Raw genomic sequence first — 50208 nt, 5'->3', positions numbered from 1 at the left:
GTTGACCTTGGGGTCGCGGGCGGTGATCTCCACGCCCTTGCCCCACACATACGCCTGCCGCAGCGACAGTCCGCGCTTGATGAGCGGGGACTTGATCGCCATGACGCGGCATACCGCCGTGATCTGCCGGAGCCCTTCCCTGCTGAACTCCTGGGCGGCGGAGGCGGTGAGCTCCTGCCAACCAGGCTCGTACATGCGGGCTTCGAGGTCGCTGATCGACTCCTGCAAGAAGTCGACGGTGCGCCGCTCGGCGGACAGCGCCTCGGCGAGGTCGGCGCGGCCGGTGGCCCGGTACCAGGTCTCCTGGAGGCGATCCATCACGCGCACGATCCGGGCCTCCGTTCCTCAGTAGGGCGAGATGCTGAAGTGTTCGAGGCTGGCGTCGAGGTCCTCGTCCTGCACGACGATGCCGCCGGTGAGGATCGGGTTGAGCAGCAGCCGGTTCAGCGCCTGCGACGTGGCGTCCACCTGGTCATCGTGGGCGCCGTTGGGGAAGCTGGCGTGCTCGTCGATGTAGCCGCCGACCCAGGGCGCGAACTCGGGGGCGGGTAGGTGGACGGCGGCGGCCTCGACGAATGGGGACACCGCGGAGGCTCGGGCTTCTTTGGACCCGTCGGGCTCGACGGGGATGAGGCCGTGCACGGTGCGGCTTAGCGCGTTGATGACGGCGGTGCCGTTGGCCTTGTCCTCGACGTACTTCGCGGTCGCCTGCGGCCAGCGCGCCGACAGGGTCCGCACTGCCTTGAGCGTCTCCACAAAGCTGAGCCGTTCGCAGATCTGGTCGAGGAGGTACACCTCCAGGCCCCAGCGCCCCCATACCTGCCCGACCACGTAGTCGGAGCTGCTGGTGTCCTTGAAGGCCATGTCCCAGGACTGGACGACTTCGTCCGCGCCGGGCGCCCAGCGGGTGCCGTCCGCCTGCTCGATCCAGCGGGGGGTGTCGTACCAGCGCCACCAGTCCCGATGGAAGATGCCGCCCTCGGCGGGGGCCGGCCGCCCCTGGTAGAGCGCGTTCCAGGTGCGAGACCCCGACCGGGTCTTGATCGCCTCCCACTGCGCGGCGGTACGGCCCCGCGCCGACAGCATGAACTCGCCCGGCTCGCGGCCGAGCGGGTCGGTCTCGCCCTGCTCAGGCCGGTGGTCGGCTTGGGCGGGGATGTTCACCACGCGCCACAGGTGCCCGTCCTCGGCGGCGAGGAGTTTGCCGATGAGGTCTTCTTCGTGCCAGCGGGTGGCGATGACGACGACGGGGGCTCCGGGGGCGAGGCGGGTGGAGCCGACCTCCAGCCACCAGTCCCAGACGCGCTCCCGGTAGGTCGGGGAGTCGGCCTGCTCGCGGTCCTTGATCGGGTCATCGACGACGAGGAGGTCGACTGGGCGGCCGGTGAGGCCACCGCCGATGCCGACGGAGTAGACGCCGCCCTCGTGGCCGGCGAGTTGCCATTCGTGCTGGGCGGACAGGTCGTCGCGGACGCGGAGGCCGAGGGTGGGGCCGTGGGCGTTGATGTCGTCGCGGATGACGCGGCCCCAGCGGCGGGCGACACCGTGCTCGTAGGAGCAGATGGCGATGCGGGTGTCGGGATTCTGCGCGAGGACCCAGGTCGGGAACCTTCGAGAGGTCCGCTGGCTCTTCCCTTCCTGAGGACTCATGGAGATGAGGAGCCGGCCGTCGGGGGTGCCGTGGAGGCGGACGAGCTCGTCGTCGATGAGGTCGAGGGCGGGGGTTTGGACGGTGCGGGGGTCGAGGGTCTGGGCGAGTTCCCCGGGGGTTTGCCAGCGGCGGGTGGTACCGGTGGCGTAGTGGCGGAGCATGGCTTGAAGGACGCCCTGCTGTACGAAATCGAGGGTGGTCACCGGCCACCTCCCCCGGGTACGCGAAAGGCCCGCGAGCTGATGCTCAAGCGGGCCTGTTCGTGGCGATGCGTCACCACATTGATCGCAGGATGTCACAAATACTGGTCAGCGTACAAGCGGGGCGGGCGCGTCTTGCGAGGCCGACCCCGCTTCGCACCGTGCGTCTCGGCTTCAACTTGCTGTGCGTCGCCCAGGCGGATTAGGGGCCGGCCGTTGTCGGTGTGGTCGGCGGGGGTGAGTTTGCCGCGGCGTATCCACTGGTCGATGGCGCGGTAGGAGACGGCGCCGTCGAAGAAGGTGGCGAGCTCGCTGACGGTGAGGAGGACGTCTTGGTTCATGCCCCCGGCGTTCATGAGACAAGAGTAGCTTTCCGTCTCACGTCTCACGCCGGGGTGGGCGCTCCGCCACGGGGCAGCGGAGCGCCCACACGAGATCAGCGCCGCTCAGCCAGGTAGACGTGCACGACGACGGACTCCTCGTCGACCGTCACCAGGTACTTGCCGAACGCCTCCTCGTCGTCGATCCCCTGCTCGACGATCCGCGCCTGGTATGCCTTGCCCCAGGTGCGGATCTCGATCGGCTTGATCGTCTCCCCCGGGGGAATGCGCCCCTCCACGTGGATCGCCCACGCCTCCGCGAAGTCGTGCAGGTTGCCGGTCTCCAGGAGCTCGGGGGCGGCGAGGCCCTGCCAGACGTAGAGGCGGGGCCCGTCGGCGAGGCGGGGGCAGAGGCTGGTGTGCCTGGTGAGGATGACGTTGTCGAGGGTCTCGGTCGCGCCGGGCGGGCAGTGGCAGGCGGGGGTGTGGGTGGTGGTGGTCATGGGTCTCCTTGTCGGTTGGTGGTGCGGGGGCGGCGGGACGCTTGGCGTCCTGCCCCGGGCTCGTACGTGGCGGGCCGGACGAGCCCCGGGCGGGATGTCAGTCCTCGCTGGCCTCGTTGCGCAGCCGCACGGGGCGGCGGATCAACTCCAACGCGTGCTTCCTGGCCCGTGCCGCGGACTGCTCCTGCATGCGGGCCAGGATCGGAAGGACCTCCCGGAACCAGTGCTCCAGCTGCTCCGGGGTCATGGACTGGAAGGGGTTGTCGTTTTCGGCCATGGTCAGCACCCCTCGCGGCAGGTGCCGCCGGTCATGGGGACGCCGCACTCGGGGCAGTCGTTGCTCTTCATCTGGCTGGTCCTCTCGCTGCTGGGGATGGGGCGGGCGTCAGTCCTCGCCGGGGAGGCTGATCGTGATGCCGTCGGGCAGGAGGGTGGCGATCAGGTAGACCGGCGTCGGCTCGATGTCGCCGTCGGGGCCGGGGCGGGCGTCCCGGGCGACCCGGTACACCTTGAAGCAGGCGGTGGCGGCGTCGCTGCTCAGGCCGCGAACGGCGCGGGCGGCCATCCAGAGCACGTCCCACAGGCGGCCGTCTTCGTCCTGGATGGCGCCGGTGCGGGCGTGGTCGTCGTCGGTCCAGGCGACGCAGTCGGCCCACGCGGCGCGGGTGAGGGTGACGGGGGCGCGGAACTTGGCGTCGTGGGTGAGGGCGTCGGGTGCCTGGATGAGGTCGCCGGCGGCGATGGCTTCGGCGCGGGTGTGGGTGTCGATGGGGGTGCCGTAGATGCGGGTGGTGTCGTCGGTCATCCGGTTGTCCTTCCTCGGGTCTGGCGTCCTGTCCCGGGCCCGTTCGCGCGTGACGGACGGGCCCGAGGCGGGGCGTCAGAGCTCCTCGGCGGCGATCTCCGCGCGGATGTAGGAGGGGCCGAACCACTCCGCCTGGCTCGCCTGGCACCGGCAGCCGCCGACCGGCTCGCCGAACGCGCACAGGCACGTCGTCCCGTCCTCGCTGATCCCGTCGGGGCGAACGCGGCACCCATCGCACTCGAAGGTCTCCGCCTCCGGCTCCTTGCGTGCCTGGAGGGCGTGGTCGACGAGCGCGTCGAACGCGGCCCGGTCGGTGGCGCAGTCGCCGGAGGTCCATCCGCAGTAGCAGTCGACGCGGTGGTGCACGGGGCCGTAGTCCACGCGGCGGCCCATCTCCTGGACGCCGATGCCGTGGACGCCGATCGTGTCGGCTTCGGTGTGCTCCCAGGGGAGTTCGGTGAGGGCGGGGTGGGTCCAGTCCTCGGGGTTCATCGTGATGGTGGTCATGTGGATCTCCTTGTCGGTTGGGTTAGGCGGCGAGGAGGGTGGCGGCCGCGCGGTGAAAGCAAAGGTGGCGGCCCTTGAGACCCGCCTTGCACGTGCACCCCTGCGGGGCGGTGAGGTAGGTGTTCTGGCCGTCGGTGGAGACGGCGCGGAAGACGCGGCGGCCGCGGATGGGGACGATGCCGCCGTCGGCGATGAGCTCGCGGGCCTTGGCGATGGCGGTGGGCTTGTAGCCGGCGGCGTTGAGGGCGGCTTCTTTGCGGGCCATGCGGGCGCAGTGGGCGCCCATGCCGCGGGCGATGGAGGTGGCGGAGCGGAGGGTGGCCTTGCAGCGCTTGCAGGTGGCGGTCTTGGGGGTGATCGCCTTGGCCATGTCCCTCGCTCCTGTCTTCGTCGTCCTGATGTAGACAAGGTTACTGAGTATCGAGCAACCTTGTCAACATCAGGGGGACGACGTAGCGTCGGGAGCGTGCCACCCGACCCCACTAGACTTCGTCACCATCACGTAGACGAAGGGACGCGCCGCCGTGAGCAAGCCCGACCCCGAAGCCGACTACTGGACCCTCCAGGACGTCGCCGACCACTACGGCATCAAATACGCCTCAGCCCGCCGCTACCGCACCCGCGGCGAGCTCCCCAAGGAGGACAAACTGTTCGGCCGCTCCCCCGTCTGGAAGCCAGCCACGATCCTCAACCACGAGCGCCCGGGGCAGGGGGCGCGCACGGACCTCCAAGAGCAGTCCGATGCCTAGGTTGAGGACACCGGGCGAGTACCGCGAGGTGATGATCGCGATGCTGACGGCCGCCGCGGAAGGCGACGAGGCGATCGAAGCCACGGAACTCGCACTCGCAGACCTCACGACGAGAGGCGACGGGAGCGCCGCCTTCTCCGCCGGTTTCCAGATCGCCCGGTGGCTGCTGGACTACGCATCACAGGAGACGGGGACACCGGTGTCGGACATCCTCCAGAAGCTCGCGATCGACTCGGCCGCGGGCAGGAGGCAGCGGCCCGACGGCGCAACCTGATCGTCGAGCTCTGCCCTACGCCCGGCCCCGCCCCACAATCGCAGCCAGCTCACGCACCCCCGACACCCTCGGATGCCGCGCCACCACCTCAACAGCCATGGCGCGGATCGCCGGGCGGCCGCCCATCTCGGCCGGCGCCTGGGCGTGAGCGGCCAACAGCCGCCGCACCGCCTGCTCGGCGTGGCCACGCTGCCACTCGGCACGGGCCATGTCGGTGTGCAACCTCGCGCGGCGCTCCGGGGTCGGGAACATGCCGGGCTGGAGGTGTCGGCCGGCGGCCAGGGCGTGGCCTGCGTCGCCGAGCGCCCACCGCACGCCGACCTCGTACAGGTCGACCTGGGGGGCGTCGATCCGGAACCGCGCAGCGCCCGGTGCCTGGCCTGGCCGGGTGGGCAGTCGCCGGGCGGCTCCCTTGGCTTCGGCGATCATGTCCAGGGCGCGGTCGCGATCGTCGGCGAGCGCGGCGTTGTAGGCGCTGGTGCACAGCATCTGCGCATAGGTGGCAGCCAGCGCGGCGGTCCCCAGCCCGGCGTCGGCGACTCGGCCGGCGGCCTGGAGGGTGACGCGCTCGGCCAGCTCGTGGCGGCCCTCGTGGCGCAGCACTATGCCGAGAGTGCGCGCGGCCGAGGCCATCGCAACCGGATCCTCGGACCGGGCGGCGTACAGGACCGCGCGATCGGCGGTGATACGCGATTGGGGGGCCGCGCCGACTTTGTTGAGCGCTTCGGCGGCCAGGTCGTAGCAGGCGGCGATCAGCGCCCAACCGCTGGGCTCCTGGCTGAGCTCGGCGGCGTGGTGCGCGGACGCGAGGAGCGCGGGCAGCTCGTCGATCAGCGTGATGAGCTCGCCGTTGTCCCACTGCTGGCGGGCACGGACGAGCCGCCGCGTGACCTGCTGAAGCGTGGCCGGCCCGGCATCGGGGAGCAGCGCCAGGGCCTCGTCGAGTGGGGCGAGGGAGAGCGGGACGGCCAGGCCCGCGGCGGCGATGAGAGTGCGGCGGCGCATCGGATCCTCCAGTGCCACGGGAGCCACGGTCCCGACCACCGTAGTCCCGCCAGGCTGGTCGAGGCCGAGCAGCTCACCGACAATCTGCGCGGGCATTGCGACGGCGTCGCACACGGCGCGGATCTTCACCAGGTCGATGCCCGCGGCGAGGTTGTTCTCTAACCGGGAGATGGTGGACGCCGAGTAGCCGGCGCGGCGGGCGAGGTCGGCTTGTTTCCAGCCGTGGCGTTCGCGGGCGAGGCGGATGGTGCCGCCGATGTCGCGCGCGGCGAGGAGTGCGCGGACGGGTGGGGCACGCCAGAAGTCTGGGTGCATCACGGCTCCCTCGGGGGCGCGCGAAGGGGTTGACCCCAAGGTACGGCGTCACCGGCTGGTTGCACAGCGTGATTTGCAGGTTCTGCATGGGGGTGCGAGTCCTGCACATGATCAGCGGTTTCGGCCCGGTGCGGGGGTTGAGTGGCGGCCAACGGCGCTCACTCAGGGCGCCGCCGAACCGGAAGGAGAGCCTCGTGCTCGACGTCCACACCGCCCCGCCCAGCGCCCAGGCGCTGGTGCCCTACGGGCTGTCGCACCAGGTGCGGCTCGCGCCCGCCTTCACCCAGGCGCCGCCCGACCTGACCTACTGCCCGCACCAGCAGCAGACCCTCGCCGGCGGCCGGCCCTTGGCCGCTCAGCCCGAGCTGCTGCGCGCCTACACGGTGACGTGGGGCACGACCGCCAACGACAACAAGACCGACGACGGAGGCTGACCCATGTCCGGCGGCACGGTGCTCATCCTCACCGACCACGACGATCACACCACCGACCTGATCGTGCACGCCCTCCACCAGCGCGACGCCACCGTCGTCCGCCTCGACCCGGGCACCGCACGCCTCCGGATGGACGCGCGGTTGGACGGGGCTCGGTGGCGGGGCCTGGTCGGGGATGAGCACCGTGCCGCCCGGCTGGAGGAGGTGACGGGCGTGCTGTGGCGCTGGCCCGGCGCGGCCAGCGGGCATCCCGACATCGGTGATCCTGCGGCCCGTGCGTGGGCGGCGCGCGAGGATGCTCTTGCCCTGCACGGCGTGCTGTCCACCCTGCCGGTCCGCTGGGTCAACCACCCTTTTGCCGCGGCGGCGGCCGGGCACAAGCCGGGCCAGCTTCTCGCGGCCCGCGGGTGCGGGTTGGAAGTGCCGGACACGCTCATCACCACCAGCGGCGCCGGCGTAGCCGACTGGGCGGGCGGACGTCCGGTCCTCTACAAGGCCGCGCATGCGCAGGGCGCCGACGAGGATGCGATGGTCACCGCGGGCGCTGTGGATCCGGCCGCGCTCCCCGACCACCTGGGGGCTGCGTCGTGCTTCCAGCCCGTCGTCGCAGGGCCCAGCGTCCGGCTCACCGTGGTCGGCAATCGCATGTTCGCCGTCCGGATCACCGGGTGCCCGGCCGACCTAATCGACTGGCGCCCGATCCAGGACCAGTTGGCGTTCATCCCGGTGCCGGTCCCCGAGCACATCGCCGCAGGTGTGCACGCGTTCATGCGGCACTTCGGCCTGGAGTACGGCGCGTTCGACTTCATCGACTCTTCGGGCGGCTGGGTCTTCCTGGAGATCAACCCCACCGGGATGTACGGGTTCGTGGAGATCCAGTCGGGGCTGGCCATCACCGACGCGATCACCGAACGGCTCCTGACCCCTCTTTCAGGTAACGAAGCACTGGCATCGCTCGGAATCGTGCACGGTCGGTGACAGGGTGGAGGCATGCCGACGATGACGATGACCGTGCGTACGTTCCTCGCTCCGAGCGTTGAGCTTCGCGCCGCGTTCTTGGATGCGCAGCGGGATTACGCGTCCGGGGATGGCCGCCCGGACGCCGACGGGCTGACGCTCCGCGACCTGGAGAACGGGGACTTCGCCCGCCTCGTCGAGGGCATCGGCACGGGGTGCTTCCCGCGGCCCGGCGTGCGTCCGGGTGCAGCGGGGATGGAGCTGTGGTGGTGCGAGACCGCACCGGACGGGCCGCCGCGGATGTTGGGGCGGCTGTGCATGCGGCACTACCTCGTCCCTGCGTTGGAGGGGCGTGGCGGGCAGGTGTGGGTGTCGATCCGCCCCTCCCGGCGCGGGGAGGGGCTCGGCGCCGAGCTGCTGCGGGATGCGCTGCCTCGGCTGCGCGCCAAGGGTTTGGACGCTCCGACGGTGGTGTGCCCGGTGGACCATGCGGGGGCGCGGGTGACGGTGGAGCGGGTGGGTGGTGTGTTGGTGCGTGAGGAGCGGGGCCGGGCGGTCTACACGCTGCACACCTGACGTCCGGTCAGGACGCCTGCCTCTCCCCCCGAGACTCCGCCACCAGCCCAGCATCCGGCGACTCCACCAACTCCTCGTACTCCTCCTCGCTGAGGAGCCGCCCGCACTTCTCGTTCCGGCACCGGATGTACCCGTCCTCCCTGGTCTGGAGGGTGTTGACGAACCGGCACCGTGGGCACCGGCCGGGCAGCCTGCGCACCACCGGCTCGGAGCGGGCCAGGCCGTGCAGGAGCCGCTCCCAGTGCAGGAGGCGCCGCGCGAACGTGACGCGTTCGGGGTCGGCGAGCAGGTCGCCGGCTTCGCTGATGAGGAACGCGAGGGTGAGCCGGCGTGCGCGGCCGTCGCGGGCCCGGCGGGGCCTGGGCTCGTAGCCGCGCTGCTGACGCCATTCGTCTTCGACGTCGACGAGTTCGCCATAGAACTGGTCGAGGGTGTCGGCGACGGGTGAGGCGGAGGCGGGGCCGGTGGTGCGGCGGGAGACGCGTTCGCCGGAGTGGGCGCCGCGGTGGCCGTCTTGCCAGGATTCGAGGTTGGAGGCGAGGTCGTCGAGGCCGCGGAGGGCGCGGAGGATGTTGGCCTGGCAGCGTGAGCACCAGACGGGGTTCCCGATGGTGCACGGCAGGTCCGGCGCCTCGGGCGGTTCAGGAAGCCTCAGAGGTGCCATGAGGGCGGCACGCTTGTCCGACCCTTCGGGGAGAACTACGAGCGGCAGTCCAGCCTCCTGGAGGGCCTTGTCGCATGCTTCCAGCCATGCCGCATGGTCGACGTCATAGGCGTTCCACGCTTCGACGTAGGGGGCATTCTCTCGCCCCGGGCAGATGTCAGTGCGTCGCTCCATCAGTTGCCCCCTTCAGTGGTGGCCGCGTGCGGTCTCATGAGAAGTCCGAGTCGCAGAAGTCGTAGCCCTCGGATGTGAAGTCGTTCCGGAGCCCGGCGTCATAGCCGGGCCCACACAGATCGCGGGCCCGCGCCGAATCGCGAGCGATACCGCCCTGCATGGAGTCGATCCGGGCGAGGAACTCGGCCCTGCTCAACTCCTGGCCGTACTCGTCTTCGATGGGACCGAGTGACACAAGCCTGAGCCAGGAGGGGCGATCGTTGACAGGCCAGTCGATGCCATCGGGCTGGTGGTCGCGGTAGGCGCGGTGGAGGAAACGCCAGCCGGCGGATACCTTGCCGAGGTGGATGTACTGCTCCCGGGAGCAGTGCGCGCATGCGTTTTCGCAGGCAGGGGCGCGGGTGTAGTAGTTGGTGCCCATTACCGGTTCTCTCTGGTGGTCTGCTGTGTCGTGTCGATGGGGCCTGGGCCTTCGTACTGGCCGGGCTTGAAGCTGGGCGGCCACTGCGCGGCGAATCCCAGGGGCCCGGCAGGGACTGCGCCGGCGGGGACGATGGTGTAGCTGGGGTTGCAGGACTGTTCGGTGTGCCACCAGGCGCCTGATAGGCCGCGTTCGGCGGGTCTGCCGCAGAAGGTGCAGTGGCCGGGGGTCATGACTTTGGAGCGGAGGTCGCCGCTCACGGCATCTCCTTCGGCTGGTCGAGGACGGTGAGGGTGTCGCGGGCCTGGTCGATGGCCTGGACGCGGCAAGAGGAGGCGATGGTCAGGTTGCATAGGCGCCGCACCCGCTCGATCGCGGCCTCGGCCTGCTGGAGCCGTCCTTCGGCAAGGTCGGCCCGCTCGGTGGCGGTGACCTCGGTGTGCAGCAGGTCGTCCTGGATGACGCGCAGCACGGCGTCGGCGAGCGCCTTGGGGGCTCCGCTGAGGTCGTCGGTGACGGGGTGCGTGCAGATGGTGGCGGGGTCGTCGCACTCGTAGGCGTCGGTGCACATGTCGAACGTCTTGTGGTGCAGCCAATGCCGCTCGGCCGTTTGCCCCTCCGGCCCGGTGGTGGCGTCGTACTCGGCCGGGCAGCCTGGGACGTCGCAGCGCCGCATGGTCGACTCCGGGACGTAGCTCATGCCACCCCCCGCGTCAACTCCACCAGCCGCGCCTCCACCAGACGCCGCCCCCGCTCCCGCTGCCCCTCCGACAGATTCAGGTCCGCATCCGAGAGCAGCCCCTCCACCAGAGCCACCACCATCGGCGCCACCCGCTCAAACACCGCCGCCAACCTCGCCTCCAGGTCCAGACGGTTGATGTCCACCAGCACCCGCGCCGTGCGATCCAAGGCCCGCTCATACAAGGCGATCTCCGCGCGCAGCTGCTCCGCCTGCGCGCCCTCGTACCGCCACGACTCCGCGCGCAGCTCCGCGACCTGGCCGCCGATGAAGTCCTTGAAGGTCGAGATCTCACCAGCCAGGGTCAGCAACGCCAGAAGCGGATCAGCCACCGGCGCCGCCGCCGGCTGATACCGGTCCGCGAGCTGGCGGACACGCTCCTCGGCGACACGCTGCGCCGCCTTCGCCCGCACCTGAGGCGCATGCCCCCCATGGCGCGGACACACCTTCGCCCCGCGCTTCGGCCACCGCATGCACGGGGCGCCCTGCTTGTTGTGGCCTGAGCACCGTGGATGGGGTTGGTCGCAGCGCTTGCAGTCGATGGGGTCGCTGGTCACGGCGCCCTTCACCGCCCGCTCCCCTTGCGGTGGTCGGCCCCAACGGGCAGGTCGACCACGAGCCCGCCGGTGTTGCGGGCGAGCTCGTCGGCGCGTTCGGTGGCATTCACGAAAACCGGGCCGCTGGCCGTCGCAAGACCGTCGGCCTCGGGCATGACAACCATCTGCACTGCCGGGCCCTGGTCGATCTCGTCGTCGGTGTAGGCGTGGACTCTGCTGGGGGCGTGGTCGTTGAGGGCGCCGACGGCTTCCATGACCGAGCGCAGGACCCATTCCTTGGAGTGGGTGGTGTCGAAGGTGAGGATGACGGTGACGCTCATTCGCTTTTCCTTTCTCAGAAGGGCGGTTCGGTCGGGCACACGTACCGGCGCCGCTGTGGGCTTTTCTCCATGTGGTCGTTGAGGGGCTGTCCGCATCGGTGTTCGGGGAGCACGGGCCATCTGCGGGCGCTCTGGATGTGCCATTGGTCGCGGCGCCACATTTCCCGCCGGCCGTAGACGGCTTGGAGGTCGAAGGTGGCGCGGCCGGCGAGGAGAGCAAGGGTTTCGCCGAGGGGTGTGATGGGGGTGGGGTCGGCTCGGACGCTGCGGGCGGCGGTGTCGTCGTCGAGTCCGGTGAGGATCGGGTGGTGGCAGTGGGGGCAGGTGCGGAGGGCGGCGGTGCGGAAGACGTCGCCTCGGGTGCGGAGGAGCCAGGTGGGGATGGTCATGACCAGCCCCCGGTCTTCCACAGGTTTTCCACAGGCTGTGTCTGCGTCGGGTGTCGCCGTGACCTTGCCGTGATATTCGGGGTGGCGCTGTGACAGATGTGAAGGGCTCTCGGCGGATCTGTCACAGGGGCTTGACCTGGCGTTTCACCTGTCTGGAGGGGTGGTCTGTGACAGGTGACAGGTTGTTCCGGGTTCCCGAGCCGCGCGTGTGCGTGCGTGCGCGTGTGCGCGCACGTGGGTGGAATAGGGGGCTGAAACCTGTCACATCTGTCACGATCATGGAGTTTTCCCAGGTCAGACCCATGACAGATGCGATTTCGATCTGTCATAACAGAGAGTGATATTCGGGGTGTTTTCGCAGGTGAGACCCCGTGACAGATGTGGTCCGCACATCTGTCACACATCCCGTTATATATAACGGACAGGTAACAGCGGTTGGTCATCGGAACCACCCCTCATCCGAACGCGCCCCATCGCCGCCCTCGTCGTCGCCCTCGACCGACATGACGGTGAGGTTGCTGTAGACCCGCGCTCCCCCGCCCGGCCCGCGGCCGCGGCCTGCACCGTGCTTGGACAGCTCCTGGGTGAGCTTCTTGGCCGACACCGGCTTCTCACCGACCGCGGTGCACCACCGTTCGTAGGCGTCCCGCACGATCGCGACCTTGATCTGGACTTGTTCGCCACCGCCGACCCGGCAGCACTCTTCGACGAATCGGGCGACGGTGTCCTGTTCTTTCTTGTAGTTCTCGGTGGCGGCGGTGACGCTTTCCGGTTCGGGTTTGAGTCCTTGGTCGGCGAACATGGCGGCGCCTTGGACGATCCAGTTCAGAATGGCGGGGCCGTGGTCGCGGGTGAGGATTCCTTGGAGGTCGTCGATGATCTGGTCGTCGGGGACTTCGTGTGTGAAGGGGATCAGCCGCAGGCGCCTCCAGAACGCCCGGCCGCCCGATTGCACGGATGGCTGGTGGTTGCCCATGAGCCACAGATGGTGGGTGGGTTCGAAGGTGAAGTGGTCTTGGCGCATGAACCGGGCGGTGAGGGTGTCGCCGCCGGTGAGCTGTTTCACTTTGGCTTCGTCGAAGCGGTCGTCTTCGTTGACCTCCGAGCACAGCACCATGCGGGCGCCTGCGAGCCGGGCGATCTCGGTTTCGTGGCCTTGGAACTGGGAGGCCATGAGGAATCCGACGGGGGCGGTGGTGGCGTAGTCGCCGAGGATGTGCTGGCTGGTTTCGAGGAAGACGCCTTTGCCGTTGCCTCCTGATCCCCAGGAGAAGGGGAGGACGTGGGGGCCGATGTAGCCGGTGGCCGAGTAGCCCATGAGGCGTTGCAGGTAGGTGGTGAGGGTGTCGTCGCCGCCGAAGGTGACGTGGAGGAAGGTGTGCCAGGCGGATGGGTCTGCGGCGGGGTCGGGGGTGCACAGGGTGATGCGGGTGTGGAGTCGTTCGGGGTCGGGTGGGCCGAGTTTGCCGGTGCGGAGGTCGACGATGCCGCCGGGTGTGTTGAGTTCCCAGGGGTGACTGTCGATGTCGTTCATGCCAACGACGATGTGGGGGTCGGTTTGGGCGAGGGCGAGGGCGGCGGTGACGCCGGCCGCGGACAGGGCGCGTTGTTTGAAGGAGATGTCGGGGCGTGCGTCTTCGGGGAGGGAGCGGCCGACTTGTTTGGCGTATTCGCGGACGGGGCCGCCGCCGCGTTCGCACCAGTTCCATCGGGTGCCGTTCCAGGCGAGCCAGTTGCCGCGGTCGGGGCAGTAGCGGATGCGGTCTCCGAACTGGGCGACGAGGGTGAGGGCGAGGCGGTCGTCGGAGTACCGGTAGGTGGTGCCGGTGGTGGCGAGGTGGGCGGTGTCGGGGCGGGCGCCGGGGTGGAGTTCGTGGACGGTGGCGAGGTTTCCCTCGATGCTCGGCCGCGGGTTGGCGGGGGTGAAGGGCCCGTTGATCTGCGGCTGGTAGTCGGCGATGAGTTCGTGGAGGTCCTCGTCGCCGTGCGGGAGCGGGTCCCCGTACCCCTGGGCAGCGAGCGCCCTGGCGGCCGCCGCGTAGTCCCCGGCGTGTTCGAGCAGCGCGTATGCCGCGAATTTCGAATAGGGCTCTTCGGTGTCGAAGATGGTCGAGGAGGAGAAGACGTACAGGTTGTCGGTGCCGGAGCGGCCGGTGGTGGCGGAGACGTGCGGGCCGCTTTTGCCGGGGCGGCACCAGCCGGTGGCGTCGCCGTAGCTGCGGGTGCGGCGCCACCCGTGCGGCTCCAGGATCTCGCTCCAGGTCGCCTTGGCGTTGAAGTCGTCCCCGGGGCGGAGCCGGTCTTCATCGGCGTCCCGTGGGCCTGTTGGGGAGCGCTGGGGCGCGGCTGGGGGTTCGGGGGCGGGGAGGGTGTCGAGCAGCGTGGCGAGGGCGTGGAGGGTGTCGCGTTCTTCTTCGGTGATGGTCGCGATCGTGGCGGGTCCGCCGACGAGGAGTACCCAGGGCTGGCCGCTGGGGTGGGTGTGTCCGCCGGAGGGGGCGACGATGACGAAGCCGCCTTCGCCGCGGGTTTCGATGAGGACTTGGGGGACCTGCTCTCCGCGGGTGATGTTGTCGAGCGCGGCTTGCCGCCGGGCCCGGATCTGCGGGTCAGGTTCGGTATCGATGCCGGCCTGTTGGGTGGTCTTCCAGGCGGTGAGTTCGTCGCTGGTTGAGGGGCGGCGGGCGAGCTTGGTGTTTCCGCGGGGCTGGTCGGCGGTGACGCGGTAGAGGATGTGGAGGCCGCCGGAGGGTGTGGTTTCGAGGTAGCCGCCGGTGATCCGGGTCCACAGCTCTTCCTGGCCGTGGTCGGTGAGGGCCTGGGCGTAGGTTTCGATGAGGTGCTCGTGGACGGCGCGGCCTTCGAGTTCGAGCATCTCCAGGTAGGCGCCGCCGGGGGCGGAGATCTGTCCGGTGATGATGCCGAGGCCGTCGAAGGCGCCGGTGGTGAACCAGCGGTTGAGCTGGTCGGGGTCGGCGCGCTGGGTTTGGTAGGTCTTCCAGAACGCGGCTGGGGCTTTGCTGCCGTCTGTGCGTGCGGGGACGGTGGAGCAGCCCGCTGCGGCGAGCGCCTGCGCTGCGTTGAGCAGGGCTTCGGTCCGGGGGGCGGGCTGGTCGGTCACTTGCACCTCGCGTGTCACATGGTTGTGGTCGGGTGTGGCCCCGCCACCGGGGAGGCTGGTGGCGGGGCCGGGGTCGTGGAGTTGTGGCCGGGGCGTCAGCCGATGCCGAGGGCGGCCTTCTGCTCGGGGGTGAGCTGGGCGAGGGCGGCGAGGGCTTCGGGGGTGACGCCCGCGGGCGCGGCCGGAGCGGGGGCCGCCTGCGGGGCGGCGGGCTGCTGCTCCTGGCTGTTGCCGCTGTTGAGGAAGTCGGTGGCGGCGCTGGGCGGGGCGTAGGTGGCCGTGTAAACCTTGGGCGGGTTGAAGCCGCGCTTGGCCTCGCCGTCGGCGGTGTAAGTGATCGTCAGGGTGCCGCCGACCGCGATCCCTGAGGCGCTGGACTTGCGGATGGCCTCCTTGACGGCCTTCTGCATCTGGCCCTTGACGTAGACGGCGCGCTCGCCGTCGTCGTCGGGCACCGAGGGGTCGCGCTCATCGGTGGCCAGGACGATCATGAGCTGCTGCATGGGCTTGCCGTCGTTCCAGTACTTCAGCTCGCCGGACTGGAAGTCCTTCTGCTGCTGGACTTCCGGCTCGCGGGCGATGGTGCCGGTGACGGTGGTGCCAATGGCGGGGAACTTCGCGGAGGTGGTTCCGCCCGCCATGAGGAAGTCATTTGCCGTGGTCATGCTGGTGCTTCTCCTTTGCTGTGCTATTTCGCGATGAGTGCCGCGAGGGATGGGGATGGGGTGGTGGCGTCGATGACGCCGGGGCAGCCGGCCGACGGGTCGGTGCTGCCGGGCTTGAAGTAGGTGCAGTAGGTGCACCAGTTCTCTGTGGCCGGGAGGAGGGCCGCGGCTGCGGTGCCGAGCTGGCCGGTGAGTTTGGCGATGCCTTCGGCGCGGGTGAGGGCGTCGACGGCGACCTGCTCGTCGTAGGGCTCGGTCCAGAAGTAGTTCTGGCGGAGTTCCTGGTTGCGGGGGAAGAACCAGACAGCGACGTGGTCGACGCGGGCGCCGCGGCGGGTCCAGCCGCGTCCGTACAGGTGGGCCTGGGCGCGGTACTGGTCGCCGGGGCCCTGGCTGCGGTATTTGCGAAGCTGGTCGTCGCCGACGATCTTGTAGTCGACGACGGTGCCGCCGATGGCCGGGTTGGCGGGGTCGCCGACGAACAGGTCGCAGGAACCGGTGATGGTCTCGCCGAGGATCTCGCCGACGTCGACGCGGACTTCGCACCAGTAACGGTTGTCGCCGACGGCCCAGGTGGGGAGGTCCTTGTTGGCCAGGTGGAAGACCTCTTCGAGCCATGCGTGAACGGCGGTGCCGACGGTGGGCTTCCAGGGGACGTTGCGCCGGGGGTTGACCTCGCCCATGCCTGCGAGCTTGTAGGCGATCTTGCGGGCGCAGGGGTCGCCGATCTCGCTCGGGCCGATGCGCTTCTGCAGGCTGCGCGGGTGGTTGGTGATGGCGTTTTCGACGACGCGGAGGAGCTCGGCGTGCAGGTCGCTCATGATTCGCCGCCCTCGGCGGAGCCATTGGCGGAGGTGGCTTCATTGAGCGCGTCGTAGAGAGCCCCGACGTCGGTGACGTCGTGGTGCTTAGAGAGGTGCCCCCAGATGAAGTCGCCGGTGCCACCGACGAGGTCGGCGAGGAAGGCGACCTGGTTGTGCGGGAGGGTGAGCGTGATCGGGTCCCGGCTGATGTGCTTGCGCGGCGGGATGACCGGCGTGGAGCTGCTCTCGGTGACCTCGGTGATGATGCTGACCGGCGCTCCCGCCATGCCCCCGATCGTGTTGATGACCAGGACGGCCTTGTCGGGGGTGTCCGCCTTGTCGATGTCGAGGAGGATCCCGGAGAGTCCACGACCGTCGGCGTAGGTGACGGTGATGTGGCGGCCGATGAGCTTCTCGTAGGCGAGCGCGTCGTTCACCGCGGACGCCTCCGGGACTTTCCATCCGTCGGTCGGTTCCTCGGTGACGCAAGCGGGCTCGGTGCGGCATCCGGACGCGCATTTCAGGTCGCCGGTTCCCGCGTAGTACGGGCAGGCGAGCGCGGTGCGGGCGTCCATTAGGCGCCGTCCTCGGGGTCGAGGAGGGTGAAGCGGCGGCCCGGCTCACCGATGACCGTGTACTTCTCCACCAGGTCCGGGTGGTCCGCAGTCAGGGCCTTCTTGTCGAGGCGGCGGGCCGGGGCGGTGTGGGTCCAGCGCACCACGGGCTTGCCGTCGATGCGGCCTTCGGTCTGGTCGCCGAGGGCGTCCTGGATCTTCTCGCGAGCGGCGGCTTCGACTTGGTCGAGTTCGGCGCGCTTGGTGCGGCACTGCCGGAGGATGGCGACCCATCCGGCGAGGTCGCCGGGCAGGTCGATGTGGGCGTCGGTCATGAGGGCGACTCCGTTGCTGTTTGGCTGCTGGCTGCTGTGCGAGACGTGGTGTTGCGGGGGCGTCGCATCACAGTTATGCCACATCGATGTGGCCACATGCAAGTGGCTTTCGTGAGGTACCCTTCGGGTGGCCACATCCGTGTGTGCGAACATGACCCCGTGGATCAGGAGCAGGCGATGAACGACGTCCGGAACGCCGTACGACGCCGCAAGACCGCTCAGCGGCGGCTCGACGAGGCTCACGAGCATCTGCGAGAGACGCTCCGTGCGGCTCGTGACGCCGGCGTCCGGCAGGTTGAGCTGGTCGAAGAGACCGGGTATACCCGCGAGCATGTGCGCCGGCTGCTGCTGCCCACCGGCGACGACTGAGGTCTGAGCCATCACGCCGCACTCCCCTCGGCGGGCCGCTTTCCCCCACCAGGGCAGGGAGTCCCGTCACCGCGGTCGTGCTTGTGCAGGTTGCCGGTGCGGCCGATCTTCTTGGTGCGCCTGCAGACGGGGCAGGTCGCGGTGCGGATCTTCCTGCCGCGGAAGTCGCGGTGCACCTGGGGGCAGGCGTCTTCGACCAGACCGAGGACGCGCAGCGCCATGAGGGCATCGGTGACGTCGGAGGCGTGCCGGGCGGGCCGCTCGCACATGGAGCCGGGCTTGAGAAGGGCTACGGCGGCCGGCCAGAGCGCAGCACTGGCGACGGGTCCGGCGCCGAGCGCGAGGCACACCAGGGCGCTCACGGCCGCGGGCGCGGTGCACTGGTGCCGGTTGGCGAGACGCCGGATGAGCAGGTGGGCGCGCTCTCGGTCGTCGGGTTCGGCGTGGCCGTAGGTGGTGCCGGTTCCGGCGAGGAGGTGGCGGCCGGATTGTTCGAGGTCGGTGCGCATGCCGGCGTTGGTGCGGGTCGGGCTGGTGGGGGTCATCGGCTCATCACCTCGTCCCGGAGCCATGCTTCGTAGCGCCAGGAGGTGGTGAAGGAGATGCCGATCTGCGCGGCGGCTTCGAGTCGGGTCTGCCCGGCCTCGCGCAGTTCCTTGTACTGCTGGCGGGCTGCGGCGGCGTTGTGCCCGGGGCGGGGCGGGCATTCGGAGGGTTCGCGGGGCATGGGCGGGCCGGAGGCGGGGCGGCCGGCCGCCGCCCAGCGGCGGTAACAGGCTTCGCGGTAGCCGTGGCCGCGGTGGGGGCCGGGTCGGCCGCAGCAGCGGCAGGTGATGGTGCGCTTGGCCATCACGCCACCTCCGGCCAGTCGATCTTGGTCATGGCGTCGCGGTGGGTCTTGGGCAGGAGGATGGGCGAGAAGCCGAGCCAGTCCAGGCCCATGAGGGCGAGCCAGCGGGCGTCGACCATGTTGTCGTCGCGGACGTCGCGGTGTTCGCGCTGGTAGAGGGCGAGGCGCATGTCGGCCTTGGTGGCGTTGCCGCGGCCGGTGGCGTAGCGCTTGAGGGCGGCGGGCGGAACAACGGCGACCGGGACGCACTCGTGGAACAGGCGGTCGACGACCAGCCACCACAGCCCGGCGCGGTCCCAGGTGCCGGCGCCGCGGGAGTTGTAGGACGGGCCCTCGATGACGGCGAGGTGGGGTCCCTCGAACAGCCCGGCTTTGGTGCGGGCGATGACCTCGTCGGTGATGTGGCGGAGCCGGTCGCGCTGGTCGCCCAGGTGGTCGCCCGGCCCGGTGGTGATGATGTCCAGGCTGCCGTCGACGCGGGCGATGCCGGTGGCGGCGAGGCTGAGGTCCAGCCCTATGACTCGGGGTTGCATCGGGTCTCCAGGGGGCGTGTGAGGGCGCGAAGGCTGGCGATGGTGGTGTGGGTGTGGGCTTGTGCGGCGGCGACGCGCAGGGCCCAGTCGGGTGGCGCGGACGGCCCGTAGTCCAGGACGTGGGCGTGGCCGCAGGTGCAGGCCCAGGAGACGGCGGCCAGTTGGGGGAGGTGGCCGGTGCCGGTGGAGTGGGCGGTCATGCGATCACCGCCGTGTCGAACAGGCCGTCGGCGACGGGGAACGGCCGGTTGGACCACAGCACCTCGGTGCGCGGGGACCACTGGTTGGCCTGCCCGGTGCCGGTGTGGATCTCGTGGCGGTGCCAGCCGGCGTACAGGTCGTCGTACAGCGGGGAGTGGTAGCCGGACAGGATCACGGTGGCGCGGCAGGCCTCGAGGGCCGCGGCCAGTTCGCGGTGCTCGGCGTCGGAGCCCATCTCGTGCCGGTAGTTCCGCGCCCGGGTGGAGCCGAGGTAGGGCGGGTCGACATACATGAGCACGTCGGGCTGGGCGCCGTAGGCCTCGAGGACTTCGAGGGCGGGGCGGCATTCGAGGGAGACGCGGGCGAGGCGTTCGGCGGCGGCCGCCATTCGGTCGAGGTAGCCGTTCAGGTAGCCGGGCATGGAGGTGACGGACCCGGCGGGGTCGATGTAGAACCGCCAGCCGGTGCGGCGGAGGGTGCCGCCGCGGCCCTGGGAGAGCAGGACCCAGACGCGGCGGGCTTCCTCGAGCTGTGGGTCGGGGTGGTCGTCGGGGACGGGCTGGTAGGCCTCGATGTGTTCGGCGCGGGCGTGCGGGGTGAGGGCGCAGACGCGCTGCAGGTCGGCGGGCCGGTCGCGGAGGATGCGCCAGAAGGCCATGAGCCGGGAGTCGAGGTCGTTGACGGTCTCCATGCGGGATGGGCGCTTGGCGAGCAGGACGGCCAGGGACCCGGCGAAGGGTTCGACGTAGTGCTCGTGGTCGGGGAAGAGCGCGGCGATCTGCTGGGCGATGGTGACCTTGGCGCCGTAGTAGGCCAGGGGCGGTTTCATGCGACCTCCTCGAACAGGGCGTCCTGGACGGGGACGCGCTGCCGGTCGGCCCAGGCCAGGATCGCCGCGCGTGACTGCGGGGTGGTGTGGTCGCGGATGAGCTGCTCGGCGCGGGTCCAGCGGATGTGCCCGGCGCGGGGCGGGTAGGCGGTCTGGAGGATCGCGGTGATGTCGGCGGTGGTGAGCGGGGCTTCGTTGCCGGTGATGTCCCAGGGGGCGCCCTGTCCGTCCCCGTGAGAGCTCGGGGGCGGACCGGGCCGGTCGGTGGCGGTCACAGGGCGCCCGCCTTGCGCTTGCGTTCCCAGGTGTCGGCGGTGCTGGGCTTGATGCCGACCCGGCGGGCGGCCTCGGGGATGCTCTCGCCGCCGTCGCGGAGCCAGAAGTACTCCTCGCGGAGTTCGACGGAGGCGGCCGGGCCCTTGCTCGGCGGCGGTGGTCCCGTCTCTGGTTTCCCGGCGGCGTGCCAGCGCCCGTAGCAGGCGATGCAGTAGCCGTGCCCTCCGGTGCCAAGGGGCCGCGGCTCGCCGCATGCGGTGCACGGCACCGGTGTGGAGGTCTTGATGTAGGTGGCGACCCGGGCGGAGTGCGCTGTGCGGCACGCCTTGTCGATGGGTTCGCCGTTGCGGCGGTGCCGGTGGTAGGCGGCGTCGGTGCCGCACGGGGCCGGTGGACGCCCCTGGCCGCGCTGGCCGGGCTCCCACACGTAGGTCCTGGAGATCCCGACGCCGATGCGGCGGGCGGCGTCGTGGCGGCCCACGCCTCCGGCGCGCAACTCCTGGTAGAGGCGGCGCACGTCCTTGTGGTCAGTGCACCACTTGCGGTGGACGGCCGTGGCCGTGCAGCCGTCGTGCGCGCACTCGGCCGGGGGCGCGGTCGGCGGGATGTAGGCGCGGGCGGTGTCGACGGTGATGCCGACGCGGGCTGCGGCATCGGCGACCGAGGTGCCGCCCTCGACGAGCCAGACGACCTCCTCGCGCAGCATGGCGGAGTGCTCGGGGCCGTGGCGTGGGGGCGGCGGTGGTTCTCCTTCGTGGGCGCCGGCGCGGTACCAGCGGTGGTAGCAGGTGCTGCACCAGCCGTGGCCGCCGGTGCTGGGCTGGCGGGGATTGTCGCAGTTGGAGCAGATGCGGGCGGTCATGCCGCAGCCTCCTTCCGCCACCGCTGGTGCCAGTCGCGGGCGGTGCCGGCTGCGATACCGAGGCGCTCGGCGGCCATCTCGACGGACTCGCCGGTCTCCAGGAGCCAGGTGAAGTCCTCGCGTAGTTCGACGGCGCGGGTGCTGGTCATGCGGCGGAGCGGCGGTGGCCCGGTGTCGGGGCGTCCGGCCTGCTGCCAGCGGGAAACGCACGACTGGCACCAGCCGTAGCGCAGAATCAGCCGCTCGCGTTCGCAGGCGGTGCACGTGGCCGTGGGGTACCGGTCGCGTGCCTTGCGGGCCCAGGCAGCGCAGTAGGCGCGGTGCGCGGCCTCGCATGCGTCGTCGATGGGTTCGCCGCGGTACTTGTGGCGGACGTAGGCGGCGTGGGTGCCGCACGGCTGGAGCTGGCGTTTGCTCATTCGGGTCGCCTCCCGGTGGCGCCGTAGGAGCGGCCGTCGGAGCAGCCGCAGTCGTCGTAGAGCGGGCCGGTGCCGGTGATGCGGGTGAGGGTGTCGCCGGCCCGCCGCCAGGCGATGACCGCGTAGGCGGCCACCAGTCCCAGGGCGGCGAGCACGGCGACGGCGAAGTGGAGCCCGGTCACGACGCCCCCAGCGGGGCTTGTGCGAGGCGGCGGGCGGCGGCTTCGGCGTAGGGTTCGTGGGCCTCGATGCCGATCGCCTTGCGGCCGGTGAGGCGGGCGGCCTCCAGGGTGGAGCCGGACCCGGCGAACGGGTCGACCACCATGCCGCCGGGCGGGCAGGCGTACCGGATCAGCAGGTCCAGCAGCTCGACGGGCTTCTCGGTGGGGTGGATGGCGCGGTGGTGGGCGGAACGGATCCGCAACACCGTGCGGGCCATGCGGGTACCGTCGTCGCTCCACCCGCGCGCCGCGACGGTTCCGGTGTGGGCGGGCTGTGAGCGCCGCTTGGTGGGGCGTGTCTCGTCGGGGCCGAGGTGCGGCACGCGGGGCACCTCGTGGTGCAGGTCGCGCCAGTCGCCCCGGTACCAGTGCGTGACGGTCTCGTGGACCCGCTTGAACCGGTCGGCGGCGAACCCGCTGCCGTTGTGCTTCTCCCAGATGACGTCCTGGCTGAGCTTCCAGCCCGCGCCGGTGAATTCGTGGCCACGCTCCAGGAACATGCGCATCGACCCGAAGCACCACATCGACCGGGCGGCTTCACGGACGAGGAGCGGCCAGTTGCCGGGCCACCGGTCCCACGTCAGGGAGGTCTCGGCGTACGGCGGGTCGGCCACGATCAGGTCGGCGGTGATGCCGAGGTCGGGCAGGATCTCCCGGCTGTCGCCCACGTACAGCTGGACGTCGCCCCCGTTCCAGTAGGGCTCAGCCATCAGTCCCACCGCCCCTGCGGAGCCGGGCGAGTTCGGCGAGGGCGGCGTCCCGGTCGCGTTCGACCTTGCGGCGTTCGGCGGCGGCGCGGTCGAAGTGCTCGGTCCACCGGACGGCCTGGGCCACCAGTTCGGCGCGGGCCTCGTCCCGCTCGTTGCGGAGCCGAACGACCTCGCGGTTCTGTTCCATGGCCTGCCGCGCCTGGATCTCGCGGAGCTCGTCGTCACTGGCCAGGAAGGCGGCGACCCATTCCCGTGGCGTCATCGTCGGCTCAGGCACCCGTCTCGCCCCCGTTCTGGCGCTGGTCGGCGGTGGTGATGCCCGCCCACTTCAGGTCCTCGGCGGTGCACTGGCGCAGATCCACCACGTCGCCGTCGGTGGCCTCGGTGACCTCTTCCCGGAAGCGGCGGACCGCCAGCTCCAGCGGAAGCGGGTTCTCGGGGAGGACGGGGGTGTCGTCGATGACGACGTACCAGAACGGGCCGGTCTCGGTGGCGTAGTCGATGGTGGTGAGGGTGACGTCGCCGCCCAGGTCGGTGATCTCGTAGCTCACTGGTCGTCTCCGTTCAGGTCTTCGCGTGCCGGGGCGGGGTCGGTGATGGTGTTGCCCGGGTCACCCTGCGCAGGACGGCCGTCACCCGGGCGAAAGGAAGACCTCCCGGGCAGGTCGGTGGTGGTGGTCGTGGTGGCGTGGCCGGCGACGGGTTCGCCGATGGTGGGGTGGCCTCCGGTGGCGTGGGTGACGAGGTCGCCGGGGACGGTCCAGGATTCGGGGTCGGCGGGCTCGCCGTAGGTGCCCGCTTCGACGGCCTCCTGCGTGAGGGCGCGGAGCAGGTCCCGGCGCTCCGCGACTTCGGCCGGGACGGCGGGCAGGGGGCCGGTGTCGACGGCGGGCAGGGCGGTGGCGTCGATGCCGTGCCGGGTGCACCAGTCGGTGACCATCCGCCGGGCTTCGGCGGCGTCGGTGACGTGCCGGTCCTTGCGGCGGGCGGCGTCGGCGAGGTCGGAGGCGATCCGGCGGCCCTCCTGGTCGAGGGCGTTGAGCTGCTGCTCGGTCTCGCGGCGGGCGGCGGCGAGTCGGGCTTCGATGCGGTCGCGTTCGGCGGTGGCGCGCTTCTGGTGTTCGGTGTAGGCGTCGGAGAGTTCCTTTTCGCGGGCGGTCCAGGTGGTGACGTCGCGGTCTTCCTGGGCGGCGGCGAGGATGAGGGCGTGGGCGTAGGGCGGGATGCGCTGCTCGGTCATCGGGTGCCTCCTTCGACGGCGCGGTTGACCAGACGGGCGATCTGCAGGGCGTGCTTCCAGTCGTCGGCGTGCGGCGCGGTCTCGGGCTGGTCGAAGCCGTCCCAGGACTCCAGCCATTCGGCGACGGCGACGGCGAACACGGGCGGCATGGCGGCCGTGAGCTGGGACCAGACCATCGGTGAGCCGTGCGGGCGCTCGGGGTTGAGCACGACGCTCAGCTCCGACCAGTGGCGGACCTCCCGCTCCAGCACACGCTGGGCGCGCTCGCCCAGGTCACGCAGCCGCCGGGCAGCGGTCCTGATCTCTTCGGACGGGGTCACGGGCTGGCCTCCTGGCAGTGCGGGCAGTCGGGGCGGGTGATGCCGCGCGCGACGTGGTTCTTCTGGTGGCCGCCCCGCCCGCCCGCCTCGCGGGGGTCGGCGTAGGAGGGCGCTGTCCCCGCCTTGGGCGGTTCGGGGAGGTCGAAGCGGGCGCGCAGCAGCGGCAGCGTCTTGTCGTAGTTGCGGCCCGTGGCCTCGTTGATCCCGGTCTCGCGGCAGGCGTCGATGACGCGGAGTCCGGCGAAGCGGCAGGTGGCGTAGGCGGCGATGCGTGCGGCGACGGGGCGCCGGTAGGCGGCGACCTCTTGGACCATCTCGGGGGTGATCTGCGGGGCGGTCACTGGGCACCGCCGAGGATCGAGCGGGCGAAGGCGAGTGCGTGGCGGTCGGCGAACTCTTCCTGGCGGGCCGGGTTCTCGATGCGTCCGAGGTAGGAGGCTTCGCGCGTCAGCCACGCGGCGAGGTGCTCGGCCTTGTCCGGGCCCATCAGCGCGATCCAGGCGCCGGTCGACGCCGTGCAGGCGCCCGGTGTGCATCGCCAGGATCTTGTAGGGGCCCGCGCCGCACCACGGGCAGATCTGTGCCGCGATGAACTCGCGAAGCATCTCGGGCGAATAGGAGGCCCGGCGTCCTGCGTTCCCGGCCTGGGTCTTCGCCAGCTTGCCCATGTCCCGGAGGCGCTGCTCGCGGGCGCGGTTCGGGCCCGTGTAGGTCTTCTCGCGCTTCCTGCTCATGCCGCACCGCCGTTCACGGGCCGGACGTCGACGCGGGTCCAGACCGTGACGCGGGTGCCGCGGTAGGTGGCGGTGACCTCCAGGTGCACCCACGCCAGCCCGTGCTCGCGGCCCTGGAAGGCGCGCAAGCGGACCTTGAAGAAGGTGGCGTAGCGGCGCATCGCCGCCCGCGCGGGGGGCGTCCTCGGGCTCGGCGACCAGGCCGTGGAGTTCGCCGTCCTTGGTCGTGGTCCACTCGGCGTCGGGGACGTGCGCCTCCAGCAGGTGGAACAGCGCGAACGCCGCCGCCATCTGCCTGCCTCGCGGGGTCGCTTCGCTCTGTAGGGTGTGCATGTTCGTCGGCTCCTTTGCAGCCGTCGGATGTGGCGGCGTCCCGGGCTCGACCCCCGGGGCGCCGTTCTTGCGTTCGGTCATGGCGGCCTCGACGCGGGCGACAGCCGCCCGGCCGAGGGCCTCCAGGTCTGCGCCGGTCAGCGCCGCCCGCAGCCGCTCCCGCAACCGGTCACGCGGTGCGGCGGCGGTGAGGATGCGGTCCAGGGGCGTAGCGCCGGGGTCGTGGTCGGGGGTGGGGTCGCCGAGGAGGGCGCGCATGGCGGCGTCCTCGGCGGCCGTCGGCGGCAGGTGCCCGGTCATGACGGGTACTCGCGGTTCACGAGGGTCAGGTCGTGGCGGTGCTCCCACGACTCCTGCGGATCCAGGCCCTCCTCGGCCCAGAAGGCGGACACGAGCGTGACGTTCGACCCGCGCGCCACGGCGAACAGCCGCCGCCCCTCGAACCGCAGCACGTCACCAGGCTGCGGCGGCCACCACTCCGGGTCCGCGCGCTCGACCGTCACCGCGTCGCTGAGACGGATGGAGGTCTCCGCGTAGACGACCTCTTCCTCGTCGTCATGCGGGACGAGGACGTACTCGTAGGCCAGCGAGCCGCCCTTGCATTCCACGACGCTCGCGCCCTCGACGGTGATGTTGACGATGTCGCCGGGCTTGAACTCGGTCATCGCCACCACCCGTCCCAGGCCATGCGCGGCGGGGTGCCCTCGTACTCGGCGGGGTACTGCGCGAGCAGCCGCCGGTCCCGCGTGGCCTGGCGTTCCTCGCGGGCGGCCAGGTCCTCGGCGTGCCACAGCTCGCCGGGGCAGCCCCAGCGGCGGCACGTCGGCGTGCGCTTGGACCCGATGTCGGCGTGATGCGCCGGGCTCAGCCGGCGGGCGGTGCGGCCGCACATGGTGCACAGGCGGGGCGTGGCGGGCGTGCCGGGCAGCAGCCGGTCCAGCAGGCGCCGGGTGCGGGACAGCAGGGCGGTCATGACCGGGCCTCGCCGTTGTGCAGGGCGGAGCGCAGACCGGCTGCGAGGGCGCGCAGTCCGGTCGCCTGCCCGCGCTCGAAGGCGTCGTTGAACTCAATCTTGGCCGCCCGGTCCTCGGCTGCCTGGATCGCCTGGCGTACCTGCTCGGCGAGGCGGTCCTGCTCAGCCTTCAGCTTCTCGATGCCGCGCGGGATCTGGTCGTAGGCGTCCGCGCCCTCGTCGGCCGCGCCGGGCAGCAGGTCGAGCAGCACGCCGAAGAACTCGTCGTCCGCGTTCGCCTGCTGCTGGTAGGTGTCGTGCCATCCCTTGGCATCGGCGCGCGCCCGATCCCGCTCGGCCAGCAGCGCGGGCACGTCCACCGCGTACACCGGCACCGCGCGCGGGCACCTCCGGGTGGCCGCCCGCTCCGCGCTCTGATGGGAGCTGATGACGTCCGGCTGACGCTGCCACACCATGTCGTCGTCGGCCGTCCACGCCCACCCCTCGTGGGTGCGCTTCCCGAGCGGCTCGTCGGAGTGGTCGCAGTAGAAGCCGACCGGCTTGATCTCGCTCACGGCCGCTCCCCGATCTTGGTCACGGCCAGGTGGATTGCGGGACGGCGCGGCACCGGGCGCTCCTTGGAGTCCGCGTACCAGGCCAGCAGCGGACCCACCGGCGACAGCAGCCCTTCCGGGTCCACGCCCCACGCCTCCAACACCCGCGCCGGGTCGACCTCCGCCGACATGAACGCCGCGAACGCCTCGGCCTGGTGGCGGGTGGTGAACGGGCCGTACTCGGACACGTTCTTCGGGCCGCCGTCCAGGCGGACGATGATGGTCGGCTCAGCCATGCTGGCCACCGCCCTCGACGACCTCGTCGGCGTCGTAGCTCACCGGGGACACGCTGGCCTCGGCCGCCGCCTCCGCGTCCGCCTCCACCAGCTCGGCGTCCGCCTCCACCAGCTCCGCGTCCGCCGGCTCCTCCGCGAGCGCGGGCGGTTCGGGCTGGACGTTGTCGCGGTAGGAGTGCAGCGCGCGGTGCCGCTCCATCTCCTCCGCCGTGATGGCCACGACCTCGTAGACGACCGGACCGAAATACCGACTGGCCAGGTGCTGCGAGGCTTCCTTGCGCGGCGTGACGCCGAGCAGGGACGCGATCCGCTCGACCTCCGCGCGCTTGTCCTCGTCGTCGCCCCACAGGAGGGGGCCCACCCTGGGGTAGGAGGGGAGCGGGACCTCGGGCTGGGCTTCCAGGAAGTCGGCCAGGTCGCGGAGCCCTTGCGCGTAGGCGGCCCGCTTGGGGTCTGGGATGATGGTCATTGCCGATACCTCTTTCATCAGGGAGTTCGTGTCGGCCGCCGGCGCCGGGGATGCCGCCCCGGCGCCGGCACGGGGGCTGAGAAAGTTCAGGAGGCCGGGGCGTCTCATCGCTTCCACCACCTGCCGTCCCGTCGGCGCAGCGGCGTCCAGTCGTCCAGGCCCGAGCGCGCGAGCATGTCCGCGGCGCCGACGATGGTGAGGCGCCCCTGGGCTTCCTCGATGAGGAGGTTGATGCCGTCGTGGACGGTCATGACCTCGGCGGCGATGAACGAGGCGATCCACTGCGCCTTCTCGGTGAGCGTCATGCCGGGCTCCCCGCGGTCAGGGCGCCGGCCGCAGCGCGGAGCGCGGCGATGACCTGTTCGCGCGTCTGCCCGTCTCGGTCGTTCCAGCCGCCGATGGCCTCGGTGAGCGCCCCGTCCTCGTCGTCGTGATCGGCGGGCACGTTGAGGCCGAGGTGGTCGGCGAACGCGCGGGCCGCGGCGCGGGTGGCGGGGGTGAGTTCGGCGTCGTCGGCGTCCTGGCCGCAGGCGATTTTGATGGCGGCGAGGGCGCAGAGCCGGGACTGGTTGATGGGCAGGTAGTGGCCGGGGTTGGCGTGGTCGATGGTGGGCTCGTGCCAGTCGCCGGTGGTCCAGCCGTGTTCGGTGATGTGGTCGGCGGCGGCGTTGAGCTGGGCGGCGATGGCGGTGTTCACCGGCCCTCCTCCTCCGCGTTCAGGCGGCGGTCCAATTCGGCTGCCTCGGCCCGGGTGTCGTGGAGGGCGCGGGTGAGAGCGTCGACTTCCTGGAGGCGCTGGTCGTGGGCGGCCTCGGCGAACTCGGCGCGCTTGGTGAGCTGCTCCACCTCGGCGCGGAGTCGCTTCACCTCGGCATCCGCGTCCTGGTCGCCGGGCCAGGAGACGGTGACGGTCGACGACGTGGCGAGGTCGTGCACCCGGCTCTGCACGTCGTCGAACTCCTGCTCGGACAGGTGCGCCCAGTTGTGTCCGAACTTCTCGCCGACGCCCATGTAGTCGATGTCCTCGGTGCATGAGAGGACGACCTTGCGGGCGAAGTCGCGCAGCTGCTCGTCGGTGAACTTCATCGGGCGTCTCCGTCCTGGTCGGTGGTGGTCTCGTCCTGCGCGGTCCCGGCGACCTGGGCGGCGATGACCGCGCCGGCCAGGTAGACGGCGGCGCTGGCGTCGTCGTGGTAGGCGATGGCCTCGCACATGAGGACGGCGAGGGCGAGGCAGGTGGTGAGGGCACCTGTGAGGCGGTGGGGGGTGAGGTAGGTGGTGGCGATGCCTGCGGTGGCGAGTGCGAGGGGTGGGATGGTGAGGGCGTCGGGGGCAGGCATCACACACCGCCGTTCTCGATGGCCGGGAGCACAGTGCTGCGGAACCACGCCGTGGCCTCGAAGCCGCTCGTGCACAGATCGATCAGCCGCTCATAGCCGGAGTGGATCTCGCCGGTGAACTCGTTCTCCCAGAGCCACCGCACACCGCGCTCGTCCAGCCACTTGCCGAGATCGGCGACCAGAGAGGCGTGCAGGTCACCGCAGCCACGGCCCTGCTGGTCGCGGTGGCCGTAGCCGGTGTCGAAGGACACCTCCAGCCAGCACGCGCGACTGCGGTGCTCGTCCTCGCAGTCAGGGTCGCAGTACCACTCGCACCCGCCGTCTTTGGCGCGCAGCGGCGCGTCGGGCCGGTAGTGGATGTCGAGCAGCGCGCACAGGCCTTGGCCAGCGTTGTTGCCGATGCTCCAGGCGTTGCCGGGCTCGGGCTTACCCTCGCCGTTCTGCCAGGTCTTGACCTGCTCGTTGCGGAAGCGGGTCGCCTCGGTGGCTCCGATGAGCTGGTTGGCGCGCACCCAGACGTACTTGTAGTTGATCTCGTCCAGGACGTAGACGCTGGTGTTGAGGGTCATGACCGGTCGCCTCCGGTCAGCCGCTCCAGGGCCTCGGCGACCCGCGCGTCCCAGTCGACGCCCGCCCCGTCATGCCACGGCGCATCCCCGTTCTCGGCCCGCTGCCGGGCAACGAGGCAGCGCTTGAACTCGCCCCACCACAGGTCCCGGCCGTCCGGCAGCAGGTGGATGGTGAGCGGCTCCAGAACGCTCTGGATAGCGGGGACGGTGACGAGCTTCTCGTCCCGGTCCTGCTCCTGGAGCTCCACGTTCGCCATCGCCTCGAAGGCGTCGGCGAGGGTGAGGGGCCTAGTCTTGGTCTTCATGCCCTGCCTTCCATTGCAGTGACTGGGTGGTGGGGCTAGGGGTCTCCGGCCGCTGGCACGGCCCGGGGGCCCCGTCTGCTTGTCAGGCCGCCGGGCGGCCGTCGTTCTCGTACTCGCGCTCGATGACCCGCATCCGCGTGGCCGCCTTGACGCGCTCGACAAACGCCACGTCCGGGTCGACGTCCTCGTACTCGGCGACGTACGCGGCCTGGGCGTCCTGCCAACGCTGGTCTTGCCGCGCCAGCCGGCCCGCCTCGTAATCGATCTGCTCGCTCACGCCGCACCCGCCTTCGGCTTCGGCTGACGCTTGGCCTTGCGCGCCTCGACGGCCTTCTTCGAGTTCTGCCGTTGCCGGGCACGCCATGCCGCCTCAGCCATCCGCTGCTGCTGCCGCGGCGGCGCATCCGGGTGCTCGGTCTTGGTGCGGTCGAGCCAGTACTCGAACGTCACCGGCGACTTGCGGCGGGCTGGGGCGGTCATCTCCACCCAGTTCGCCTGCTTGGCGAGGTTCACGAGCGCGGCCGTGCGGGCGATCTCGCTGCGCGCCTTCGGGTCCCGAGCCGGCATGTCAACCCACCTCCGCCACGTTCGTGCGGGTGGGGGTGTCGCGCTCGAAGTCGGCGATGGTGCAGCCGATGGCGTCGGCGATGCGTCCCAGGACCTCGGGGGAGGGGCTGGCGACGTTGCCGAGCTCGATGTTGCACAGGTGGGCGGCGCTGATCTCTGCGCGGCGAGCGGTCTCGGCCTGGCTCTGACCGGCCAGGATCCGCTCGCGGCGGATCTTCCGGCGGTCGTGGAAGGGGACGTCTACGGCCCCCTCGTTGGACGTCATGCGACGAGATTAGAGCTAATTAGAGCTAATGGCAACTGCCTGGCTTCATGTGGCTTTGTGGCAGGCCAGAGGGGCCCCTCGGGGGTAGGTGACAGACCGGGGAACGATCTCTAAAGTGAGGGCGAGCTAATTTCAGCTAACGAGAGCTAACGACCATGGGCACACCCGCCTACCCAGAGGCCGCGCTCATCGGGCGAGCCAGACGCGCCCGCCGCCTCACCATCGTGGAAGCCGCCGACGAGGCGGGAATCAGTCACCAGCGATGGAGCCAGATCGAAGGCGGCAAGGGCAACCGCGCCCCCGCCGAAACCATCGCCCACATGGCACGCGCCGTCGGCATCACCGCCGAACGGCTCTATAAGTACCAACCCGGCGACCGGCGACTACATGAGGCCGCGGAGGTCCTGGAGGAGATCGAGCTCCAGGCCGCTGCGGGAACCGAGGCGTTCGACAGCAAAGTGCAGGAAGTCATCGGCCGCCTGTCGGGTGAGGACCGGGCGGTGGTCGAGGAGCTCCTGCGGGAGTACAGCGAGACCCAGCGCCAGAACAGGACGATCCTGGAGAAGCTCGTGATGTTCATCGGCCGCCGACATGGTGGCCGCGGGCATGGCGAGGGCCGTGACGATCAGTCAGCGGCCGGGTAAATCTTTTCGGAGAGTTGCGGGTTCGGACACTCCTTAACGACGTGGCGTTACTGTCCTAATCCGGACAGTGACATTTCGGTGCATTTGTTAGACGGTAGGTCAACAACCGAAACGGAAGATCGGACGGGGCGGGGCTTCCCCCCAGCCAGACCCGCCCCGAGGGGGACAACGCCGATCTACACGGCCACGCGCTGGGAGGGTCATGATCAAGCTGCGCCACGTCACCGTCGCCGTCTGCGCACTCTGTTGGAGCGGATCCATCGCCGGTCTCCTCTTCGAGGAGCCGTCAGGCGAAACCCACTCCTTCCTGCTCGCCGCGGCCGTCGGACTCCTGGTCGTCCTACGGACCGAGCACGGTCCGAGGATCCGGCGAGTCGCGAGGGCGGCGTACTGGCAGGGCACCCAGGACACGCTGCAGCGGTTCGGTGAAGCCGAGCCCCGCCCCTCGAAAATCTCCCACCTACCCGAGCGGGGCGGGCTCCACCCGGCCCCCCTGCCCTCCAGGCGCTTCCGGGGCGGCGCGGCAGCGGTCACCGTGCTCCTCGCCGTCTCCGGTGTTCTCGTCGTCATGAGCGCGACGCTCGCTGATTCCTTGGAACGCGCCACGCCAACCGAAACGGCACCCGCGCCAGACCAATCCATCATCACGTCCACCCGAGTCATCGCCGTGACTCCATCAGCGCCGGCCTCTGCGGAGCCCCCACGCACCACCACAGCCACTTCCGCCAGCCCGGCCGCCGACTCTCAGGGCCAGTCGACGCCCGCACCGAAAGGCGCGCCACCGGCCCCCAAGCCCTGGCGCACGCGAGCCACGCGAGAAGCCGAGCTGGACGTTCGGCCCGTCGAGGAGGCAGACATCCCCACACCTTCCGAGTCGCAGGTGCCGGCGCCGGTGCAAACGCCGACCGTCGCCGACACCCCGGCTCCTGACCTGCCCGGACCGGTTCAGTAGCGGTCCCCCGGGGACAGCCGCGCGTGAGCTTCCGCCGCTCGCTCACGCGCGGTTTCCCGCGTGTACTCGTCCACCATCGCCATCGACTTCCAGCCGAAGTTGTACATCGCGTCGATCGGGTTCCCGCCGGCGTTGAGGTACTCGGTGACGCTCTTGCGCCGGAACCGGTGCGGGTGCAGGCCGGGGACCCCGATCATGGCCCCGCGTTCCCGGACCATCTGGTAGATCCCCGACCCGGTGAGCCGGCCCCTCTGCCCCAGCCACAGCCACGGCTCCTCGGCTGCCGGGTGGCGGGCGCGGGCCCGGATGTACCTGTCGATGGCCAGAGCGGTCTTCTTCCCGATCGGGATGAGGTGCTCGTCGCCGCCCTTGAGGACGATGCGGATGCGGTAACGGGCCAGGTACAGGTCGTTGGTGGCGTCGTCATCCGGGGTGTGGCGGATGCCGGCGATGCCTGAGCGGCGGGGGCCGGAGTCCACCAGCAGGCGCAGGATCGCCTCGTCGCGCAGGTTCTCGAAGGTGCGCTTCTTGCAGGTGGCCAGCAGGGCGCTCATCTGTTCGTCGGTCAGGGCCGCGCGGTGCTTCTTGGGGGCGTCAGGCTGGTCTTCGGAGTGGACGGGGGAGGGGGTGGTGCGCTCTCCTTCCTTGACGAGCCAGTTGAAGAGGGCGCGCAGATTGCGGAAGTGCTTGGCGGCGGTGGCGGGCTGGGTGGTCTTGCGGACGTTGTCCTTGTTGTAGGCGCGGCCGTTCTCGTGGGTCAGGAACCGGCGGATGTGCTCGGCGGTGGCGGCTTCGACGTCGTCGGGCAGGTCGTTGGCGTCGAGCCAGGCGGTGAAGATCTCGATGGTGGCCACGTATTCGCCGATGGTGCGGTCGCTGCGCCCTCGGGCTTGGAGGGCGAGGGTCCAGGAGTTCATGGCCGCGCCGAAGGTGAGTCCAGGGGGAGTGGCGGGTTGGGGGCGGCGGCTGGTGCGGCGTCGGCGGTGGGGGTCGAAGGGGACGACGGCTCCGGTCATGCGTGCTCCCTGTGGCTCGGTGTGAGCTCTGCCGGGCTGGTACTGGGATGCGGTGGGCTGCGGTGCCCTCTAGACTCGGTGCGAGCCCTGGCGGGCTCAGAATCCTAAGCTGAGTCACCCATGAGCTATCGGAAGGATCTTGTGGCCAGGTGAGAAAGCCCAGGTAGAACGGCAAGTTTCGAGGGTCGCTAGCTCAATTGGCAGAGCTCCGGACTTTTAATCCGTAGGTTGTGGGTTCGAGTCCCACGCGACCCACCCACCGTGACCAGCCCAAATGCTCCCGATCGACCCCGGCGGCGATCATGCCTGGGGCCAGCCTGAGACCACCCTGGGGCCAGGACACCGCACACGTCGGCGCCACGCCCCTTCACGTCCCGCTGCTTGATCGCGAGCAAGGCGGTCCCCGCGCGCCGACCTCGTCGAGGCTGACGCGCCTCCGATGTGCGGTAAGTCCTTTCGCAGGTCGTCAGGCAGGGACGGGGGAGCGGATGCTCTCGATCACGTGCTCTCGATCACGCAGTGGCCGCAGTGCGTGTGCGGACGGGACTGGGCGGCCGTGCGCGAGTGCGCGGCCGGGACGGTTCAGGGCTCCGGGCCGTCACCTTGCGCCGCACCAGGCCCGCCCGGGTGCGCCTTCGCGCAGAGCGCCGACGGCGGGCCGGGGCACGGCCGCGGCGCCGAGTGGTCCCCGGCACGACGCCCGCGGCGCGCAGCAGGTGCGCGGCGGTCTGCTCCGCCGCGCGGTGCGCGACCTCCGGCAGCACCGAGGCGTAGGTGTCGGCGGTCAGCACAATGCTGGAGTGTCCCAGCATTTCCCGCACCACCTTCAGCTCGACTCCGGCCGTCAGCGCCAGTGTCGCGGCGCCGTGGCGAAGGTCGTGCAGCCGGATCGGCAGTACATCATGTTCGGCGATCAGCTTCTGGAACACGTGGGTGAGCCGCCCCGGGGCGACCGGGTCGCCGTTGAGGTTGGTGAACACGTGCCCGCTGTCGCGGTAACCCTCGCCGTAGGCGTCCGCCTCCGCCTGCTGCCGGGCGCGATGGGCACGCAATGCGGCCACCGTCGTACGGTCCAGTGCGATCACCCGGGTGCCATGCGTGGTCTTGGGCGGGCACAGACTGGCCTACCGAGGACGACAGCACAGCCTCGGGCCAGGGCGGCACGAGCTCCTCCTGGCTTGGCTCCCATCACGGAAGCCGGGGCACTCCACTTCCATTCCGAAGGCATTCGCATCGTGCCCACCGCACCGCAGGCGCCTCGCATGAACGCCATCATGGAACGGTGGGTCGGCAGCATCCGCCGCGAACTCCTCGACCGATGCTCATCCTGAACGCCGCGCACCTGCGCAAGACCCTGTCCGAGTACGAAACCCATTTCAATGAGCAGCGTCCACACCGTGCGCTGCACCAAGCCTGCCCGCTACGGGCACTCCCCGACCCGGTCGACACCGAGAACAAGGTCACCCGGCAAGACCGCCTCGGTGGCCTCCTACACGAATACCAACAGGTCGCATAGCGTGGCCGAGTATTCGGCACCTACACCGTTTCCAACCGCAATGCACGGCCCGCTCAACCCCTCACCTGCCAGATCCTGCCGTCCCAACCAGAGTTGGGACCGGTCCCGGCGCCGCCCTCCTACCGTGAGTCGAGAACATCGAGATCAAGCGAAACCCGCACGGGAGAGGCGAGATGGACGAGCAGCCACACGACGCGGGGTCCGGGAACGACCGGAAGCGTGCCGAAGGCGGCCAGCCCCGCGAAGAGCCGGCCGCCACACCCCGGGTACCTCCTCAGCCCGCGCAGCCCTCGCCACCAGCCCAGACAGACGCCTCCCCGCAAGCGGCGCAGCAGGCAGTCGCCGCACCGCCGGGGCAATCTGCGGCGGGGGGCGGACTGGCCGCGCGACGCCGTCTCCTCGTCGGGGGCGCCGTCCTCGTGGCTGGTGCCGTTACTACCGGGGTCGTGGTCTTCAGCGGCGGCTCCGGTGATCGCGGGAGCGACAACGCGAAGCGGGCCGCCACGGGCGCCCGCCCCGGCTCCACCGCGTCCAGCACCGCCCCGCTCCTCCGTACACCTCCGCCCACCGCCATCCCGGCGCGCCCCACCCTGCGGAGGCTCGGCACCCTCAAGGGTCACCGTGGCGCGATCGGCCGCCTCCGCTTCAGCCCGGACGGTACGACCCTGGCCTCCATCGAATCCCAGGACGGCGTACTGCGGCTGTGGGACGTGGCCGGCCATAAGGAGCGGGCCACACCACTCAAAAGCTCGAACGTCATCTTCAAGACCGTGGCCTTCAGGCCCGACGGCCGCACGCTGGCGACTGGCAGCGACGAGCGGGCCCAGTTGTGGGACGCCGCCACCCTGCGCCCGCTTGGGGAGATCGCCAGGTCCGAAGACGCCTTCGTCCAGAACTTCTCGGCGGTCGCCTTCAGCCCGGACGGAAAGTACTTCACCACCAGCGGTTTCGGCGATGAAGGGATCCGCTTCTACGATCCGGTCACCCGCAGGCCGGCCGGCGAACCCCTGCGGCCGGTAGACGCCAAGATCATGGTCTTCAGCCCGGACGGCAGCACGCTCGTCAGCGTGGATGAGACCGGTGAGGAGGTCGTTCGGGTCTGGGACGTGGCCGCCCGCAGGGAGCGGGCCAAGTCGCCCGAGGACTTCGGCGGTGGCGAGCACCTCGTGTTGAGCCCGGACGGCGCCACTGTCGCCCTCGACACCGCCACTGAGGCGGGCGTGTTCGACAGGGTCCGCTTCCTCGCGGCCGCCACCGGCAAGGCACAGGGGAGCCCGCTCGGCCGCCACATCGGCGCCGTTACCGGCCTGGCCTACAGTACCGACGGCCGCACCGTCGTGACCTCCGACTATTCGGGCCTGCACTTTTGGGACGCGACCACCCACAAGAAGCGGGCCACCGCCACCATCCCAGGGACCCCACCCACCGTGGACCACCCCCGCCGCGGCGTCACCGTCACCAGGCCTGGAACCAGGACCATCAACCAGTTCGCCCTAAGCCCCGACGGGCGCACCATGGCCACCATCGGCGTCCAGGACAACACCATCGCTCTCTGGCGCCTGGAGTGAGCACGTACGGCGACGCGGCCCTGCGTATGCCGAAAACTTCGTCCATGCAGGTCAAGCGGCATTCCGATACTCGTTGAGGATCCGCCCGAACGTCCGTGTCTTCGTACGTCCAGGCTCGCGATCCGGGCCGGATCGGTGACCGCCGGGGGCAACGGATGCAACGGGCGTGCGTTCGCGATGCCCTGATGTGGCCGGTGCTCGTTATAGAAGACCTCGAACTCGCGCAGGGCAAGGAGCGGGTGCCGCTGCTTCCAGATCAGGGTCCGGTCGAGCAGCTCACGCCGACAGGTTTGCACCCACCGCTCCGTGATCGCGTTCATCCTCGGCATCCGTACCCCGGTCAGCACCACCTGGATGCCCGCATCACCCAGGATGGCGTCGAAGAGTTCGGGAAACCTGCCGTCCCAATCGCGGATCAGGAACCGTGCGCGGAAGCCGGCGTCTTCCAGGTCCATGACCAGGTTCGGGCGGCCTGTTTCACCCACGAGGCGGTCGGGTGAGCGGTGGCGCCCAGGACCCGGATCCGGCGGGTGTGATGCTCGATCACCGCGAGCACGTACATCCGCGCACCCGTCAATGTGACGGTCTCCAGGAAGTCGCACCAGCAGCACCTCAGCCTGGGAGCGCAGGAAGCCGGCCCACGTGGTCGAGGCACGCTCGGGTGCCGGATCGATCCCGGCGTCCTTGAGGATCTCCCAGACCGTGGACGCGGCCACCTGGACACCGAGCACCAGCAACTCGCCGTGCACCCGCCGGTACCCCCGGCTCGGGTTCTCCCGTACCAGACGCAGAACGAGCAAGCGGACAGAACGCGCGGTCGGTGGCCGGCCCGGCCGCTTGGGCCTGGACTGGGCAGCGTGCCGGCCAGCGATCAAGTCCCGGTGCCAGCGCAGCACCGTATCGGGCCGTACCGGAAGCCGTATCCGCCGTAGCACTCTGGGAGGCAACCCGTGCAGCAGCGCAGCCGGCAGTGCTCGGTCCGCAGCAGTGAACCGCACCTTCGCCCCGTCCAGCCGGCGTTCCAGCACGGTGATCTGATGCCGCAGCACCAAGATCTCGGTGTCCTTCTCCCGATCGGTCACCGGCAGCGGACGAAGGACCGCGAACGCGTTCGCCACAGTCGAATAGGCCAGTCGCAAGAGCACAACCGCTCGTCATCCCGTGCCGACCGCCGCACCGTGACCTGCCCAGCGACTGATCAAGCCCGGCCCCGGAGCCCACCAGACGCTGCAGCTCTCACCTGAACGGACGTAATTCCCGGCAAGCGCAGGGCCAGGCCGGGTTCGAAGTAGCGCTGCACTGACCGCAGGCTCTTACGCCCGGTCTTGGCCATGATGACGCACGCGAATGATGGTCTTGCCCTTGCGCCGCTCGGTCGGGTTGAGCGCGGGGATGGCGTCGTCGAGGGTTGCGACGGTTCCGATGTGCGTGCGAAGGCGCCCGTCTCGCACCCGGTCGACGATCTCCACCAGCTGGCTCGGAACGGACTCGACGACGAAGTCGACCGCCAAGCCGTCGACAGGGCGAGCCTCAACGGGTCCGACCACCGACACCAGCGTCCCGCCAGGCCGGATGATGCTCGCCGAACGCCTTTGGATATCACCGCCGATGACATCGAAGACCAGGTCGACCCCGCCGATGTCGCCGAGATCCTCATGGTCGAGGTCGAGGAACTCGTTCGCGCCGAAGTCGAGCGCCGCCTGGCGGTCCGCCGCCCGACCGGTACCGATGACGTAGGCGCCGAACTCCCGGGCGAGCTGCGTCACCACTGACCCGACGGCGCCGGCGGCGCCGTGTGCGAGGACGCTCTGCCCCGCCTGAAGGCGGCCGTGCTGGAACAGGCCCTGCCACGCGGTCAAGCCGGAGATCGGCAGACTCGCACCCACCGTGAAGTCGACGTTCCCCGGCAGCGGCGCAAGATTGCGTGCCTCCACGGCCGCGTACTCGGCCAGCGTCCCATCGCGATGCCAGTCCGTGATCCCGAACACCCGCTGTCCCAGCGAGAGTCCCGTCGTGCCGTAGCCGAGGGAGGAGACCACACCGGCGAACTCGTGGCCGATGATCGCCTGGGCGCGATCGTGACCGGAGCGATCGACCCACGTCGAGGGCCACTCCCACTCCGCGGGGACGAAACCCGACGCGTGGACTTCAACGACGACGTCGTTGATCGCCGGCGTCGGCTCAGGCCGCTCCGCGAGGGTGATCCCGGCTGCTTCCGCGGCCTGATCCATCGCGACGATTGCCTTCATGGGTGCCTCCGTATATCTCGTGCTCGCCGGCTCTCGGCGCCACGTTCTGGGCTTGTCAGCCCAATCGCGGCAGTCAATACGACGCGAATGTGGGCTGACAGGCCCAATCTGGGTAATCGTGTGTGTCATGGAAGCCACAACGGAAGCCCGGGTGCCGCAGAAGCTCACGGACAAGGGGCAGGCGACCCGAGCCCGCATCCTCGAGCACGCTCGGAGCTCATCTACACCAAGGGCGTCCACGCGACGAACAACGAGCAGCTCCGTCGCGCGGCAGGCATCAGCGGATCACAGCTCAACCACTACTTCCCGACCAAGGAGAGCCTTGTCCTCGCGGTCATCGAGTGGCAGGCCGAGCGCGTCCTCACGTTCCATCGCAGTGAGCGGTTTACCCACTTTGAAAGCCTCGACTCGCTTCGGGAATGGGCGGGCTTCTCTATCGCCTACGAGCGCTCCTACCAGGAAGGCTGCAGCCTCGGTTCGCTCGCCAGCGAGATCATCAAGACCGACATTGACGTTCGCACGGAACTCGCGAACGCGTTCGAGCAGTGGAGCGACATCTTCCGAGATGGACTCGAACGGATGCAGAGGCTCGGCCGCATCGGTGTTGAGACGGACCCGACCCGACTGGCCTACCTCCTGCTCTCCGCCTTTCAGGGCGGCATGCTCCTCGCCCAGGTCGCCCGCGACATCGCCCCGCTGGAAGACGCCCTGCGGGCAGCCATCGGCTACGTGCAGACATTCGCGACTCCCCCTGGTGCCGGCGTACTCGACGATGTCAATGAGGCCCAGCGCAAGCAGCCCGGCCAGCCCCGCCAGCCCGACCGAAACCAGTTCGCCACGGCCCGGGCCGCTCTCGCCGCCGGCCAACCGGTCGAGCAAGTCGCAGCGGCTTTCGGCGTCAGCCACGCCACCCTCTACCGCCACCTCGCCGACCACGACGACGAACAAACCTCCTCCTGAGCAGCAGCGACCAGGGCTGGCCGTGCTCGCTTTGCGGCTAATCGCATCTTGTGAGCGGGCGTCGGCCGCAGAGCCTGACTTGGCGAGGGCACCAGATGCCTGTCCCCAGACCGGTCGGGTCGGCGTCTGCTCACCCCGAACTTTCCGGCGTCGTGGCCGGTGGATGCCGGGCGATGAGCCTGATTCGCGGAAGGCCCCGTGCCAGATCAGAGGCCTGTCACCAGACCGGCCGTCCCGGCATTCTCCCGTCGCGGCGGCGGTGGTTGGGCAAGCGTGGTGTTCGTGGTTCGAGCCCGTTCGCGGGGCTGACCTCCCACACGCGGCCGAGCCGGTGAGCTCTCGCGGCGGAAGGAGACCCCGCGGATCGCCGGGGTCGCGAACGACTGATCGGATGTCGGACCGACGAGTCCTTCCATTAGCGGGCCACGCGTCTCCGCTGTGGTTCTGACCTGCACCGATGACCGACTGTCCGCTGATTGGAGAAGCGTTGGCCGCACTGTTCTGCGGGATCGACAGGGCCGAACGCCGCCACGACATCGCCGTCGTCGACCAGGACGGCACCCGGGTCGCCAAGGCCCGCATCACCAATGACGCCACCGGCCTGCGCGCGCTGCTGAAGCTGCCGGCCTCCGTCGGTGACCAGGCCGACGACCCGATCCCGGTCGCAATCGAGCGACCGCGCGGCCTGCCTGCGCGCCACCGGCCGCCAGGTGTTCGCCATCAACCCCTACGCCGTGTCCCGTTATCGCGACCGGCACGGCGCCTCAGGCAAGAAGTCCGACGCGCAGGACGCGCTGACCTTGGCCAACATTCTGCGCACCGACATGGCCGCGCACCGCCCGCTGCCCGCCGACTCCGAGCCGGCGCAAGCGATCACCGTGCTGGCCCGCACCCAGCAGGACGCGGTCTGGGACCGCCTCCAGCTCGGCCGGCGCATCCGGTCGCTGCTGCACGACTACTACGCCGCCGCGCTGGAGACGTTCGCGCACCTGCGCAACGGTGGGGTCACCGAGGCCGAGGCCCGCGTCATCCTCACCCTGGCGCCCACCCCGGCCCGTGCGGCCGCGCTCACCCGCGCGCAGCTGCGCGCCGCCCTCAAACGAGCCGGGCGGGCCTGCCACATCGAGCAGGACGTCGAACGGCTCCGACGGATCTTCGGCGCCGAGCACATGCGGCTGCCCGACCTGGTCGAACAGGCCATGGGCCGTCGGCTGACCGCGCTGCTGCGCCAGCTCGAAGCCGCCTGCGCCGCCGAGCACGACCTGGCCGAAGCCGTCCAGGAGGCATTCGCCCAGCACCCCGACGCCGAGATCATCAGCAGCTTCCCCGGCGCCGGCCCCGGCCGCTGCGGTGAGGTGGCGGACGAGCCGGAAGATGGCGGGGGCGAGATGCTCTTCGGTGTGCGGCGCGTCCGGGGCGAGCGCGGTGGTCTGGGGTGGGCGGTGGTGCGGGCGGCGAGAGCATGGCAGCGGTTGAGGGCGTCGGGTGCGGGCGGCAGCGCGAAGTAGGGCGGCGGTGCCAGCAGCAGGCCGACGAGCTGGGCGCGGAGTTCGGTGCGTCGCAGGGCTCCCAGCACGATGCCGTAGGCCCTGCACTCGGGTCCGTGCCACCGGCCGCAAAGTGGCTGTGCGTGATTGCGGTGACGCTTCGTGGTCTCATGAATGACCGGTTGTGCGAGGTCAGCGCCGCGTCCACCCCACGCGCCGTTCACCCAGGTCGCCGTTCGCAGAACTCCCCTCACAACCGGGCTGTTCTGCGAGACGGTCCTGCGAAGCCCTGACCGGTGCGGGCGCTCTACCTTGCGCCTGGTGACACGAACCGGAGCGAGGGCCCTGACCAGCGGTGTGGCTGCCAAGCGTGAAAGTCCGGCCGGATAGTCCCGGTGCCCGGTGGTGTCACAAAACGGTGGGGCCCGGCGTCTTATGGGTGACTCGCTCGAGGGCGGAGGAGACGGGAGCCCTCAATGCGCACTCCAAGTCGAGTTGCACGGCCGGGAGCAGAGGGCGCCTGGCCATTGCAGAGCCGCGGCTTCTCTCGCACGTGCGAGTTGCCGTCGGTACAGCGGAAGGATGCGTCGGAGACTGCACCTGCGATGCAGCATGAATCAACCCGAGAGAAGGGATCTGACGAATGTCCCAAGTGATGTGGATGGGGGCTGTGGCGAGCATCGGCGCGACGCTCGCGCTGGCGTCCGCCGGGACCGCGCACGCCGTGGAGTCGTCGGCCGCGCCGGCGATCTGCGGTATCAACAGGGTCGCCGTGTACCAGAAGAAGAACTTCGGCGGCCAGCACGCGTGCATCGCGGGCAACATCAAGAAACTCGCCGATTTCCGCTGGCCAGACGGCGCCAAGATCAACGACAGCATCAGTTCGATCCAGGTCCCTGCGCGCTGCTGGGTGACGCTCTACCGGTACAAGAACTACAAGGGGGACAGGAGCATCTGGAGGCGGACCGGCAATTCTGGGCCGCTCCGCGAGGACCGAGACCTGTCCAACAACAGGGTCGGTGACAACAGAACCAGTTCCCTGAAGTCGGGCTGCACGTTCGATGCCTGAAGCCCCTGAGGGCAGAGTGCCGCAGGCGAACATCGCCGGTATGCAGTGAGACGGCCCCCAGCGCTCTGACCGTCCGGCGGACGGATGGACACGTGGCGAATGGCAGGTCAGAGCGATGAGCGATCGCCAGAACGAACGAGAAGTGACAGCCGAGCCCTGCGCTCGGGCCGGCGCCGCGTGCTCACGTTCGTTTTCATCGCGCCGGGCACCTTCCAGGCCAAGGTGTGACAGAGCCCGGCCACCGGCTGGCGCCCGGAGGGCGCCCTCCTTCACCAACTGGTGGCCGGGCTCTCCCAGCAGGCGCGCGGAGTACGACCACCTCACCCCCTACAACGGGCGCCGACCCCGCCTCGATGCCGGCGACCGGCCCGTCAGTCGCCAGAGCAGGGGTCCAGGAACATGCCGGGGTACACGTCCTCGCAGACCTGGACGGAGCTCGCGGTCGGGTACGACTTGTAGCTGCACCCGCCCGCCGACCCGTTCGCGTCCCACAGGTAGCGGTCGCCGCCGAACCATCCGTAGACGCCGTTGCCGTCGGCCTCGTTGTCGCAGACCCTGGCGACCCTCGTCCCGGTGTCCAGGCAGGCCTTGTCGGCCCCCTCGTACACGCACACCTCCTGGGCCGCCGCCGGCGAGGCCGTCGTGAGCATGAACGCCGCCGAGCCCAGCAGCGTCAGCGTCGCGAGTGCGCCGATTCTCTTCACCCGGTGCTCCCCTCTCGTGCAGGAAGTTCGCGCGGGGCCTCCCCACGTCCTGTGACCCGATTCGCCCCCGCGACCCGTCCACACGAGAGAACCGGATCCCGCCTAGCGGCCGGCTATGCGTTCCCTGTCAGGGCAGGTCACCCTCCTGGTGCTCGTCGTGGCGGCGCAGCCAGCTCATGGCTGCGGCGGCTGCGCCGCGAGTTCGGCGACACCATCCCGCTCGGCCAGTTGACCGCCCAGCAGACCGCCACGGTGTTCACCGCGGCCTGGAATGAGGCAGCCCCACGGACCTGGAACCGACAGGCCCACGAGGAGGATCGGAACGACCAGTAGCGACAGGGCGGCTGAGGCCGACGGTCAGCGGGGGTGTCGGCGGGCGGCTGGATCGGTGTCTGCGGTGACGCGGGCGGAGGTTTGTTCGCCGAGGCGGACGCAGGCGCCGAGGCCGGCCAGGTGGGCGTGGCGGGACTTGGCCTGGAGTTCGGCGGCGGTGCGTCCAGCAGCCGCTGCGGAAATGACCTCCCAGGTGGCCTGAGCGTCGTAGCCCGTCACACCAGCACGGCGCGGCGTCTCCCTCTGGGAGTCAGATCGCTGGCGCCGCCCACGATCGACGGCCCCGGGTGCAGTGGCTGAGCAGGGGTTGGAAATCGATCGGATGGGGTCCGCGCAGGAGCAACCAGGTGGGGGCCATCAGGTGACCGTCACCTCGGCGGGGTCGCGCCCGGTGCCGCCACGGACCCGGTACCGGATCGGAGCGGGCGCGGATGTGTTCGCGCCACCCGGCAGGCCAGATGGTGCGTTCGTCCCACACCACGTCGGCCAGCGCCGCCAGGTCGCCCGCCCGCAGGGCTGGCAGGTCCACCCCGGACGCGTCGCACGGGGATCGCGTCCGCGGCCGTGGAAAGGAACTGCAACTCTCGGACGACCAGGACGAGATCGCGGTCGAGGGCACGGAGGTCGGGTTCCAGGTATGTCGGGGGTCACGTCGGGGCCTGCATGAACCGCCATCTCTCCTTTGATCCATCGGGATAGGACGTGATCATCGTCTATCGTGCCGCCGGCCGGAACCGGGCCCGCAGACCGCTCGGCTCGAACAGTGCACGGGGATGCACGGTCCCAGGGAAATCGACCACATCGATGTCACAGATGTCCGCCAAGCGGGCGATCGCGAGCGTCAACTGGAGCAGGCCGAGCTGGCTGCCCAGGCAGACCCTGGCGCCGGCACCGAACGGGAAGTACGCGTACCGCGCGTGCGGCTGTTCGGCGATCAGCCATCGCTCGGGGCGCACCCGGTCCGGGGCACTCCACCACCGGTGGTCGTTGTGCACCAGATACGGGCTGAACATGACCTGCTCGCCAGGCAGGAACTCCCAGGGGCCGAGGCTGGTCGGCCGCCCGACGACACGGCCCATCAGCCAGGTGGGCGTGTAGGCGCGCAGCAGTTCCTTGACGACGGCCTCGGTGTACGGCAGGTCGCTCGCGGCCACCGGCGCCCCGGCCGCCGCCGCACGTGCGGGTCCCGCCTCCGCGCGTACCCGTTCGAGAAGTCCCGGATCCTGGGCGAAGGCGCGCACCGCCCAGGCCAACGCGGCGCCGGGAACGCCGTGCGAGGCTCGGAGGACGACTTCCAGCAGATCTCGTATCGCCTCCTCGCTCAGGCAGCGCCCGTGAGGTGCCAGGAGAACGTCGAGCAAGTCCCTCGGCACCGGAGCGGCGGCCGAGGCGCTCCGATGGGCGATCACCCGGTCGAGACGGCGAGCGAGTCGGCGGCTCGTCCGATGCACCCGCAGCACCGTGGGTTGCGGGAGCCAGAACGGCGGTGTCACCGACCTGTCCATGATCTCGGCCGCCGCTCCGGCCGCCGCGCTCACCGCCTCCGCGACCGCCTCCGCGACCGCCTCCGCGTCCGCGCCGTCGCCCCCGATACAGAAATCGGCCACTGCCCGCGCCGAGAACGCCTTCATCACCGAGAGAACGTCGACGTCATCGTCGCCGCACTGCGCCATCACGGCGTCGAAATTCCTCACCAGGCGCGCGCCGTGTGCGGATACCACTGACCGCTTCATTCCTTGCCAGCTCTTGTGCCGGGAGATCATCGTCCTCGGCGCGTCGTCCTGGAACCGCCGGGCGACCGTTCGGCGGCGGGCGAAGACCGGGCTCTCGGCGAAGAAATCGCTGTTGGTACGTACGAAGATCTCATGGATCAGTTCCGGGTCGAGCACGACCGTCGTGTCGTCGCTGAAGCGGAACACGTCACCGAACCGCTGCTGCGCACGTCTCAGGAACCCGATGCGATCGCGGTCGTAGTCGAAGGTATTTCCGAGCATGAACCGGCCCCTGGGGCCATCAGGACGGCGAAGGGTCGTGCCCACGGGCTGGATCTCCCTTCCGAGAACTCTCCTACCCGGGTGCGCCGTACAAACCTGCACCCGGGCCGATGGAGCCGTGCCGCCGTCACGCGGCGCTGTCGTGCGGTGCCGGCCGCCCGGTCCGCGATCGGATGTGTCACCACTTCCTCGCGTGCCACGTGTAGCGGCCGCCCATGCGCCCCTGCTTCATCCCCACCAGGCGCCCGACGCCCGCGATGATGTACTTCGCCACCAAGATCACCTCCCTGGATTCAACGGTTCCGCCCACCCCGGAGATATCACCATAGGTAATCCCGGTGTGACGCCGGTATGGGTTCGGTGTCGCCTGTACGCCGGACAACGTACAGGCACTTACGCCGAGCGTCCGACGACGAGGCAGGAACGCCTTCCGATAATGGTGAGCACGGTGTCGAAAATGGATTGGACTATGGACGTGGTCACCACCGCCGGCGTCTCGGCGGAAGATCGGTTCGCCATGTGGCACGAGGTGAGCTCGAAAATGTGGGTACCCCTTGAAGTGCTCTGCGAGCCGAACCTGGAAAACAAATTTCATGCCCGGGCCGGTTTCGCCCGGCTCGGCCTCGTGGAGGTGGCACTACTGACTTCGACGCCGCTGTCGGTGCACCGCACACCCAAGCTGATCCGGCAGTCGGATCCCGAAGACTTCCTGGTGACCTTCGCCGTGCGCGGCCGCGTGTTCGGGGAGCAGGACGGCCGGTGCGCGGCGCTCCGTGCCGGGGATCTGATCCTGCGCGACAGCTCGCGCCCTTGCCTGACCAGGTTCGCGCCCGAGCCCCCGGCGGCTCAGTCGCTGGCCATGCGGTTCCCGCGCTCGTCGCTGCCGTTGCCCGAGCGGGGCCTGCGGGACCTGACCTGCGTCCGCGTCCCGGGTGACCGGGGCATCGGTGCGCTGTCCTCGCAGTTCCTGCTGCAGCTGGCCCGGCAGATGGCCGAACTCAGCCCGGCCGACACCGCCAGGCTGTCCACGGTCGCGCTCGATGTGCTGACCGTGGCGCTGGCCGGCGCACTGGACGCCCACAGCGCGCTGCCACTCCACACCAGGCGGCGCGCACTGCTGGCCCAGATCCACGCTTTCATCCACGACAACCTTGATGATCCGCACCTGACCCCGGGCGCGATCGCGGCGGCGCATCACATCTCGCTGCGCTACCTGCACGCGCTGTTCCGCGCCGAGGAGCTCACCGTGGCCGGCTGGATCCGCCGGCGCCGCCTGGAGCGGTGCCGACGCGACCTGGCCGACCCGGGGCTGGCCGCCCGTCCGATCAGCGCGATCGCAGCCAGGTGGGGATTCTCCGGGCCCGCGCACTTCAGCCAGGTGTTCCGCGCCGCCTACGGCCTCTCACCGCGCCAATTCCGCCAGGAGTACACGCTGATGCGCACAGACTGAAGACCTGTGCACTCATCCGTAAGACAGGCTCGGCCGCGGCGTGCACACTCTTGAGTAGGGCTTACGTAAATGAAGGAAATGAACTCGAGCGAAAAATGTGATCGCGACCGCGTTGTGGCTCTTCCGGTGAAAAATGACATGGGCGCGATGAGAAATCGGGGGTGGATGAGGATGCAGTCGAGCGTGCGGGAGGAAGAGGGCCCGCTGCGCTTCGGTGTGCTCGGCCCGCTCACGGTCCATCGTGGCACCATGCCCATTCACCTGGCCGCGGCCAGGCACCGGATGGTCCTCGGTGTGCTGCTCGCAAAGGCGAATTGCGTGGTGAGCAGCGAGCAACTCATCGACGAGTTGTGGCCCGGAATGCCGCCCCTCACCGCACGTAAAACGATACAAGGCTATGTCTGGAGGATCAGGCGCGGGCTGCGACTGCCGAGCAGTCAGCTCACGACGATCGCTTCCGGATACCGGTTGTCGGTGACCGCGGACTCTCTGGACGCCCTCGAGTTCGAGCACCTTACGGACGCCGCGGGAACCGCCCTGTCGGACGGTCGGAGAGAGCACGCGGCCACATTGTTGTCCGAGGCCCTGGGGCGGTGGCGCGGGCTGGCCTTCGACTGCATACCCGCCGCACCCGCCCTGCAGGCGGAGGCGGCACGACTGAATGAGGCGAAACTGAAGGCATACGAAGACCTCGTCACCGTCCGGATAGGCATGGGGCAGTGCTCCGGGGTGATACCGCGGCTGACCGGAATGGTCAGCGCGTATCCGCACCGGGAGTCCATGCACAGGCTGCTCATGATCGCCCTCTACCTCGACGGCCGGCCGCTCGACGCGCTCGATGTCTTCGCACGCTTTCGGCGGACGGCGGCCGCCGAGTACGGCCTCGACCCCCACCGCGAAACGACGCTGCTCCACGAAAAGATCCTGCAGGGGGTGACGCTGTGAGCGCTGCACGCGCCGCCGGCCCGCGGCCCGCCGACAGCCCGCTGCTGCCGGAACCGCTGGGCGCCGAGGCCCGGGCCACGGCCAGGGAGATCATGCTGAGGCTGGCCGACAGGGACGCGGTGTCCGAGGCCGCGACCACGGTCCGCAACGAGGCGAGCCGGCCCATCTGGGACGACGGCGTGTCGATGTACGGGGGCGCCACAGGACTCGCCCTGGCCTTCTCGCATGCCGCGCGGGTGCTGGATCGGGCCGCCGACGACTGGATCCTCTACGCGGGCAGGTGGCTGCGGCAGGCCGTCGCCTGCACCCGCCAGGCTCCTGTGACGAGCGCGGGAATCGCCGACGGCACCGCCGGGCTGGCGCTGGCGCTCAGCGATCTCGCCTCCCACGACCGTCGCTACGCCAAGAGCCTGCACACCCTGCACGGGCAGATGAGGGAACAGGTCGGTGAAATGTCACGGCGGCCGGCCGGTTCCCTCTCGTTCCGTGTCTACGACACCATTTCGGGAGCGGCCGGAACTCTGGGCAGCCTCAGTTCGGTGTCGCCCGCCGATCCGGTCATGGGCCCCTGCGTACGCGAACTGTCCGAGCAGCTGATCGGTCTGTGCGAGCTCGATCACGACAAGGACCGGTGGGCGCCCTGGTGCATTCCGCCGGAGAACCAGCCGCCCAGAGATCTCGGCAAGTATCCGCACGGCTACGTCGATCTCGGGCTGGCCCACGGGATTCCCGGTCCCCTGGCCGCGCTGAGCCGGGCGTGGTCCGGCGGCCACCGTCCCAGAGGCTCGCGCGAAGCGATCCACAGACTGGCCACGCAGTTGGTTTCGGTGGTCCAGACGAACTCGTCGGGCCTCTTCTGGCCCAGGGTCATGCCGTTCGACGAGTCCGGGGCCGTCACCCCGCACATGTCGAGCATCGGCGGGCCCACGTACTGCTACGGCTCTCCGGGGATCTGCTCCGCGCTGCTCGACGCGGCCGACGTGCTCGCGGACGACTCCGTACGTGACGTCGCCGTCAAGGGTTTCGAGGCAACGCTCCGGCGTGTCCTCGGTGGAGGTGCGGCACCGGTGTACCCCGGCCTCTGCCACGGCCTCGCCGGACTGGTTCTGGTGTGCCGGAAGTTCGCGCACCGCACGGACTCGGATCCGGCGAGGGCCGCGCTCCCCGTCCTGACCGAGGAACTGCTCGGCCGGTGCGATCCCCGATCGCCGTTCGTGATCCGGGACTACCTGGCGCCGGTCGCGGCGCCCGAACCGGGGGACGCGCCGCAGGGAACGTGGGTCGACAACCCGGGACTGCTCGAAGGGGCCGCGGGCGTCGCCTTGGCCTTGATGTCGGCGCCGTCGGCCGCCCCGCCCGGCTGGGCCCGCGCCCTGCTGGTGGACTGAGCATCTTGGGAGGCGAGCACATGGTGCGAACGGCGGACGGCCGCCATGCCCGCGGAGACCATGGCGGGAAGTCGCTGTACGTGTCATCCGGCTTCTTCATGCTGCGCGCTCCGGTTCTGCACGCGCACACCTTGGAGAATCTCGGCGCACCCGCCGCGGATGAGGCGGAGGCCCCGTGCACAGAGTCGTCGGACGGCTCGCTGGGCGAGCGGCGGGCCGAGGGCCGGAGGGCCCTGCTGGCGCTGGCCGGCCAGGCCCGTGTCAGGCAGGCGCTGCACGTCGCGAGTCCCGCCCTCGGCAGGGCCGTCGAGCAGACGCGGGAGGGGGAGGGGGCAGGGCGCCGGAAGGCCGACCGCACGTACTCGGCGCTGCTGCGCTATCTCACCCGCATGTCGACACGGCCGACTCCCTACGGGCTGTTCGCCGGGGTGTCGGCGGGCGCCTTCACCGAGCGGACGTCCGTGCTGCTGGACGACGACCCGGTCCTCCTGACCCGGACCCGGGCCGACGGCGCCTGGCTGCACACGGTGATGAAGGAGGTCGAGGACGACGAGAAGGTCCGGGATCGGCTGCCCGTCCGCGTCAACGATCTCGCGTACAGGGCCGGAGGGGTCCTCGTCCTCTTCCGGCACGACACCCGGTCCGGGCGGGCCGGGGACCGGGTCGAGATCAGGCTGAACCGGCCGGTCGAGGCGGCCCTGGACCTCGCTCACGCCGGCCCGGCGTTCGGTGAGCTGGTCGCCGGCCTCGCGGACCTGTTCCCCACGGTGTCCCAGGAGAAGATCCGCGTGCTGCTCAACCGGCTGTGGGAGCTGCGGATTCTGCAGAGCGGCCTGAGGCCGTCCCTGACCGAACCGGTGCCCGAGCAGTACCTCATGGAGCGCCTGACCCGCCTCGACATCAGCCCGGACGTCGTGCTCGGCCTGCGGGAGACGAGGCGGCTCACCGACGAGGTGGACCGCCGCGGGGGCCGGGCCACCACGGGGGCACTCGAAGCGCTGTCGGCGCACCAGCGCGACCTGACACCCGGGTTCACCGGGGCGACGTACCGGCAGGACACGGCGCTCGCCGCGACGGCCGAACTGTCCGGAGACATCGCCTCGGCCGCGGCGGACGCCGCCGAGACGCTGATGCGCCTCGGGTGTGTCCGCCCGCGACCGCGGCACATCGCCGAATATCACCACAGGTTCCTCGAACACTACGGAACCGACTCCGAACTGCCCCTGCTCGACGCTCTCAGACCCGAGACCGGACTGGGTCCTCCGAACGGCTACCACGCGCCGCCGCGCCAGTTGCCGCTGCCCTCCGGGGCCGCCGAGCCGACCGCGGCGCGCGACCGCGCGCTGATCGAGCTCGCGTCCCACGCGTCGCGGCACGGGCTGCGAGAAGTCGAACTGCACGATGACTGGTTCCGAAGACTGGCCGCGTGGAGTCCCGACGACCCTGTGTGCCGTCCCAGGACGTCGCTCGATCTGTACTTCCAACTGGCCGCGGAGGGGCCGCGTGCGATGGAGGAAGGCGACTGGCGGCTCGTCGTGGGCGCCTTCGGATACACCGGGGGAATGCAGGGCTTCGGCCGGTTCGGCCATCTCCTCGGCGAGGGCTTGGTCAGTGGGCTTCGCGAGCACTCGCGCGCCGAGGAGGAGCTGCGGCCGGATATCGCCTTCGCGGAGCTGAACTA

At 70.3% G+C, this 50208-nt stretch carries 72 protein-coding genes, 1 tRNA gene and 2 pseudogenes (2 of these 75 running past the window's edge); 18 read left to right on the top strand and 57 right to left on the bottom strand.

Going from position 1 to position 50208, the window contains the following annotated elements:
* The 8 genes from ACZ466_RS18050 to ACZ466_RS18015 form a co-directional block, all read right to left on the bottom strand.
* On the bottom strand, nt 1-318 hold the 5' end (the start) of the coding sequence (locus ACZ466_RS18050) for a hypothetical protein (protein ID WP_378280311.1). It extends 1302 nt beyond the left edge of the window; 318 of the gene's 1620 nt are visible here — the first part of the coding sequence; it begins with the start codon at nt 316-318; its stop codon lies off the left edge, out of view.
* 27 nt (nt 319-345) lie between these two features.
* Nucleotides 346-1854, bottom strand: a complete 1509-nt coding sequence (terL, locus tag ACZ466_RS18045) for a phage terminase large subunit (RefSeq protein ID WP_378280309.1) — start codon at nt 1852-1854, stop codon at nt 346-348.
* Nucleotides 1855-1946: 92 nt separating this feature from the next.
* Complete coding sequence (locus ACZ466_RS18040) at nt 1947-2207, bottom strand: hypothetical protein (protein WP_378280307.1); 261 nt, start codon at nt 2205-2207, stop codon at nt 1947-1949.
* 80 nt (nt 2208-2287) lie between these two features.
* Nucleotides 2288-2674, bottom strand: coding sequence for a hypothetical protein (locus ACZ466_RS18035; protein WP_378280305.1), 387 nt, complete (start codon nt 2672-2674; stop codon nt 2288-2290).
* A 97-nt stretch (nt 2675-2771) separates the two neighbouring features.
* The gene (locus ACZ466_RS18030) at nt 2772-2951 is read right to left on the bottom strand and encodes a hypothetical protein (RefSeq protein ID WP_378280303.1); all 180 of its coding nucleotides are present in this window, start codon (nt 2949-2951) and stop codon (nt 2772-2774) included.
* 108 nt (nt 2952-3059) lie between these two features.
* On the bottom strand, nt 3060-3479 hold the full coding sequence (locus tag ACZ466_RS18025; protein WP_378280301.1) for a DUF6573 family protein: 420 nt from the start codon (nt 3477-3479) through the stop codon (nt 3060-3062).
* Nucleotides 3480-3554: 75 nt separating this feature from the next.
* Nucleotides 3555-3986, bottom strand: coding sequence for a hypothetical protein (locus ACZ466_RS18020; protein ID WP_378280299.1), 432 nt, complete (start codon nt 3984-3986; stop codon nt 3555-3557).
* Nucleotides 3987-4008: 22 nt separating this feature from the next.
* Entirely contained in the window at nt 4009-4356 is a 348-nt protein-coding gene (locus ACZ466_RS18015) for a hypothetical protein (protein WP_378280297.1), read from the bottom strand.
* A gap of 154 nt (nt 4357-4510) precedes the next feature.
* Between ACZ466_RS18015 and ACZ466_RS18010 the strand changes: the two genes are divergently transcribed.
* Both ACZ466_RS18010 and ACZ466_RS18005 read left to right on the top strand, forming a co-directional pair.
* Nucleotides 4511-4735 (top strand): helix-turn-helix transcriptional regulator, encoded by a 225-nt coding sequence (locus ACZ466_RS18010; RefSeq protein ID WP_378280295.1) that lies wholly within the window; start codon nt 4511-4513, stop codon nt 4733-4735.
* A 31-nt stretch (nt 4736-4766) separates the two neighbouring features.
* Complete coding sequence (locus ACZ466_RS18005) at nt 4767-5009, top strand: hypothetical protein (RefSeq protein WP_378280294.1); 243 nt, start codon at nt 4767-4769, stop codon at nt 5007-5009.
* A 15-nt stretch (nt 5010-5024) separates the two neighbouring features.
* Here the strand turns inward: ACZ466_RS18005 and ACZ466_RS18000 are convergent, their stop codons facing one another.
* The gene (locus tag ACZ466_RS18000; RefSeq protein WP_378280292.1) at nt 5025-6329 is read right to left on the bottom strand and encodes a helix-turn-helix domain-containing protein; all 1305 of its coding nucleotides are present in this window, start codon (nt 6327-6329) and stop codon (nt 5025-5027) included.
* A gap of 194 nt (nt 6330-6523) precedes the next feature.
* Between ACZ466_RS18000 and ACZ466_RS17995 the strand changes: the two genes are divergently transcribed.
* From ACZ466_RS17995 to ACZ466_RS17985, 3 genes are read left to right on the top strand one after another with little or no spacing between them, the layout of a single operon-like run.
* A complete protein-coding gene (locus ACZ466_RS17995) occupies nt 6524-6763 on the top strand; it encodes a hypothetical protein (RefSeq protein ID WP_378280290.1) in 240 nt (79 codons plus the stop codon).
* Between the two features lie 3 nt (nt 6764-6766).
* Nucleotides 6767-7741, top strand: coding sequence for an MvdC/MvdD family ATP grasp protein (locus ACZ466_RS17990; RefSeq protein ID WP_378280288.1), 975 nt, complete (start codon nt 6767-6769; stop codon nt 7739-7741).
* Between the two features lie 12 nt (nt 7742-7753).
* Complete coding sequence (locus ACZ466_RS17985; protein ID WP_378280286.1) at nt 7754-8296, top strand: GNAT family N-acetyltransferase; 543 nt, start codon at nt 7754-7756, stop codon at nt 8294-8296.
* 7 nt (nt 8297-8303) lie between these two features.
* Here ACZ466_RS17985 and ACZ466_RS17980 read toward each other — a convergent pair whose 3' ends face one another.
* The 11 genes from ACZ466_RS17980 to ACZ466_RS17930 all read right to left on the bottom strand — a co-directional run bounded on the left by ACZ466_RS17980 (nt 8304) and on the right by ACZ466_RS17930 (nt 17038).
* On the bottom strand, nt 8304-9134 hold the full coding sequence (locus ACZ466_RS17980) for a hypothetical protein (RefSeq protein ID WP_378280284.1): 831 nt from the start codon (nt 9132-9134) through the stop codon (nt 8304-8306).
* A 34-nt stretch (nt 9135-9168) separates the two neighbouring features.
* The gene (locus tag ACZ466_RS17975; protein ID WP_378280282.1) at nt 9169-9555 is read right to left on the bottom strand and encodes a hypothetical protein; all 387 of its coding nucleotides are present in this window, start codon (nt 9553-9555) and stop codon (nt 9169-9171) included.
* A 256-nt stretch (nt 9556-9811) separates the two neighbouring features.
* Nucleotides 9812-10255 (bottom strand): hypothetical protein, encoded by a 444-nt coding sequence (locus ACZ466_RS17970; RefSeq protein WP_378280280.1) that lies wholly within the window; start codon nt 10253-10255, stop codon nt 9812-9814.
* Nucleotides 10252-10707, bottom strand: a complete 456-nt coding sequence (locus tag ACZ466_RS17965; protein WP_378280278.1) for a hypothetical protein — start codon at nt 10705-10707, stop codon at nt 10252-10254. Before ACZ466_RS17965 ends, ACZ466_RS17970 begins: the two co-directional genes overlap by 4 nt.
* Before the next feature lie 152 nt (nt 10708-10859).
* A complete protein-coding gene (locus ACZ466_RS17960) occupies nt 10860-11171 on the bottom strand; it encodes a hypothetical protein (protein ID WP_378280277.1) in 312 nt (103 codons plus the stop codon).
* Nucleotides 11172-11185: 14 nt separating this feature from the next.
* On the bottom strand, nt 11186-11560 hold the full coding sequence (locus ACZ466_RS17955; protein WP_378280275.1) for a hypothetical protein: 375 nt from the start codon (nt 11558-11560) through the stop codon (nt 11186-11188).
* A gap of 439 nt (nt 11561-11999) precedes the next feature.
* A complete protein-coding gene (locus ACZ466_RS17950) occupies nt 12000-14681 on the bottom strand; it encodes a phage/plasmid primase, P4 family (protein ID WP_378280273.1) in 2682 nt (893 codons plus the stop codon).
* Between the two features lie 95 nt (nt 14682-14776).
* Nucleotides 14777-15346, bottom strand: a complete 570-nt coding sequence (locus ACZ466_RS17945) for a hypothetical protein (RefSeq protein WP_378280271.1) — start codon at nt 15344-15346, stop codon at nt 14777-14779.
* 23 nt (nt 15347-15369) lie between these two features.
* A complete protein-coding gene (locus tag ACZ466_RS17940; protein ID WP_378280269.1) occupies nt 15370-16167 on the bottom strand; it encodes a hypothetical protein in 798 nt (265 codons plus the stop codon).
* Nucleotides 16164-16724 carry a hypothetical protein gene (locus ACZ466_RS17935; RefSeq protein ID WP_378280268.1) on the bottom strand — a complete coding sequence of 187 codons (561 nt, stop codon included), beginning with the start codon at nt 16722-16724 and terminating at the stop codon, nt 16164-16166. The genes ACZ466_RS17940 and ACZ466_RS17935 overlap by 4 nt, the downstream gene beginning before the upstream one ends.
* Nucleotides 16724-17038, bottom strand: a complete 315-nt coding sequence (locus ACZ466_RS17930; protein ID WP_378280266.1) for a hypothetical protein — start codon at nt 17036-17038, stop codon at nt 16724-16726. The genes ACZ466_RS17935 and ACZ466_RS17930 overlap by 1 nt, the downstream gene beginning before the upstream one ends.
* A 159-nt stretch (nt 17039-17197) precedes the next feature.
* On the opposite strand from ACZ466_RS17930, the gene ACZ466_RS17925 reads away from it, so the two are divergent.
* Entirely contained in the window at nt 17198-17407 is a 210-nt protein-coding gene (locus tag ACZ466_RS17925; RefSeq protein WP_378280264.1) for a hypothetical protein, read from the top strand.
* 11 nt (nt 17408-17418) lie between these two features.
* On the opposite strand, the gene ACZ466_RS17920 is transcribed toward ACZ466_RS17925, so the two are convergent.
* From ACZ466_RS17920 to ACZ466_RS17770, 31 genes are all read right to left on the bottom strand, one after another.
* On the bottom strand, nt 17419-17952 hold the full coding sequence (locus tag ACZ466_RS17920) for a hypothetical protein (RefSeq protein WP_378280262.1): 534 nt from the start codon (nt 17950-17952) through the stop codon (nt 17419-17421).
* Nucleotides 17949-18257, bottom strand: coding sequence for a hypothetical protein (locus tag ACZ466_RS17915; protein WP_378280260.1), 309 nt, complete (start codon nt 18255-18257; stop codon nt 17949-17951). Before ACZ466_RS17915 ends, ACZ466_RS17920 begins: the two co-directional genes overlap by 4 nt.
* Nucleotides 18257-18790: a hypothetical protein gene (locus ACZ466_RS17910; protein ID WP_378280258.1), complete on the bottom strand. Its 534-nt coding sequence runs from the start codon at nt 18788-18790 to the stop codon at nt 18257-18259. The genes ACZ466_RS17915 and ACZ466_RS17910 overlap by 1 nt, the downstream gene beginning before the upstream one ends.
* Entirely contained in the window at nt 18772-18990 is a 219-nt protein-coding gene (locus ACZ466_RS17905; RefSeq protein WP_378280256.1) for a hypothetical protein, read from the bottom strand. The genes ACZ466_RS17910 and ACZ466_RS17905 overlap by 19 nt, the downstream gene beginning before the upstream one ends.
* Nucleotides 18987-19820, bottom strand: a complete 834-nt coding sequence (locus tag ACZ466_RS17900; protein ID WP_378280255.1) for a DNA adenine methylase — start codon at nt 19818-19820, stop codon at nt 18987-18989. Before ACZ466_RS17900 ends, ACZ466_RS17905 begins: the two co-directional genes overlap by 4 nt.
* On the bottom strand, nt 19817-20095 hold the full coding sequence (locus ACZ466_RS17895; RefSeq protein ID WP_378280253.1) for a hypothetical protein: 279 nt from the start codon (nt 20093-20095) through the stop codon (nt 19817-19819). The genes ACZ466_RS17900 and ACZ466_RS17895 overlap by 4 nt, the downstream gene beginning before the upstream one ends.
* Nucleotides 20092-20958 (bottom strand): hypothetical protein, encoded by an 867-nt coding sequence (locus ACZ466_RS17890; protein ID WP_378280251.1) that lies wholly within the window; start codon nt 20956-20958, stop codon nt 20092-20094. The genes ACZ466_RS17895 and ACZ466_RS17890 overlap by 4 nt, the downstream gene beginning before the upstream one ends.
* Nucleotides 20955-21377: a hypothetical protein gene (locus ACZ466_RS17885; RefSeq protein ID WP_378280249.1), complete on the bottom strand. Its 423-nt coding sequence runs from the start codon at nt 21375-21377 to the stop codon at nt 20955-20957. The genes ACZ466_RS17890 and ACZ466_RS17885 overlap by 4 nt, the downstream gene beginning before the upstream one ends.
* Nucleotides 21374-21559, bottom strand: a complete 186-nt coding sequence (locus ACZ466_RS17880) for a hypothetical protein (RefSeq protein ID WP_378280247.1) — start codon at nt 21557-21559, stop codon at nt 21374-21376. Before ACZ466_RS17880 ends, ACZ466_RS17885 begins: the two co-directional genes overlap by 4 nt.
* Nucleotides 21556-22308 (bottom strand): DNA-methyltransferase, encoded by a 753-nt coding sequence (locus ACZ466_RS17875; protein ID WP_378280245.1) that lies wholly within the window; start codon nt 22306-22308, stop codon nt 21556-21558. Before ACZ466_RS17875 ends, ACZ466_RS17880 begins: the two co-directional genes overlap by 4 nt.
* Complete coding sequence (locus tag ACZ466_RS17870) at nt 22301-22570, bottom strand: hypothetical protein (RefSeq protein WP_378280244.1); 270 nt, start codon at nt 22568-22570, stop codon at nt 22301-22303. Before ACZ466_RS17870 ends, ACZ466_RS17875 begins: the two co-directional genes overlap by 8 nt.
* A gap of 7 nt (nt 22571-22577) precedes the next feature.
* Complete coding sequence (locus ACZ466_RS17865; RefSeq protein ID WP_378280242.1) at nt 22578-22859, bottom strand: hypothetical protein; 282 nt, start codon at nt 22857-22859, stop codon at nt 22578-22580.
* On the bottom strand, nt 22856-23548 hold the full coding sequence (locus ACZ466_RS17860) for a hypothetical protein (RefSeq protein WP_378280241.1): 693 nt from the start codon (nt 23546-23548) through the stop codon (nt 22856-22858). Before ACZ466_RS17860 ends, ACZ466_RS17865 begins: the two co-directional genes overlap by 4 nt.
* Nucleotides 23545-23868 carry a hypothetical protein gene (locus ACZ466_RS17855; protein ID WP_378280239.1) on the bottom strand — a complete coding sequence of 108 codons (324 nt, stop codon included), beginning with the start codon at nt 23866-23868 and terminating at the stop codon, nt 23545-23547. The genes ACZ466_RS17860 and ACZ466_RS17855 overlap by 4 nt, the downstream gene beginning before the upstream one ends.
* The gene (locus tag ACZ466_RS17850; protein ID WP_378280237.1) at nt 23865-24209 is read right to left on the bottom strand and encodes a hypothetical protein; all 345 of its coding nucleotides are present in this window, start codon (nt 24207-24209) and stop codon (nt 23865-23867) included. The genes ACZ466_RS17855 and ACZ466_RS17850 overlap by 4 nt, the downstream gene beginning before the upstream one ends.
* Complete coding sequence (locus ACZ466_RS17845; RefSeq protein WP_378280235.1) at nt 24206-24355, bottom strand: hypothetical protein; 150 nt, start codon at nt 24353-24355, stop codon at nt 24206-24208. The genes ACZ466_RS17850 and ACZ466_RS17845 overlap by 4 nt, the downstream gene beginning before the upstream one ends.
* A 243-nt stretch (nt 24356-24598) precedes the next feature.
* Nucleotides 24599-24763, bottom strand: a complete 165-nt coding sequence (locus ACZ466_RS17840; RefSeq protein ID WP_464043883.1) for a hypothetical protein — start codon at nt 24761-24763, stop codon at nt 24599-24601.
* A gap of 468 nt (nt 24764-25231) precedes the next feature.
* Nucleotides 25232-25600 carry a hypothetical protein gene (locus ACZ466_RS17835; protein WP_378280231.1) on the bottom strand — a complete coding sequence of 123 codons (369 nt, stop codon included), beginning with the start codon at nt 25598-25600 and terminating at the stop codon, nt 25232-25234.
* Complete coding sequence (locus tag ACZ466_RS17830; RefSeq protein ID WP_378280229.1) at nt 25597-25908, bottom strand: hypothetical protein; 312 nt, start codon at nt 25906-25908, stop codon at nt 25597-25599. Before ACZ466_RS17830 ends, ACZ466_RS17835 begins: the two co-directional genes overlap by 4 nt.
* Nucleotides 25905-26462 (bottom strand): hypothetical protein, encoded by a 558-nt coding sequence (locus tag ACZ466_RS17825; protein ID WP_378280227.1) that lies wholly within the window; start codon nt 26460-26462, stop codon nt 25905-25907. The genes ACZ466_RS17830 and ACZ466_RS17825 overlap by 4 nt, the downstream gene beginning before the upstream one ends.
* The gene (locus ACZ466_RS17820; protein ID WP_378280225.1) at nt 26459-26737 is read right to left on the bottom strand and encodes a hypothetical protein; all 279 of its coding nucleotides are present in this window, start codon (nt 26735-26737) and stop codon (nt 26459-26461) included. Before ACZ466_RS17820 ends, ACZ466_RS17825 begins: the two co-directional genes overlap by 4 nt.
* On the bottom strand, nt 26730-27206 hold the full coding sequence (locus ACZ466_RS17815; RefSeq protein WP_378280224.1) for a hypothetical protein: 477 nt from the start codon (nt 27204-27206) through the stop codon (nt 26730-26732). Before ACZ466_RS17815 ends, ACZ466_RS17820 begins: the two co-directional genes overlap by 8 nt.
* 104 nt (nt 27207-27310) lie before the next feature.
* Nucleotides 27311-27511, bottom strand: coding sequence for a hypothetical protein (locus ACZ466_RS17810; protein WP_378280222.1), 201 nt, complete (start codon nt 27509-27511; stop codon nt 27311-27313).
* Complete coding sequence (locus ACZ466_RS17805) at nt 27508-27903, bottom strand: DUF6197 family protein (RefSeq protein ID WP_378280220.1); 396 nt, start codon at nt 27901-27903, stop codon at nt 27508-27510. The genes ACZ466_RS17810 and ACZ466_RS17805 overlap by 4 nt, the downstream gene beginning before the upstream one ends.
* Nucleotides 27900-28292, bottom strand: coding sequence for a hypothetical protein (locus ACZ466_RS17800; RefSeq protein WP_378280218.1), 393 nt, complete (start codon nt 28290-28292; stop codon nt 27900-27902). Before ACZ466_RS17800 ends, ACZ466_RS17805 begins: the two co-directional genes overlap by 4 nt.
* The gene (locus ACZ466_RS17795; RefSeq protein WP_378280217.1) at nt 28289-28546 is read right to left on the bottom strand and encodes a hypothetical protein; all 258 of its coding nucleotides are present in this window, start codon (nt 28544-28546) and stop codon (nt 28289-28291) included. The genes ACZ466_RS17800 and ACZ466_RS17795 overlap by 4 nt, the downstream gene beginning before the upstream one ends.
* Nucleotides 28546-29115 (bottom strand): hypothetical protein, encoded by a 570-nt coding sequence (locus ACZ466_RS17790; RefSeq protein WP_378280215.1) that lies wholly within the window; start codon nt 29113-29115, stop codon nt 28546-28548. The genes ACZ466_RS17795 and ACZ466_RS17790 overlap by 1 nt, the downstream gene beginning before the upstream one ends.
* Nucleotides 29112-29420 carry a hypothetical protein gene (locus ACZ466_RS17785; protein ID WP_378280214.1) on the bottom strand — a complete coding sequence of 103 codons (309 nt, stop codon included), beginning with the start codon at nt 29418-29420 and terminating at the stop codon, nt 29112-29114. Before ACZ466_RS17785 ends, ACZ466_RS17790 begins: the two co-directional genes overlap by 4 nt.
* 82 nt (nt 29421-29502) lie before the next feature.
* Nucleotides 29503-29697 carry a hypothetical protein gene (locus ACZ466_RS17780; protein ID WP_378280212.1) on the bottom strand — a complete coding sequence of 65 codons (195 nt, stop codon included), beginning with the start codon at nt 29695-29697 and terminating at the stop codon, nt 29503-29505.
* Nucleotides 29694-29987, bottom strand: a complete 294-nt coding sequence (locus ACZ466_RS17775) for a hypothetical protein (RefSeq protein WP_378280210.1) — start codon at nt 29985-29987, stop codon at nt 29694-29696. The genes ACZ466_RS17780 and ACZ466_RS17775 overlap by 4 nt, the downstream gene beginning before the upstream one ends.
* A 1-nt stretch (nt 29988) precedes the next feature.
* On the bottom strand, nt 29989-30252 hold the full coding sequence (locus ACZ466_RS17770; protein WP_378280208.1) for a helix-turn-helix domain-containing protein: 264 nt from the start codon (nt 30250-30252) through the stop codon (nt 29989-29991).
* Between the two features lie 155 nt (nt 30253-30407).
* Between ACZ466_RS17770 and ACZ466_RS17765 the strand changes: the two genes are divergently transcribed.
* The gene (locus tag ACZ466_RS17765; RefSeq protein WP_378280206.1) at nt 30408-30896 is read left to right on the top strand and encodes a helix-turn-helix domain-containing protein; all 489 of its coding nucleotides are present in this window, start codon (nt 30408-30410) and stop codon (nt 30894-30896) included.
* 202 nt (nt 30897-31098) lie between these two features.
* Nucleotides 31099-31848, top strand: a complete 750-nt coding sequence (locus tag ACZ466_RS17760) for a hypothetical protein (protein WP_378280205.1) — start codon at nt 31099-31101, stop codon at nt 31846-31848.
* On the opposite strand, the gene ACZ466_RS17755 is transcribed toward ACZ466_RS17760, so the two are convergent.
* Nucleotides 31842-32864 (bottom strand): tyrosine-type recombinase/integrase, encoded by a 1023-nt coding sequence (locus ACZ466_RS17755; protein ID WP_378280203.1) that lies wholly within the window; start codon nt 32862-32864, stop codon nt 31842-31844. The genes ACZ466_RS17760 and ACZ466_RS17755 overlap by 7 nt on opposite strands.
* 182 nt (nt 32865-33046) lie before the next feature.
* On the opposite strand from ACZ466_RS17755, the gene ACZ466_RS17750 reads away from it, so the two are divergent.
* Nucleotides 33047-33119: transfer RNA gene (locus tag ACZ466_RS17750), tRNA-Lys, on the top strand.
* A 257-nt stretch (nt 33120-33376) separates the two neighbouring features.
* Here the strand turns inward: ACZ466_RS17750 and ACZ466_RS17745 are convergent.
* On the bottom strand, nt 33377-33949 hold the full coding sequence (locus ACZ466_RS17745) for a tyrosine-type recombinase/integrase (protein WP_378280201.1): 573 nt from the start codon (nt 33947-33949) through the stop codon (nt 33377-33379).
* Nucleotides 33950-34182: 233 nt separating this feature from the next.
* Here ACZ466_RS17745 and ACZ466_RS17740 point away from each other — a divergent pair, with 233 nt between their 5' ends.
* Both ACZ466_RS17740 and ACZ466_RS17735 read left to right on the top strand, forming a co-directional pair.
* Nucleotides 34183-34380, top strand: coding sequence for a hypothetical protein (locus ACZ466_RS17740; protein WP_378280199.1), 198 nt, complete (start codon nt 34183-34185; stop codon nt 34378-34380).
* A 173-nt stretch (nt 34381-34553) separates the two neighbouring features.
* On the top strand, nt 34554-35948 hold the full coding sequence (locus ACZ466_RS17735) for a WD40 repeat domain-containing protein (protein ID WP_378280197.1): 1395 nt from the start codon (nt 34554-34556) through the stop codon (nt 35946-35948).
* 221 nt (nt 35949-36169) lie between these two features.
* Here the strand turns inward: ACZ466_RS17735 and ACZ466_RS17730 are convergent.
* Nucleotides 36170-36268 (bottom strand): annotated as a pseudogene (locus tag ACZ466_RS17730) (hypothetical protein); the annotation flags it as partial.
* 993 nt (nt 36269-37261) lie between these two features.
* Nucleotides 37262-38197 (bottom strand): NADP-dependent oxidoreductase, encoded by a 936-nt coding sequence (locus ACZ466_RS17725; RefSeq protein ID WP_378280195.1) that lies wholly within the window; start codon nt 38195-38197, stop codon nt 37262-37264.
* Nucleotides 38198-38284: 87 nt separating this feature from the next.
* Between ACZ466_RS17725 and ACZ466_RS17720 the strand changes: the two genes are divergently transcribed.
* The 3 genes and pseudogenes from ACZ466_RS17720 (at nt 38285) to ACZ466_RS17710 (ending at nt 41713) form a co-directional block, all read left to right on the top strand.
* A complete protein-coding gene (locus ACZ466_RS17720; protein WP_378280192.1) occupies nt 38285-39157 on the top strand; it encodes an LmrA/YxaF family transcription factor in 873 nt (290 codons plus the stop codon).
* Between the two features lie 475 nt (nt 39158-39632).
* Nucleotides 39633-40497 (top strand): annotated as a pseudogene (locus ACZ466_RS17715) (IS110 family transposase); the annotation flags it as partial.
* 817 nt (nt 40498-41314) lie between these two features.
* Complete coding sequence (locus tag ACZ466_RS17710; RefSeq protein WP_378280191.1) at nt 41315-41713, top strand: peptidase inhibitor family I36 protein; 399 nt, start codon at nt 41315-41317, stop codon at nt 41711-41713.
* 371 nt (nt 41714-42084) lie between these two features.
* Here ACZ466_RS17710 and ACZ466_RS17705 read toward each other — a convergent pair whose 3' ends face one another.
* Entirely contained in the window at nt 42085-42417 is a 333-nt protein-coding gene (locus tag ACZ466_RS17705) for a hypothetical protein (protein WP_378280189.1), read from the bottom strand.
* A 1046-nt stretch (nt 42418-43463) separates the two neighbouring features.
* The gene (locus ACZ466_RS17700) at nt 43464-44789 is read right to left on the bottom strand and encodes a cytochrome P450 (RefSeq protein WP_378280188.1); all 1326 of its coding nucleotides are present in this window, start codon (nt 44787-44789) and stop codon (nt 43464-43466) included.
* A 424-nt stretch (nt 44790-45213) separates the two neighbouring features.
* On the opposite strand from ACZ466_RS17700, the gene ACZ466_RS17695 reads away from it, so the two are divergent.
* From ACZ466_RS17695 to ACZ466_RS17680, 4 genes are all read left to right on the top strand, one after another.
* On the top strand, nt 45214-46194 hold the full coding sequence (locus ACZ466_RS17695; protein WP_378280186.1) for an AraC-like ligand-binding domain-containing protein: 981 nt from the start codon (nt 45214-45216) through the stop codon (nt 46192-46194).
* Between the two features lie 171 nt (nt 46195-46365).
* Nucleotides 46366-47139, top strand: coding sequence for an AfsR/SARP family transcriptional regulator (locus ACZ466_RS17690; RefSeq protein ID WP_378280184.1), 774 nt, complete (start codon nt 46366-46368; stop codon nt 47137-47139).
* Entirely contained in the window at nt 47136-48527 is a 1392-nt protein-coding gene (locus tag ACZ466_RS17685) for a lanthionine synthetase C family protein (RefSeq protein ID WP_378280183.1), read from the top strand. Before ACZ466_RS17690 ends, ACZ466_RS17685 begins: the two co-directional genes overlap by 4 nt.
* A 20-nt stretch (nt 48528-48547) precedes the next feature.
* Nucleotides 48548-50208, top strand: partial view of a lantibiotic dehydratase gene (locus tag ACZ466_RS17680; RefSeq protein WP_378280181.1) — the 5' portion only. 1600 nt of this gene lie beyond the right edge of the window; only the first 1661 of its 3261 coding nucleotides appear in the window; its start codon is at nt 48548-48550; its stop codon lies off the right edge, out of view.

Source organism: Actinomadura rugatobispora (genome assembly GCF_055379765.1).
This window is presented reverse-complemented; position numbering and strand designations above follow the sequence as displayed.

Excerpts from the sequence above, each read along its gene's own strand:
- ACZ466_RS17890 (WP_378280251.1), bottom strand. The coding sequence starts at position 20,958 with ATGACCGCCCGCATCTGCTCCAACTGCGACAATCCCCGCCAGCCCAGC.
- ACZ466_RS17910 (WP_378280258.1), bottom strand. The coding sequence starts at position 18,790 with ATGCAACCCCGAGTCATAGGGCTGGACCTCAGCCTCGCCGCCACCGGC.
- ACZ466_RS17985 (WP_378280286.1), top strand. The coding sequence starts at position 7,754 with ATGCCGACGATGACGATGACCGTGCGTACGTTCCTCGCTCCGAGCGTT.
- ACZ466_RS17760 (WP_378280205.1), top strand. The coding sequence starts at position 31,099 with ATGATCAAGCTGCGCCACGTCACCGTCGCCGTCTGCGCACTCTGTTGG.
- ACZ466_RS17990 (WP_378280288.1), top strand. The coding sequence starts at position 6,767 with ATGTCCGGCGGCACGGTGCTCATCCTCACCGACCACGACGATCACACC.
- ACZ466_RS17860 (WP_378280241.1), bottom strand. The coding sequence starts at position 23,548 with ATGACCGAGCAGCGCATCCCGCCCTACGCCCACGCCCTCATCCTCGCC.
- ACZ466_RS18020 (WP_378280299.1), bottom strand. The coding sequence starts at position 3,986 with ATGACCACCATCACGATGAACCCCGAGGACTGGACCCACCCCGCCCTC.
- ACZ466_RS17725 (WP_378280195.1), bottom strand. The coding sequence starts at position 38,197 with ATGAAGGCAATCGTCGCGATGGATCAGGCCGCGGAAGCAGCCGGGATC.
- ACZ466_RS17885 (WP_378280249.1), bottom strand. The coding sequence starts at position 21,377 with ATGAGCAAACGCCAGCTCCAGCCGTGCGGCACCCACGCCGCCTACGTC.
- ACZ466_RS17775 (WP_378280210.1), bottom strand. The coding sequence starts at position 29,987 with ATGCCGGCTCGGGACCCGAAGGCGCGCAGCGAGATCGCCCGCACGGCC.
- ACZ466_RS17970 (WP_378280280.1), bottom strand. The coding sequence starts at position 10,255 with ATGAGCTACGTCCCGGAGTCGACCATGCGGCGCTGCGACGTCCCAGGC.
- ACZ466_RS18015 (WP_378280297.1), bottom strand. The coding sequence starts at position 4,356 with ATGGCCAAGGCGATCACCCCCAAGACCGCCACCTGCAAGCGCTGCAAG.
- ACZ466_RS17870 (WP_378280244.1), bottom strand. The coding sequence starts at position 22,570 with ATGACGCCACGGGAATGGGTCGCCGCCTTCCTGGCCAGTGACGACGAG.
- ACZ466_RS17905 (WP_378280256.1), bottom strand. The coding sequence starts at position 18,990 with ATGACCGCCCACTCCACCGGCACCGGCCACCTCCCCCAACTGGCCGCC.
- ACZ466_RS17975 (WP_378280282.1), bottom strand. The coding sequence starts at position 9,555 with ATGGGCACCAACTACTACACCCGCGCCCCTGCCTGCGAAAACGCATGC.
- ACZ466_RS17830 (WP_378280229.1), bottom strand. The coding sequence starts at position 25,908 with ATGACCGCCCTGCTGTCCCGCACCCGGCGCCTGCTGGACCGGCTGCTG.
- ACZ466_RS17940 (WP_378280269.1), bottom strand. The coding sequence starts at position 16,167 with ATGAGCGACCTGCACGCCGAGCTCCTCCGCGTCGTCGAAAACGCCATC.
- ACZ466_RS17960 (WP_378280277.1), bottom strand. The coding sequence starts at position 11,171 with ATGAGCGTCACCGTCATCCTCACCTTCGACACCACCCACTCCAAGGAA.
- ACZ466_RS18030 (WP_378280303.1), bottom strand. The coding sequence starts at position 2,951 with ATGGCCGAAAACGACAACCCCTTCCAGTCCATGACCCCGGAGCAGCTG.
- ACZ466_RS18025 (WP_378280301.1), bottom strand. The coding sequence starts at position 3,479 with ATGACCGACGACACCACCCGCATCTACGGCACCCCCATCGACACCCAC.
- ACZ466_RS17735 (WP_378280197.1), top strand. The coding sequence starts at position 34,554 with ATGGACGAGCAGCCACACGACGCGGGGTCCGGGAACGACCGGAAGCGT.
- ACZ466_RS17980 (WP_378280284.1), bottom strand. The coding sequence starts at position 9,134 with ATGGAGCGACGCACTGACATCTGCCCGGGGCGAGAGAATGCCCCCTAC.
- ACZ466_RS17720 (WP_378280192.1), top strand. The coding sequence starts at position 38,285 with ATGTGGGCTGACAGGCCCAATCTGGGTAATCGTGTGTGTCATGGAAGC.
- ACZ466_RS17820 (WP_378280225.1), bottom strand. The coding sequence starts at position 26,737 with ATGGCTGAGCCGACCATCATCGTCCGCCTGGACGGCGGCCCGAAGAAC.
- ACZ466_RS17790 (WP_378280215.1), bottom strand. The coding sequence starts at position 29,115 with ATGACCCTCAACACCAGCGTCTACGTCCTGGACGAGATCAACTACAAG.
- ACZ466_RS17840 (WP_464043883.1), bottom strand. The coding sequence starts at position 24,763 with ATGCGCCGCTACGCCACCTTCTTCAAGGTCCGCTTGCGCGCCTTCCAG.
- ACZ466_RS17920 (WP_378280262.1), bottom strand. The coding sequence starts at position 17,952 with ATGACCCCCACCAGCCCGACCCGCACCAACGCCGGCATGCGCACCGAC.
- ACZ466_RS18005 (WP_378280294.1), top strand. The coding sequence starts at position 4,767 with ATGATCGCGATGCTGACGGCCGCCGCGGAAGGCGACGAGGCGATCGAA.
- ACZ466_RS17945 (WP_378280271.1), bottom strand. The coding sequence starts at position 15,346 with ATGACCACGGCAAATGACTTCCTCATGGCGGGCGGAACCACCTCCGCG.
- ACZ466_RS18035 (WP_378280305.1), bottom strand. The coding sequence starts at position 2,674 with ATGACCACCACCACCCACACCCCCGCCTGCCACTGCCCGCCCGGCGCG.
- ACZ466_RS17835 (WP_378280231.1), bottom strand. The coding sequence starts at position 25,600 with ATGACCGAGTTCAAGCCCGGCGACATCGTCAACATCACCGTCGAGGGC.
- ACZ466_RS17690 (WP_378280184.1), top strand. The coding sequence starts at position 46,366 with ATGCAGTCGAGCGTGCGGGAGGAAGAGGGCCCGCTGCGCTTCGGTGTG.
- ACZ466_RS17795 (WP_378280217.1), bottom strand. The coding sequence starts at position 28,546 with ATGCCTGCCCCCGACGCCCTCACCATCCCACCCCTCGCACTCGCCACC.
- ACZ466_RS17915 (WP_378280260.1), bottom strand. The coding sequence starts at position 18,257 with ATGGCCAAGCGCACCATCACCTGCCGCTGCTGCGGCCGACCCGGCCCC.
- ACZ466_RS17765 (WP_378280206.1), top strand. The coding sequence starts at position 30,408 with ATGGGCACACCCGCCTACCCAGAGGCCGCGCTCATCGGGCGAGCCAGA.
- ACZ466_RS17755 (WP_378280203.1), bottom strand. The coding sequence starts at position 32,864 with ATGACCGGAGCCGTCGTCCCCTTCGACCCCCACCGCCGACGCCGCACC.
- ACZ466_RS17695 (WP_378280186.1), top strand. The coding sequence starts at position 45,214 with ATGGACGTGGTCACCACCGCCGGCGTCTCGGCGGAAGATCGGTTCGCC.
- ACZ466_RS17770 (WP_378280208.1), bottom strand. The coding sequence starts at position 30,252 with ATGACGTCCAACGAGGGGGCCGTAGACGTCCCCTTCCACGACCGCCGG.
- ACZ466_RS17810 (WP_378280222.1), bottom strand. The coding sequence starts at position 27,511 with ATGACGCTCACCGAGAAGGCGCAGTGGATCGCCTCGTTCATCGCCGCC.
- ACZ466_RS17875 (WP_378280245.1), bottom strand. The coding sequence starts at position 22,308 with ATGGCTGAGCCCTACTGGAACGGGGGCGACGTCCAGCTGTACGTGGGC.
- ACZ466_RS18040 (WP_378280307.1), bottom strand. The coding sequence starts at position 2,207 with ATGAACGCCGGGGGCATGAACCAAGACGTCCTCCTCACCGTCAGCGAG.
- ACZ466_RS17845 (WP_378280235.1), bottom strand. The coding sequence starts at position 24,355 with ATGGGCCCGGACAAGGCCGAGCACCTCGCCGCGTGGCTGACGCGCGAA.
- ACZ466_RS17740 (WP_378280199.1), top strand. The coding sequence starts at position 34,183 with ATGCTCATCCTGAACGCCGCGCACCTGCGCAAGACCCTGTCCGAGTAC.
- ACZ466_RS17800 (WP_378280218.1), bottom strand. The coding sequence starts at position 28,292 with ATGAAGTTCACCGACGAGCAGCTGCGCGACTTCGCCCGCAAGGTCGTC.
- ACZ466_RS17900 (WP_378280255.1), bottom strand. The coding sequence starts at position 19,820 with ATGAAACCGCCCCTGGCCTACTACGGCGCCAAGGTCACCATCGCCCAG.
- ACZ466_RS17930 (WP_378280266.1), bottom strand. The coding sequence starts at position 17,038 with ATGACCGACGCCCACATCGACCTGCCCGGCGACCTCGCCGGATGGGTC.
- ACZ466_RS17955 (WP_378280275.1), bottom strand. The coding sequence starts at position 11,560 with ATGACCATCCCCACCTGGCTCCTCCGCACCCGAGGCGACGTCTTCCGC.
- ACZ466_RS17785 (WP_378280214.1), bottom strand. The coding sequence starts at position 29,420 with ATGAAGACCAAGACTAGGCCCCTCACCCTCGCCGACGCCTTCGAGGCG.
- ACZ466_RS18000 (WP_378280292.1), bottom strand. The coding sequence starts at position 6,329 with ATGCACCCAGACTTCTGGCGTGCCCCACCCGTCCGCGCACTCCTCGCC.
- ACZ466_RS17815 (WP_378280224.1), bottom strand. The coding sequence starts at position 27,206 with ATGACCATCATCCCAGACCCCAAGCGGGCCGCCTACGCGCAAGGGCTC.
- ACZ466_RS17935 (WP_378280268.1), bottom strand. The coding sequence starts at position 16,724 with ATGGACGCCCGCACCGCGCTCGCCTGCCCGTACTACGCGGGAACCGGC.